Raw genomic sequence first — 56,306 nt, forward strand, 5'->3', positions numbered from 1 at the left:
AAGCCCAAGGATGACACGGTTCTCCGCCGTGCTCCCGCAGGTCCTCAAAAACCTCCGGCAGCGGAAACCATCATGCCGCAATCCGCACATACAAGGATGAGGGAAACGCTATCACCCCCTCATGCTGAGGTGCCCCCTGTCCTGAGGAGCCGCTGAAAGCGGCGTCTCGAAGGGCGGGGGCCTCGAAGCACGAGGGGTGTCACTCCCCGAACACACAGCCCGCATAGCCCTCGCGCCGCACCACGCCGGCGCGGGCTTCGAGCGTGCCGGCTCGGCCGGAGACGTAGGGGCCGGGCGGGTCGAGCAGCCAGTCATTCGGATTGGGCAGGACGGCGGCCAAGAGTGCCGCCTGACGGCCCGAAAGTTCGCTCGCATGCGTGTCGAAACGGATGCGAGCGGCGGCTTCAGCGCCGAAAATGCCGTCGCCCCATTCGGCGATGTTGAGATAGGCCTCGATGATCCGGCGTTTCGGCCAGGTCAGCTCGATCAGGAAGGTGAACCAGGCCTCCGCGCCCTTGCGCGCCCAGCCGCCGCCATTCCACAGGAAGACATTCTTCGCGGTCTGCTGGCTCAGCGTCGACGCGCCGCGGCGGCGGCCGCCTTCGGCATTGGTCTGAAGCGCCTGGCGGATCGCCTCGACATCGAAACCGTGATGCGAACAGAAGTTCGAATCCTCCGCGCCGATGACGGAATGGACGAGGGCCGGGTCGATCTCGCTGAGCGGCACCTGCACCCGGCGGACGTTCTCACCCTCGAGGCTGCGCTGGATCATCAGGATGGAGGGCGGCACGCCGACATAGCCCGCGACCAGAACGAGCAGGAGCGATCCGGCGAGGAAGGTGGCCCCGGCATAGAGACTGCCGCGAACAAGCCGCCACAGCGCGGTCAATGCGGCCTGTCCGGGCCAGCGGCGGGCAAAGCGCCAGCGCGCCTTCACTGCTTTCAGGATGCCGCCCATTCCGCCCGCACCTCGCCGTCCGTCTCGGCCGCTTCGCGGCGCGCCTTCAACGCTGCGAACCGGGCCGGATCAAGGCGCGACAACGCCCAGATGGCGGCACCGCGCACGACCGGCGCGTCATCGTCAAGACGCGCTTCGGCCTTTGAAACGAGCGAGGCATCGCCGGAGTTGCCGATCGCGATCAGGACATTGCGGACAAAGCGGTCGCGCTTGATCCGCTTGATCGGCGAACCGGAGAACAATTCCCGGAAGGCCGGATCATCGAGTTCGACGAGATCGCCGAGAGCGGGCGATTTCAGATCCTCGCGCGCCACGAGCTGCGCCTCGCTGGCGGTGGCGGCGAACTTGTTCCACGGGCAGACGGCAAGGCAGTCATCGCAGCCATAGATGCGGTTGCCCATGGCGGCGCGGAATTCGGTGGGGATCGGCCCGGCATGCTCGATCGTCAGATAAGAGATGCAGCGCCGCGCATCGAGCCGGTAGGGCGCGGGGAAGGCGTCGGTCGGGCAGATGTCGAGACAGGCGCGGCAGGAGCCGCAATGGTCGGTCTCCGGCGCGTCAGGCTGAAGCTCGGCATCGGTCAGCATGACGCCGAGGAAGAGCCAGCTGCCCCACTCCCGGCTGACGAGATTGGTGTGCTTGCCCTGCCAGCCGACGCCCGCCTTCGCCGCCAGCGGCTTTTCCATCAGCGGCGCGGTGTCGACGAAGACCTTCACCTGGTGGCCGGTTGTCTCCGCATAGGTTCGGGCGAGCGCCTTCAGGCGCTTCTTCATTACGTCGTGATAGTCGCGGTGGCGGGCATAGACGGAGATATTGGCGCAAGTCTTAGCCTTCAGGTCTTCGAGCGGATCGGTCTCCGGCCCGTAATTCATCGCCACGACGAGGGCGGACTTCGCCTCCGGCCACATCGCGGTCGGGGCCTTGCGGCGCTCCAGCGTCTCCTCGAACCAGGCCATCGTGCCGTGATGGCCGCTCGCGACGAATTCCTCCAGTCGCTCGCCCGCCGCCCAGGCCTCGTCGGCGCGGCAGACGCGCGCGACGTCGAAGCCGAGGTCGAGGGCGAGCTGGCGGGGGTCGGACATGTTGCCTTCAGGCTGCGTATCAGAAATCCAGGTCCGCATAGTGGCTTGCCGGGTCCAGTCCGGGCAAGCGGTCGGCGAGAATGGCGCGGAAGGCCGGGCGGCACTTGATGCGCGCATACCAGGTGCGGGCCGGTTCGAACTGGTCCCAGGGGACGTCGCCGAGATAGTCGGCGCAGGACAGGTGCGCGGCGGCGGAAATGTCGGCGAGGCAGTAGCGTGGCCCGGCGAGGCCGTCGCGGTTTTCAAGAAGCCCGGCGAGGTATTCGAGATGCCATTTCAGGTGATCGCGGCCCGCGCGCAGCGCCTTCGGGTCCGGGGCGCCCAGGCCCTGCGCGCCCTTTTCCAGCTTCTCGTGCAGGAGGTAGGCATTGACCTCGCCGTCATATTTGCGCGCGAACCAGTTCGCGATGCGGCGCGCCTCGGCGCGTTCGGCGGGGTTTTTCGGCAGCAGCGGCGTCGCCGGATAGGCCTCTTCGAGATATTCCGCGATCGGGCCGGCCTCGCACACGGTCAGGCGCACGCCCGCGCCGTCGTCGATCAGGACCGGCAAGGTCCCCGCCGGATTGAGGGCCAGGAGCGGTTCGGGGCGCGACCAGACCTTTTCGATCCGCGTCTCGAACTCCAGCGCCTTCTCGGCGAGGGCGAGGCGGATTTCGCGGGAAAAGGGGTCGAGCGGCCAGTGATGGAGGATGCGCATGAGCGCCATCCCTAGCGCGCTTTGTGGCGGGAATTAAGCGGAGTCTTCGGTTCGCGCTGCTTCGCTGCGGAAGAAGTCGGAGCCATGGGGCTCGGCCTTTCCCTTGGGATCGGCGTGAATCAGGATGTCGGCGGCGGGAAATTCCGCCAGCAGGCGGTTTTCCGCCTCGACGATGATTTCGTGCGCGGCGAGCAGGCTGAGCCCGGGGTCGAGATCGGCGTGAAACTGGATATGCACCAGCGGCCCGGCGGCGCGGGTGCGCAGGAGGTGGACGCCGAGAATGCGTTCATCGGCCTCGGCGATCGCCTTGATCCGCTGACGCACCGCGTCGGGCAATTCCTTGTCGAGCAAGTGATCGAGCGCATTCCGGGCGACACCCCAGGCCGACCAGAGCAGCCAGAGCGCGACGCCGATGGCGATGACCGGGTCGGCGCTTGTGATGCCGGCAAAGGCGGCCAGCGCGATACCGGCGATGACGGACACATTCGCCCCGAGATCGGCCATATAGTGGGCGCGGTCGCCCTCGACCGCCACCGACCCGGTGGCCTTGATCGCGCGCGACTGGAACCAGACGAGGACCAGGGTCAGCCCCACGGACAGGACCATGACCGCGATCGCCCAGCCGCCCTGCTGAACCGGCTGCGGATCGGCGAGACGGTGACCGGCCTCCCAGATCAGATAGCCGGCGGACAGGCCGACCAGCAGGGCCTGCAGGACGCTGGCGGCCGCCTCGGCCTTGCCGTGGCCGTAGCGATGCTCCTTGTCCGCCGGCGAGGCGGCATAGCGTACCGCGAAGAAGGTGGTCAGCGAGGCCGCGAGATCGAGGCCGGAATCGGCCAGCGAGGCGAGGAGCGCGATCGAACCGGAAAACCACCAGGCCACGAATTTGGCGCTGACAAGCACCAGCGCGACACCGACCGACAGGGTCGTCGCCTGTCCGGTCAGCCTGCGGGCTTCATGGGGCGGCAGGCGGCCGGGGCCGGTATGGGATGAGACGTCATGCGGCATGGCGGGAGTTATGGCGGGTTCCGGGAGCGGGTCAACGGACTTTGGTCCGGATTTGCCCCCTCACCCTCCCCAACCTTCGCCTGCGGCGCAGGTTGGGTCCCCTCCCTCTCCCTCGAGGGAGAGGGAAAGACGTGCGGACCGACAGGTCCGTGCGTCAGGGTGAGGGGGTGAACAGGCGTCTGGCGCCACCCGGCAAACCGCGCCAGTGTGCGGCGCGACGCGGAGGCCTTCATGCTCTTCACCCAGCTTGTCATCCTCGCCCTGGTGCAGGGGCTGACCGAATTCCTGCCGGTGTCCTCGTCGGCGCACCTCATCCTGGCGCCGATAGTGATGCGGCTGGAGGACCAGGGACCGCTGATCGACGTGATGGCGCATCTCGGCAGCCTGTTCGCCGTGCTGGTCTATTTCTGGCGCGACATCCGCGACATCGCGATCGGCAAGCTCAACTGGCTGGCGGGCCGGATGACGCCGGGCGGGCGGCTGGCGCTGCTGGTCGCGGCCGCGACGCCGCCGGTCATCCTCGGCGCGGCGGCGCTCTATTTTTCCGGCATGGCCGATGCGCTGCGCTCGCCTGCCGTGATCGCCGGAGCGACGCTGGCCTTCGCCCTGCCGCTGTGGCTGGCCGACAAGTACGGACCGCAGGTCAGGACGACCGAAACAATGGGCTTTCGCGAAGCGATCCTGATCGGCGTGGCGCAGCTTTTCGCGCTGATCCCCGGCGCAAGCCGGTCCGGCGTGACGATGACGGCGGGCCGAGCGCTCGGCCTGACGCGGCCGGAATCGGCCCGGTTTTCCATGTTGATGAGTATTCCGGTGATTGCTGCCTTCGGCCTCGTCGCCGGGATTGATCTGGCCCGCGGAGAAGGCGGAACGGCCGGGATCAGCGACGGGCTGATCGTGGCCGGACTGTCCTTCGTCTCGGCGCTGGCCTCGATCTGGGTGCTGATGCGGGTGGTGGAGCGGCTCGGCTTCCTGCCCTTCGTGATCTACCGGCTGGTGCTGGGCGCGGCGATCGTGGCGTTTCTGGTTTTCTAGAAAAACCGGGGTCCCCATGAAAATGGGGACCTGACGCTCGCACCCGGTTTCGGATTCCCGCTTCCGCGGGAACCCCAGGACATTTGCCTAGCCCGCCGCGCGCTGGTGGAACTGGCCCTTGTCGCGGAACGGCACGAGGTAGGCCGGCACGATGGCCTCGACCGTCTGCGGCGTGACGCCCAGATCCTCGATGCCCTTGGCGCGCGGCGCGACGACATTGTCGGACTTCAGCTGGGTCACCTGATCACGCGTCAGGAAGGGATCGACCAGCGGGATGATCGAGGACAGCTCGCCCATCAGGCCCAGCGCCGAGGCGATCGGGAAGGGCACGGGGATCAGGAAACGCTTGCGGTCGATCGTCGTCAGGATGAATTCCATCAATTCCTTGAAGGAGTAGACTTTCGGACCGCCGAGTTCATACGTCTTGCCCGCCGTGGCCGGCGTCTGGATGGCATTGGCAACCGCATCGGCGACATCGCCCGCCCAGACCGGCTGGAAACGGGTCTTGCCGCCACCGATCAGCGGCAGCGCCATCACGAAGGGCAGGCTGGCCATGCCGGCAAAGCGGTTGAAGAAGGCGTCCTCGGTCCCGAAAATGATGGAGGGGCGCAGAATCGTTGCGGTCTTGAAGGCGGCTTTCACCAGAGCTTCACCCTCGCCCTTGGTGGCGGCATAGCGGCTGTCGCTGTCCTGATCGGCACCAATGGCGGAGATCTGGATGAAGCGCTTCGCCCCGGCCTTTGCCGCGGCCCGGGCGACGGTTTCCGCGCCCATGGAATGCAGGCGGGAGAAGGTCTGGCGGCCGCCCTCGGCGAGCACGCCGACGAGGTTGACCACGGCGCTCGCGCCCTCGACGGCACGATCGACCGAAGCTTCCACCCGGAGATTGGCCTGGACCAGCTGGACCTGACCGACGACGCCCATCACCTTGAGCTCGTGCGCCAGGTGCGGGCGGCGCGTGGCGACGCGGATGCGGTAGCCGCGGCGCGCCAGTTCACGCACCACGTATTTGCCGACAAAGCCCGAACCGCCGAAAACGGTGACCAATTCGTCGCGCAGCATCTCATCTCTCCCAGGGTGAGGACGGAACGTCGTGACGGCATAGACCAAAATTCGCCGCCCCTGTCCATGCGGCGCTGCGCCCTGCCCTGCGGGGACAGGCGGCTCGCCGCAGACGCGAAGCGACTCCTCACCGCCGTCCGGGCTTGCTAATGGTTAACGGCAATCGGGGGGAAGACGTGTTCAAGAGTTGCGTTTCATGACGGCCGAAGTCGCTCTACTCAACAAGCAGGCGACCGCGCTGGCCGCCGATTCCAAGGCGATGTTCGGCTCCGGTCTGACGGTGAAGACCTATGACAGCGTCGACAAGCTGTTCGCCCTGTCGCGCGATCATCCCGTCGGGGTGATGATCTATGGCAATGCCGAATTCATGCGCGTGCCGTGGGAAGTCATCATCAAGGAATTCCGCGAAAGCCAGGGCGGGACGGCGCGCGCCGACGTGCATGCCTGGGCCCGCGACTTCTTCGCCTATGCGCGCAATTTCCAGGAGTTTTCGCGGCGCGATACCGAGCTGGCGGCGCTGACCAAGACCGCGCCCTTCCTGAAAGCCATCGAGGCGAGCGCGCTGGTCAACCGGTCGCTGGAACCGCTGATCCGCGATGTCGAGGCGCGCCGGGTCCACCCCGCGCTCGCCGACATCACCCAGGACGAGTTCGAGCGCGCCTATCCGGAGATGATCGCGCGCTTCGAGGCGATGCTGACCGACCAGATCGGCGAGAAGCTCGACAAGGCGATGCGCGCGCAGCTGAGGCGCCTCCTCCACCTCCTGATCCGCGCCGACATCGAGACCGTGGCGCGCTCCGGCGTGGTGATTTCCGGCTTCGGCACGCGCGACACCTTCCCCTCCCTCGTCAACATGGAAAGCGACGGCGTGATCGCCGGCCGGCTCGCCGCCTCGGTCCGCACCGAGAGCGAGATCACCACCGACCACCCGTCCGACGTGCTGCCCTTCGCGGTGCGCAATGTGATGATCTCCCTCGTGCACGGGGTGGATCCGCACTTCCTCGACTATGCGCTGACCGTGTTCCGCGACCTGATCCGCCTCAATGGCGAGCGGGTGATCCGCGATCTCGCGCCGAACGAGGACGTTGCCAACCGGCTGTCGACGGAGAATATCCAGGTCTCCGACGATCTGATCCGGCACTTCCTCGACTATCTGCGCGACTATATCCGCGACATGCATCTGGGGCCGTTCGCCGCGACGCTGCAGGGCATGCCGCCCGACGAGATGGCGTGGCTGGCGGAGTCGCTTGTGCATCTGACATCGGTCAAGATGCGGATGAGTCTGGGGCCGGAGGGCGTCGGCGGGCCGGTCGATGTCGCCGTCATTACCAAGCGCGAGGGCTTCAAATGGGTCAAGCGCAAGGCCACGGGCGACGGGTTGTCGGAACCGCCCTATGTCAAATCGCCGAACCCGCAGGGGAGGATCGAGGAATGAGACGCAAACGTTTCCGCCACGAGAGAGAAGAACCGGCCCTGCCGCAGCGCAGCCCGGTCGAGGACGCGGTCCCGGTGTTCCGCGATCCGCCGGCCAGACATCTGTTCCAGGACGACGCCGCCTCGCAGCGCCTGTTCAACCGGGCGGCGCTTGAAGCCATGGGCGATTATGGCGCGGTGATCCTCGCCTCGGATTCGCTCAGGCCCTCCTGGTCGGAGCCGGGCGATCTCGTCCATGTCCGCCGCGGCGCGGAAGACGCCCGCGCCATCGCGCGGAAACTGAAGGACAAAAGCGGGGACGGGGACGGGGAATAGGGCGGACAGGCCGGGGAAGCTGCCGATTGTGCCAGTCATGCTGATTGGTGCGTTGACAGCCCGCCCGCGGCCGGAGTATTCCGCCCGCTCTCCAACACCTGCCCAGGTGGCGGAACTGGTAGACGCGCCAGCTTCAGGTGCTGGTTTCCGAAAGGAAGTGGAGGTTCGAGTCCTCTCCTGGGCACCATTGCCTTATCCAAGGGCAACCGAGAAAATCCATAAATTGCTGAAAATTCCGCACTGACTGGGCATCCGGCGAGATCGGTTGTCCAACGATGTGCGGGTATATCCGTTGGCATGCGGGTATTCTGCGGGTAGATTTGCGGGTAGTTCCTGCCGATCGCATGAGATTGGCGATCGAGATACCCGCATTATGCCGCTCACCGATATTCAGGTTCGCCAGCTTGGCCCGCGCGAAACAGACTTCAAAAAAGCTGATGGCGGCGGGCTGTATATCTTCGTGCACCGGTCCGGTTCGAAGCTTTGGCGCATGCGCTACCGGTTCAACGGGAGGGAGAACGTGCTGTCGTTCGGTCCCTATCCAGCTGTGAGCCTCGCACGCGCACGCGAGATGCGCGCTGAGGCGAAGACGCTGCTGGCAGAGGGGATCGACCCCAGCGAGCACGGAAAGGCCATGAAGGCCAGCCAAGCAGCGCTCACCGAGCACACGTTCGACAAGATAGCCGCCGAACTCTCGGCCAAGCTCCGAAAAGAGGGGAAGGCGGAAGTTACCCTCCGGAAGAAGCAATGGCTGATCGATATGGCTAGCGCGGATTTCGGCGATCGTCCCATCACGTCAATCAGCGCATCCGACATTCTGACGACCTTGCGCAAAGTTGAAGCAAAGGGGAATTACGAGACCGCCAAGAGGCTGCGCTCTACAATCGGACAGGTATTTCGCTATGCCATTGCGACCGCCCGCGCGGAGAACGATCCGACTTATGGGCTTCGGGGGGCGCTCATCGCGCCGAAGGTTTCGCACATGGCCGCGCTCACCGATTGGAAGGGCTTCGGTGAATTGATCCGAGCGATCTGGTCCTATGAAGGTGGATCACCCTCGACACGGGCTGCGCTAAAGTTGATGGCGCTTCTTTATACCCGTCCCGGCGAGTTGAGGTTGGCGTTGTGGGAAGAGTTCGATCTGGAAAAGGCGATCTGGATCATCCCAGCCGCCCGCACGAAGATGCGCCGCGAACACGTCAAGCCGCTGCCCAAGCTGGCCGTAGAGATCCTGAAGACGCTTATATCGGAGACGGGAAGCAATTACCGAGCCTTCCCCTCGCTCGTCACACCCGGCAGGCCCATCAGTGAGAACACGCTGAACCAGGCATTGCGGCGGATGGGTTTCGACAAGGATGAGCACACGTCGCACGGCTTCCGAGCCAGCGCGTCAAGCCTGCTAAATGAGAGCGGACTCTGGAATTCTGATGCGATCGAAGCGGAACTTGGCCATGTTGGCGCGGACGAAGTGCGCCGCGCCTACCACCGAGCCCGTTATTGGGATGAGCGGGTTCGGATGACGGAATGGTGGGCGCGTGCGATTGAAAGCCGCCTCGATTGAACAGCAGACCTATAGCCCAATGACATTCGATAATTCGGAATACAAACTACCTGCCGAGTTGTGGAAGCTAGCCGCGACTGTTTCAGTGGTGGAGGCGGCGTTATTGTTGTTGGATATCGAGCCCCAAGGAATATCAGAATACATTGAGGGTTGGGCCGATGATCGAAAGCCCGAACGCTACCTAGCGGCTAGGAACGCGATAAAGTCGGCGATCCAAAAAGAGCAACTTGATGGGGCGATGATCCATCCGACTTACGAAAACGCCGTGGGCGGCGGCATAGAGATGGACTATGATCGTTTCGATTATCACCTCTCCCATGTCGATGTAGCTTCGTTGGCAAACTGGCTAGTTGAACGCGGCTATTCCTGCTCAACCTTCCCAGCGCAAAGCGAACATTCGATAGGATTTCGGAATCCGGATCACCCGAGATACTCCGCCAAGCTGGCTGCTGTCGTCGAAGCCTGGGAATCCTATGACGAGGAATCGACAGCGCCGGGCACGCCAAAACAACGCATGATAATCTGGCTAAGGTTAAACGCGGCACGCTTTGGCTTGACCGGCGAAGACGGAAAGCCGAGCGAAAGTGTCATCGAGGAAATCGCAAAAATTGCGAATTGGGCGACGACTGGCGGTGCACCTAGGTCAGCTTCAGAAGATGATCTACCATTTTAATTCCATTTTGTTTTCAATATATTAGGCTGCCCGCCCCACTAATTGACTCGAGAAGTGGGCCACATTCTGGGTCAAGATCTGCATCAACCTGATGTGATCTTCGACAAACCTGCCCGGCTATTTTTCTGCCGCACCTGACCGGACCTTGGCGTCACCGAAACAACGGAGACGCATCATGCTGCACCAAGCCGAACTTCCCGAGACGGGCTTTGTTCGTCTCAAGTCGATCCTCGCGCCGGAAGGCCCTATCCCTGTGAGCAAGTCCACCTGGTGGGCTGGCGTGAGGGATGGCCGCTTTCCGAAGCCCCAGAAGCTGGGCGCGCGCGTCACCGTGTGGCGCGTGGAAGATATCCGCGCCCTGATCGAAAATGGCGTGGCGTAATCGCGCTCCGGGGCCGGTCCAATGTCTCAAGCGACCTACCCCAGCAGCCGACACGATCGCCCACATGCGCGCATTTACGATCACTGGCTGAAGCACCCGGCATGGCTTGGACTGTCACCGCCCGCTTTCAAGATCATTTCGATCCTGTTGGCGTCCTACAGACCGGATCGCGCCAACATCTTTCCCGTAGGCGAGCGCCGAATGTCTGATATGTGCGGATGCGCCCCCGCAACGGCAAAGAAGTCAGTCGATGAACTCATCAATGGCGGCTTTCTTCGAGAGGAACGCAAGGGCAGAAGCCGGGGTAACGCAGCTAGCCGGGAGCGGATCGTGTCTCTGACCCGCTACGACACCGACACCATTGCAGGATGCCCGAACTTGCCGATCAAGATCTGGAGAGAAAGCGCAAAAGAGCGACGCCAAAAATCCAAGGCATCAACGCCTCATATTCGAGGCGTCAAAAGCAAGGCCCGCGAGCGTATCGCAGCGGAAAAGATGCAATGAAACCAGATCTATCCGATGAAAATCCCGGAAGCGCTCTTGGGGTCACACACCCGTATAGCATTAGGGCAAGCGCCCCGGACCAGAGCTCATCGCTGATGCATCTAGCAGACCGCTGGGATCACCGATCATTGAAACCTTTTCACTGACGATTTCGGAAAAACCACGGGAAGATTGGCACATCTGATATGGGCGGTTTTGGTTCAGGGCAGACAGGCTGGAAGGACAAGGTTGAGCAATGCCGATCGCTAGACGTGAACCGGCTTCACCGCTCAGGCTGTCTGTCGCCAGGATATTCGGGCGGTTGGGAATGGAAGCTGGATGGCCAGCGCGTTGCCAACATCTCGATCAGCTGTGATGGCGATATCCTGACCCTCGAATTCAAATTCAGACAGAATGGCGGTGACTGGCGCGATATCGCCCAGCGGGTGTTTCTGACCTCGACCGCATGCCAGTTCGGCGGATCCAGACCTTGGTTCGTCTGCCCTGGTATGGTCAGAGCACAGGCGTGCAATCGTCGCGTGGCGAAGCTCTATTCCGGCGGCCCTTACTTCCTGTGCCGGCACTGCTACCAGCTCGCCTATTCCAGCCAGTCCGAACAGGAATTCGACCGGCTGTTGCGCCGCGCCAACAAACTCCGCGCTTCGCTGGGCGGTGAGCCTGGCATGGGCGCAATGATCGCCGCAAAACCCAAGGGCATGCATCGAAAGACCTACGAAACCCGGTTCGAGGAGATCCTCCGCCTTGAGGAGGAAGCTTGTGAGCAGTTCGCATCCAAGTTCGCTCGTTTCTGAGAGCCTATGTGGCTACAAACACCCAAGTGATTGCTATGGCTAGCACCATCAGTCACAACTTGTTGGCGTTACGATCGGATCCATCACACGCGCCACCTACGGCTAGCGCTGGCGGGAGGTGATGATCGGCGAAGAGTCAGGACTGGCCGAGAAATTGGTAAGGCAGACACGAACATGACGACGAGCACACTTGAACGCGAACTCGAGCAGTCTCTCGTCACCAAACTAAGGGAACTGAAGTACGAATATCGTCCCGACATCCGGGACCGTGCTTCGCTGGAGCAGAATTTCCGGGAGAAGTTCGAGACACTGAATCGTGTCCGCCTTACGGACGCTGAGTTCGCAAGGCTTCTCGACGAGATCATCACGCCCGACGTATTCACCGCTGCCCAAACATTGCGCGAGCGCAACAGCTTCATCCGCGATGATGGCACGCCGCTGAATTACACGCTCGTGAACATCAGAGACTGGTGCAAGAACTCCTTCGAAGTGGTCAATCAGCTCCGTATCAATACGGACAACAGCCACCATCGCTATGACGTCATTCTGCTGATCAATGGGGTGCCGGTCGTTCAGATCGAGCTGAAGACCCTTGGCATTAGCCCGCGTCGCGCCATGGAGCAGATCGTCGAATACAAGAACGATCCGGGCAACGGCTACACCAAGACGCTGCTGTGCTTCCTTCAGTTGTTCATCGTCAGCAACCGTGATCGGACCTTCTACTTCGCGAACAACAATACGCGCCATTTCGCCTTCAATGCCGAGGAGCGCTTCCTGCCGGTCTATGAGTTCGCGGATGTCAACAACAAGAAGATCGTTCATCTCGACAGCTTCGCCGAGACATTCCTAGCCAAGTGCGCGCTTGGCCAGACGATCAGCCGCTACATGGTTCTGGTCGCAAGCGAGCAGAAGCTCCTGATGATGCGGCCCTATCAGGTCTACGCGGTGAAGGCGATCGTCGACTCGATCGCCCAGAACTGCGGCAATGGCTATGTCTGGCACACTACCGGCAGCGGCAAAACGCTGACCTCCTTCAAGGCGTCAACGCTGCTGAAGGATAATCCGGACATCGAGAAGTGCCTCTTCGTCGTGGACCGCAAAGACCTGGATCGGCAGACGCGCGAGGAGTTCAACAAGTTCCAGGAAGGCTGCGTTGAAGAGAACACCAACACCGCCTCCCTCGTTCGTCGTCTCGTCTCCGACGACTACGCCGACAAGGTCATCGTCTGCACGATCCAAAAGCTGGGGCTCGCGTTGGATGAAAACAGCAAGCGCAACAAGCAACAGCCGAAAGACGGCAAGAAGACCTTCAAGGAGCAGCTAGAGCCTCTGCGCGACAAGCGCATCGCCTTTATCTTCGACGAATGTCATCGGTCGCAGTTCGGAGAGAACCACAAGGCGATCAAGGAGTTCTTCCCGCGCGCCCAACTCTTCGGCTTTACCGGGACCCCGATCTTCGAACAGAACGCCGCCCAGCAGAAGATCGAAGACACCCAAGCCAGCATGAAGAGGACGGAAGACCTCTTCCCGCAGCGCCTTCACACCTACACGATCACCCATGCCATTGAAGACGGAAACGTCCTCCGGTTCCACGTCGACTACTTCAAGCCGGAGGGCAAGAGCGTTCCCAAGCCCGGCGAGCCACTGGCGAAACGCGCGGTGATCGAGGCGATCCTCGCCAAGCATGACCAGGCCACTGGTCAGCGCCGCTTCAACGCACTGCTCGCCACATCGTCGATCAATGACGCCATCGAGTATTTTGACCTGTTCAAGACCATGCAGGCCGAGAAGCTGGCCGCCGATCCCGGCTTCCGACCGCTAAACATCGCCTGCGTCTTCTCTCCGCCCGCTGAGGGCGATGCGGACGTCAATCAGATCCAGGAAGATCTTCCGCAGGAGAAGGAAGATAATGCGGTCGAGCCGGAGAAGAAGAAGGAGGCCCTGAAGGCCATCCTCGCGGACTACAACACCCGCTATGGCACCAACCACAAGATCGGCGAATTCGACCTGTATTATCAGGACGTGCAGAAGCGCATCAAAGACCAGCAATGGCCGGATGCCGATCTGAAGAAAGCCTACCCCAACCAGCCACACCACAAGATCGACATCACGATCGTGGTCGACATGCTTCTGACCGGCTTTGATTCTAAGTTCCTGAACACCCTCTACGTTGACAAGAAACTGAAGCATCACGGGCTGATCCAGGCCTTCTCGCGCACCAACCGCGTGCTCAACGCCACCAAGCCCTATGGAAACATCCTCGATTTCCGCCAGCAGCAGGACGCGGTCGATACCGCCATCGCGTTGTTCTCAGGCGAGGCAGCCGCTGAACGGGCCCGCGAAATCTGGCTGGTCGACAAGGCGCCCGTGGTCATCCAGAAACTGGAAACCGCAGTCCAGAAGCTAGACGCCTTCATGAAATCACAGGGCCTCGACTGCGCGCCCGATGCGGTGCCCAACCTCAAGGGTGACGCTGCCCGTGCGGCCTTCGTCGAACACTTCAAGGAGGTCCAGCGCCTCAAGACCCAGCTTGATCAGTACACCGATCTGACCGAAGAGAACCGCAATACCATCGAAGAGGTTCTGCCGCGCGACAGTCTTCTAGGCTTCCGGGGGGCCTATCTCGAAACAGCCCAGCGCCTTCGGGCCCAGCAGGGCAAGGGCGCGGACAAGCCCAGCCAGGACGCTGACCAACTGGACTTTGAGTTCGTCCTCTTCGCCTCGGCCGTCATCGACTATGACTACATCATGGGACTGATCGCTCGATATTCGGAAAGCGCGCCCGGCAAGCAGAAGATGAGCCGCGAGGAGTTGATCGGCCTGATCCAGTCCGATGCCAAGTTCATGGACGAGCGGGAGGATATCGCCGCCTATATCAACACCCTGAAGGCTGGCGAGGGCTTGAGCGAAAAGGCCATCCGCGAAGGCTACAGCCGCTTCAAGGCGGAGAAGAATGCGGCGGAGCTGGCGGGCATCGCTGGCAAGCACGGGCTGGCGTCCGAGGCGCTGCAAGGCTTTGTCGATGCCATCCTGCAACGCATGATCTTTGACGGCGAGGCGCTGACCGACCTGATGGAGCCCCTTGGCCTGAACTGGAAGACGCGGCGGGTGAAGGAATTGGACTTGATGACCGACCTGATGCCGCTGCTGCTGAAGCGGGCCGCTGGGCGCGAGATTTCGGGGCTGAGCGCTTATGAGCAGTAAGGGGAAATTATCTGCGGAGAAGGGCGGCAGGTCGGCATTGGTGCCCAAGCTGCGGTTTCCTGAGTTTCAGGGTGCTGCGGCGTGGGAACCAGTAAGCCTGCGGAAAGCATCGGTTCCAGTTGATGAACGTGTCGGCGATAGGAAGCTTACCCCGGTCAGCATTTCGGCCGGTATTGGATTTGTGCCCCAGGCTGAGAAGTTCGGGCGCGACATCTCGGGCAACCAGTATCAGCTTTATACGCTTGTTCGGGATGGCGACTTTGTCTTCAACAAGGGTAACTCGCTGAAATTCCCCCAAGGGTGCATCTACCTTTTGCAAGGCTGGGGTCAGGTGGCAGCGCCCAACGTGTTCATCGCCTTCCGTCTCAAAGACGGCTACTCGAACGGCTTCTTTCAGAATTGTTTTGAGCAGAACCAACACGGCAAGCAGCTCAAGAAGCACATCACCAGCGGTGCGCGTAGCAATGGCTTGTTGAATATCAGCAAAGAGACATTCTTCAACGTCGAAATTCCGACTCCGCGCTTCTCGGAACAAAAAAAGATCGCCGATTGTTTGAATTCGGCGGACGCGTTGATTGCCGCGCAGGGGCGGAAGGTGGAGGCGCTGAGGGTCCACAAGAAGGGCCTGATGCAGCAGCTTTTCCCCCAAGAAGGCGAAACCCAACCCCGCCTCCGGTTCCCGGAGTTTGAGCGCGCGGGTGATTGGGAAGTCAGAGCCGTCGGCGATGTCTTCAGAGTGACACGGGGCGAAGTTCTATCGATGACCTTGGTCAGCGATACGCCCACCAAAGAAGCACGCTATCCGGTTTATTCCTCGCAAACAAAGAATGTCGGTCTAGCCGGATATTATTCGCGCTTCCTATATCAAGACGCGATCACTTGGACGACCGACGGTGCAAACGCTGGAGACGTTAATTTTCGCCGTGGCAAGTTCTTCTGTACAAATGTCTGCGGTGTCCTGATTAGCAAGGATGGACATGCCAATGCATGCGTCGCGGCTCTTCTGAACAGCGTCACGCGCAGCCATGTGTCATACGTGGGCAACCCAAAGCTGATGAACGGTGTGATGGCAGGTATCGAGATTCCGTTCCCTTCGGTCCCAGAGCAACAACGCATCGCCGACTGTCTCACTTCCTTCGATGACCTCATCGCCGCCGAGACCCGAAAGCTCGACACGCTCAAGACCCACAAGAAGGGGCTGATGCAGCAGCTTTTCCCCCAAGTCGGGGAGGGTGACGCATGAGCACCTACAAGAACCTGAAGACTCTCGTGGCACGGCTTCGCGACGATCTGAACAACCCGACGAAGCCGCTCTCGCTGGTCCTGATCTATGCTTACAACCGCACTGGCAAGACCCGCCTGTCCATGGAGTTCAAGGATGCAGGGAAGCGCAAAAACAAGAAGAACCCGACCGGGACGCCCGACACGCTCTATTTCAACGCTTTCACCGAGGATCTGTTCGTATGGGAGAACGACCTTGAAGGCGACAGCGTGCGCCGCCTGCAACTGAACGAAAAGTCGTCCTTTTTCAACGCGATGACGGAACTCGCGCTTGACGAGACCATCGCCCACTACCTTTCCCGTTACGCCGACTTCGAGTTCGACTTCACCTACAAGGACCTTCAGCAGGGCAAGGATACCATTTCCAAGCCGGATTTCGTCAGCTTCCGCAAGGGTGACGAGGCCAACATCAAGGTGTCGCGGGGCGAACAGAACATCTTCATCTGGTGCATCTTCATGGCCATCTGCGAACGGATGCTGGATGGGCATGAATCCTATCAGGGGAAGAAGTACCTCTATATCGACGACCCGATCTCGTCGCTGGACGACAACAACGCGATTTCCATCGCCTGCGACCTGGCCAAGCTCCTCCGCCGGGCGGCCACACGGAAAGACGCCGCGGGCAAGCCTGCCCCGATCAAGGTGATCTTCTCTTCGCACCATGCGCTGTTCTTCAACGTCATGTGCAACGAAGTCGGTCGGAAGATCGATGACGCGCCCTCGGTCGACCATCGGCGCTACTTCCTGCACCGGCCAAGAGGCGACGGTACCTATACGCTGCAACCAACGGAAGACACGCCCTTCTTTCACCACGTCGCCACCTTGGCTGAATTGCTGCGCGCCGCCGATCCCGCCAAGGGAAAACTCTACACCTTCCATTTCAACGCCCTGCGCAGTGTCATGGAGAAAACGGCATCTTTCTTCGGGCATCCGAGCATTGCTTTCTGCCTGAAGAAGCTCAGCGAGGATGACTTGGCGCTATTCAACCGCGCCCTGAACCTGCTCAGCCACGGCGCTTATGCGATCCACGAACCCACTGAAATGGGCGAGGACAACAAGGAACTTTTCCGCCGCATCCTGCGCGAATTCATCGCGCGGTTTGAGTTCGCCTTGCCAGGCGTTGTCGCCGCCCAAACCGCAATCCCGGCGCCCGCGCCCGCCGCAGAGGAAGCACCCGCACAATGAACGACCACAACCAAAAACAGCTGGGCAAAACGCTCTGGAACATCGCGGATACGCTCCGCGGCGCGATGAACGCTGACGATTTCCGCGACTATATGCTGTCCTTCCTGTTTCTCCGCTATTTGTCGGATAACTACGAAGCTGCGGCGAAGAAGGAGTTGGGGCGCGACTATCCTGATCCCAAAGCGATTGGCAATGGCGGGCGATCGCCCCTCTCTGTTTGGTACGCGCAGAACCCAGACGATGTTGCAGCTTTTGAAAAGCAGATGCGTCTCAAGGCGCACTACGTCATCAAGCCGGAACACCTCTGGACCAGCATCGCCCATATGGCGCGCACTCAGAACGACGATCTGCTGAACACTTTGCAGGCGGGCTTCAAATACATCGAGAATGAGTCGTTCCAGAGCACGTTCGGCGGCCTGTTCTCGGAGATCAATCTGGGCTCCGATAAACTCGGCCGGACCTATACTGATCGCAATGCCAAACTCTGTGCCATCATCACCGAGATCGCCAACGGGCTGGCCGACTTCTCGGCTGACGTGGACGCGCTAGGCGATGCCTACGAATATCTAATCGGGCAATTCGCCGCCGGTTCGGGCAAGAAAGCCGGTGAGTTCTATACCCCGCAGCAGGTGTCGGACATTCTTTCCGCGATCGTAACGCTCGATAGCCAGGAGCCCGCAACCGGGAAGAAAGAACGGCTCGCTAGCGTGCTCGATTTCGCGTGCGGCTCAGGTTCACTGCTGCTGAATGTGCGAAAGCGCATGGGTCCGCACGGCATCGGCAAGATCTACGGGCAGGAAAAGAACATCACCACCTACAACCTCGCCCGCATGAACATGCTGTTGCACGGCGTGAAAGACACCGAGTTCGAAATCTATCACGGCGACACGCTGACCAATGACTGGGACATGCTGCGCGAGTTGAACCCCGCTAGGAAACCGTCCTTTGATGCCGTTGTGGCGAACCCGCCCTTCAGCCTCCGCTGGGATCCGACAGAGGCAATGGGCGACGATGTACGGTTCAAGAATTATGGGCTGGCGCCCAAGTCAGCCGCCGACTTTGCCTTCCTTCTCCACGGGTTTCACTACCTCAAGGATGAAGGCGTAATGGCCATCATCCTGCCCCATGGCGTGCTGTTCAGGGGTGGGGCGGAAGAGCGCATTCGCACAAAGCTTCTGAAGGACGGTCACATCGACACCGTCATTGGCCTTCCCGCGAACCTGTTTTATTCGACCGGCATTCCGGTCTGCATCCTCGTGCTGAAGAAATGCAAGAAACCCGATGACGTGCTTTTCATCAACGCGGCCGAGCACTTTGCGAAGGGCAAACGGCAGAACCAGCTCACCGATGATCACATCGCGAAGATCATCGACACCTACAGCAAACGCCCCGAGTCGATTGAACGCTATGCCCGACGCGTCGGAATAGACGAAATCGAGGCCAACCATTTCAATCTGAACATCTCACGCTATGTCAGCACGGCGGAGGAAGAAGCCGAGATCGATATGACGGCCACCCACGAGGCCCTCGTCGATATCGAGAAACAAATCCGAACGGCGACGGGAAAGCACAACGAGTTTCTCGAACAACTCGGATTACCACCGTTGCCTTCGCACAAGTAGATCGGTCAGAGGAGGGGGAGGGCAAATCTCTGGGTCCCAAAAAGTCACACCCCGGCGACCCCACACATCGTTCATAAACGGCCTTAAAAAAACGATTCAGGCGGGAAGGTCAGGTCCGCAATCGTGGTCGACCGCATCAAGCCCAGCGAAATGCGGGTAGATTTGCGGGTGTTTCATTCTGTCAGTAAATTTTTCCTGATTTAATTCAGATCTTTATCACGGGAATTAGATGCCTCTCCTGGGCACCACGATTTCGGGCTAAGGCGCTGAAATCCCTTTCATTACCTTGAGTTAGCTCCACGGTTTGGTACATGGCTTGGTACATGGAGCAAGCCGTGAGGATAGCTGTGACTGGACTGAAGCGCGAAGGCGATTGGTATCATTTTCGACGGACCGTGCCCCCTGATCTTAGAGAGATCGTCGGGAAGCGCGAATGGAAGCGCTCGCTCGGTCTGAAGGTCGGAGACGAACTCAGAGCGGCCGCACGAGCCAGAGCGCTTTGGAAGGAAACCGAAGCGCAGATCGCCGAACTTCGCGAAAAGATCGCTCACCGCGATGATCCCGCTCGCCTCGCCAAGGAGGCGGGAGAATGGGCGGCTGAGTTCGAGCTCCTGGAGGGACAACGGGGCTCTGTTCGAGAAACGGTACTCCACGAACGCGGAATGGAAGCGTTGGACAGTCAGCGCGATCTCGCGATCGATCACATCATCGAAGCTGCGGGAAAGAAGTTCGGGTGGGATGAAGAAGGCCGCCCTCGGGCATTCACCCCAGAACAAGAAGCCAAGCTCGCGGTTCTGGAAGCAGGCAAGCCGGTCTCGCCGCCGCTAACAATCGCCCGCGCTCGCGATCTCTACATTCAGGACCGTTACGCGGGAAAGCGGAACAAGGCCGTCATCCAGGGGGTCGGCCAATTTATCGACTTAGCGGGCGATCTAGTCCTGCACGACATAACGCGCCCAATCGTCATCAAATGGCTGAACGACCTAGCCATCAAGAATGACCAATCAAAGGGAACGATCAAACGCCGGCTCGGCACGCTGAGAGCGATATTCAACCATGCACGCGATAACTATGGCCTAGCAGGGGACAATCCGTTCGCCAGACAGAAAGTTCCGGATGTCGCACGACGTGGAAACCCAAGAGTTCCGTTTCACAAAGTGCATTATTCTCTGCTCGACAGACATCTCCAGACCGGGAAGGTCGCGGATGAGCAGCGCCTAATCCTAACGCTTCTACGATATACAGGATGCCGACCATCGGAGATTGGCGGCCTCAGCAGGAGCGAGGTTTATCTTGATACGGACGTTCCAGTAATTCGCGTTAGGTGGACAGAAGACCGTCGTGTGAAAACTGGGTCTTCCGAACGTATCGTCCCACTCGTCGGGCCAGCGCTTGATGCCTGTAAGGAAGCGGTAGAACGCTCGCGCAGCGAGGCACTGTTCAGTGAAAGATATCAGAATACGGATCGTCTATCGCAAGCGCTGATGAGGGTTATCCATCGCGCTGGCATTCCCAAGACAAATAGAAGATTGGTGATCTATTCCTTCAGGCATTCAATCAAAGAGGCGCTTCGGTTAGCAGGCGTCGCGGACGAATTACAGGACGCACTGATGGGTCATACCAGCAACCATGTGGGTAGGGGATACGGCGCCCAGCGTCGCCCTGCTTCCGTGCTTTCGGAGGCGATGGCAAAAGCCCACCCGCTCCTCGGCGAGGTGGACGAGACAGAGTACCTGCCTGGCGAACTCCCCGACCCGGAATTTTTGGCGAAAATTTCCAAGGGGGCATCTAACGGTACCGCTGAGTGATTTCCCCCCATACCCCCTGCCGGCTGACCAGCGGGGGGTATTAACCCGCACCCTTGCCCCACTCTGGGGACGCGCCCGGTAGGGAGCGCCAGACACATAAGCGCCCGCTGTCCATCGACGGCGGGCGTTTTCCATTCGAGGAGACCCCATGGACACCCAGCCCAGCATTCACGACCCGACACCAGCCGCCGCAGCTGCGCCCCGCGATGCCTCCCCAGCGGCCACCGAGGGCGTGACCGAAGAGAACGCTTTCGACTGGCACCGCACCGCCTTGGGCGCCCCAGCGCGGCACCTGGTCGATGAAGCGATGGGCGCCGCCGACGCGATCCGAACCGCTGCTGAAGGCGCCAGATCGCGCCAGGAGCGGCATCTCCAACCCGCCTGCGCCTCAGTCGAGGCGATCGTGATGAACCTCTCTGTGAGCGCCCTGAGCGGCTCTGAGGGCGGTCTTCACGTCACCCGCTCAAAGCAGCAACTGGAACGCCGCTGGCCGGGCAAGCCTGCGGGGATGAATGCGGGCTTCGTGCGGCGCCTGGACGAGCTTCAAGCGGCGGGATGGCTGCGCCAGAGCCAGGGCGGCCGACCGAGCGGCGGACGTGCCCGGCAGACCGTGATCTATCCAGGACCGGCACTATTGGCCGCCATCGATCGCCTTGGGGTGACTTTCGCGGACATCGGGCAAGAGCGCCCCTCTGACACCGTTACCCTTCGCAGCGAAGTGGCTCCTGGTCATCGCCGGGGGAAGCCGATCCCGCTACCCGGCACCGACGAAGTGCGGGGGATCAAGGACGAGGTTGATGCGCTGAACGCCTATCTCGACGGCCTCGACATCTCCGCTGCTGGACCTCACGCCCCAATGATCGACCTCAACCGGCGCAGTCTTCGCAGAGCGTTCCTCGACGGAAGGCTCGACCGGGGCGGGCGCTACTTCGGTGGCTTCTGGCAGACACTGAAGAAGGATGTGCGAAGGTCGGCCCTGCATCTCAACGGGGAGCCGGTCGTCGAGCTCGACTACGTCAGCGCCTTCCCCAGGATCGCCTATGGCATGGCCGGAGCGGAGCTTCCCGAGGGCGATCCCTACGACATTCCGGGGATTGGCCGGGAGCACCGGGCTGGAGCAAAGAAGGCGCTCAACGCCCTCCTGTGGCGTGAGAGTGCGATGAAGCAGGTCCCGGACGGAACGCGCCACCTCTTTCCAGCCCACCTCAAGGGACGGGACGTGGAGCGGCTGATCCGCGAACACCACGCCCCCATCGCTCACCTCTTCGGGACCCGCGCTGGGGCGAACATCATGTTCCTCGAAAGCGAAGTCCTGAGGGTGGTCATGGGGGAGCTTATGGAGCTGGGTATCCCCTTCCTTCCCATCCATGACGCGGTTCTGGTTCCGCTCTCCTCTCGTGAGGTGGCACAGAAAGTGATGCTGAAGGCGTTCCGAGAGATCGTGGGGATCGAGGGACAGGTGAAGGCAATCCATCCCCTATCGCTCCACTAACACCACACCTCAGCCATCACCTCCCCCCAAGAGCCCCTATAGATGAAGGGGTGGGGTAGGGTGGGGTGGGGAATACCTCTTTAGTACCCCTTCCCTCTCTCCCTTAGAGGGGGTGTTAAGCCCCCCTCTCCCTTAGAGGGGGTGTTAAGCGGCAGCCTTGCTCGACGCGCTCCGCTTGATCCGCTGGACGCTGGAGCGGCTGATGCCCAGAAGCTCGGCCGCTTCCACCTCCGTCCGTCCCTCGGCCAGAAGCTGCAACACCTCGTCGGCCTTTCGGCGGGCCGTCGGGGTGCGCCCCTTGTACTTCCCGGCGGCCCTCGCCTTGGCGATGCCTTCGCGCTGGCGCTCCAGCATGATCTCGCGTTCGAACTCGGCCACGGAACCGAGGATGCCGAGCATCAGCTTCCCAGTGGCGGTGGACGTATCGAGGTCCATCGCCAGGATGCGCAAGGCCGCCCCCTTGGCCCGGATCGTCTCGACGATCTCCATGAGGTCGCGGATTGAACGGGCCAGGCGGTCGAGCTTCGTGACCAGCAGCACGTCCCCGTCTCGGAGGTAATCCAGAGCGTCGCTCAGAGCCTCTCTGGTGGCCACTGAGGAGACTTTCTCGGAGAAGAGCCTCTCAGCCCCAGCGGCGCGGAGATCGCGCTCCTGGGCTTCTAGGCCGGCTTCCTGGTCCGCTGTTGAGGTGCGGGCATATCCAATGAGCATCGCTGCGCTCCCTGCTTCACTAACATCATTGACGTTGTGACGCCGAACGCTTCAAAAATCAAGGGCGACTTATGTGACGCTCATTTCCGAGGGCAGCCGACGGCGTCACTAGGGCAAGGCTCAATGAATCTACATGGCCGCTCTTGGGCGAACTGGTTCTTATTGCTTAGAAGGAAAGTAACGGAAAAATTCTAGCGTCCGCCGCCAGACGGGCGTGATCATAATTTCGCGGTGTGCTCGAGGACGCCAGCTTGACCGATCTAATTGTCGATGCCGTTTATAAAGGCGGGCGCCAAGGCAACGCCTCGGACGATCCGCTGCCTTCACTCTTGAGTGTTAGCAATCAGGGTGGTTTCAGGTACCGCGGAAAACTCACAGGTAAAATGGCGTTACTCTGTCTCGTAACCAGCACTCAGGACGCTGATTGGCCGGACGCGCTCGACGAAGAGACAGGCGTGTTTACATACTTTGGTGATAACAAAAAGCCCGGGTCATCGCTTACAGGAACACAACGGTTCGGTAATAAGATATTGGAATTGTTGTTCGAAAACGCGGATGCCGAGTCATCACGAAGCCTCGTTCCGCCGACATTTATTTTTGAACGTACTGGCAACTGGAGAGATGTCAGATTTGTAGGCTTGGCGGTGCCTGGTTCAGCCGAACATTCCCAGGGCGAGGACTTGGTTGCGGTGTGGCGATCCCGCAATGGCCGGCGATTCCAGAATTACCGTGCGAAATTTACGGTTCTTGATGCCGCTGAAGTCTCTCGACGTTGGATTAACGTCCTAATTGATGGTGGTACAGACGCGACCTTCGCCCCCGTTGCTTGGCGAAAATGGCTGGAACTCGGCATTCGAACCCCGCTAAGAGCCCCGCGAGTCGTTGAGTTTCGAACGCCTGACGAACAAATGCCTTCCTCATCCGGAGACCGAGCGCTCCTTGCGGCGCTGGTTCAGCGTTTCCGCGAGGACCCTTATGCATTCGAGAAATGTGCTTGTGAACTTGTCCGCCTACATCTCCCTCGTATCGCAAGTCTCGCGCTCACGCGGTCGCATCAAGATGGAGGGCGGGATGGAATTGGCACCTACAGTATCGGCGAAGGCCCTAGTTCCATCACGGTAGATTTCGCTCTCGAGGCAAAGTGCTACACTCCACCGAATAGCGTGGGAACGAGAGATGTTTCACGCCTTATCTCTCGGCTCCGACACCGCCAATTTGGGGTGCTCGTAACAACGACTTGGGTCGCACGGCAAGCCTACCAAGAGCTAAAGGAGGACCGTCACCCAATCGTAGTAGTTGCTGGCGGCGATATCGTGAGGATTCTACGGCGGGCAGGCATCTCAACAGTAAGTACGTTGAACAGGTGGTTGGATTCCCACTCTAGAACACTACAAGGAAAGATTTAGAGAAAATGCCTGACTCGCATCTTACAACGGAATTTCGGCCGAGAGCTCGACTCCTTCAGCTACTGGGAGATCAGCTTATCGCAAACCCCCGACTTGCCGTTTTCGAGTTAGTAAAAAACGCTTATGACGCCGACGCCACACACGTATCCATTGTTTTTGAAAAAATAAACACCCGAGACGCCAGAATTGTCATCGAGGACAACGGCACTGGCATGTCTGAGACAACCATAAAAAATATTTGGCTCGTACCCGGCCACGATCACCGAGAACAACAACGCCTTCAAAACAAGCGCACGGAGAAAGGCCGTTTGCCACTTGGTGAGAAGGGGGTGGGTCGGTTCGCAGTCCACAAGCTCGGTGATAAGATCAAACTTATCACTCGAGAAGAGGGACACGATGAGTGTACCGTCGAGATAGACTGGGCGAAATTGACGAACGTCCCAATGCTGCACGACGCCAAAGTCGAAATTTTCACTCACGCCACCCCCAACATATTCAAAAATTCGAGCGGCACCAGGATCGAGCTTTCGAAACTTCGTGAATCGCGATGGGGACGCCGCGAAATCCGCAATCTGTATCGTCAAATTGTTTCCATATCTTCGCCCTTCGGGAAAGATCGCGATGATTTTATTGTAGAATTTTCGGTTCCGGATCAGCCGTCGTGGATAGTTGACCTTCCCGATGTTGAGCACATCCTATCTCAGGCCCCCTGGCGATATTCCTTTGCATTGGAGAACGGTACTTTCTCTTTCGAATATTCCTTTCGGGGCGTTCCCGGCGTTAGAGTCGAACCTAGGACGCTAACCGGGACTGGCGAGCGTTTGAAACTGCCATTGCGTTCCGACTGGGATGCCAATCTCGATTCGACAAGCACTCAGTCCAAAGTCGTAGCAGATCAAAAAACCACCGCCGGCATCGGTACCGTGAAGGGTCACTTTTACGCGTTCGATCGAGATCGAAGTGTAATGTCGCAGTTCGCCAACGCCAGCGGCATCAAGATGCTTCTCGATGAAGGAGGGGGCGTCCGCGTCTACCGAGATGGGATTCGCGTATATAACTATGGCGAAAGCGAGGACGACTGGTTGGGTCTTGACCTGCGACGGGTTCAGAATCCGACGATGAAACTCAGTCGAAATATCATGTTCGGTGCGATCGAACTTGAACTCGCTGATAGCGCGGGGCTGCGGGAAAAAACCAATCGCGAGGGATTCGTCGAAAATCAAGCCTACGCACGTCTTCGCGCCATCGTATTAGGCGCACTTGCTGACTTTGAGACCCATCGGTTCCGGGACAAAGAGGCGATCCGAAAGTCGACCTTATCGTTGACGGAACGCCGAGCTGAACGCCTGACACAGCCGCTCGAGAATCTAAGGTCAGCTCTCGCCAATAAAGGACTAGAGCGGGAATTCGCTCCCATTTTGGCTCGCATACAAGCTGACTATCAAGAACTGCAGGAAAGCAGTTTACGCGTCGGAGTATCGGGCCTCGGGCTAGCGGTCGTATTCCACGAAGTCGAACATGGCGTTCGGACACTTTACGGCGCTCTCGAGGCCGGCGCGTCGCCGGATTCCGTCCTATTGCAAGCAAAGGAACTCATGAGAGTACTTGATGGATTTTCCGAGTTGCTCAGAAAAGGTGAACGAAAAAGAAATAGCCTAAAAAAGCTTATTCAGCGCTCGAGGGAGGTCAGTTCAGTTCGATTTAGAAATCACGACGTTAAACTGGTCTGCCCAATCTTAGAAGATGAGAATGATGGGCCATTCGGCGTGTTTGCATTTGGGCTTGTGCTTGGCGCTATAACGAACCTATTAGATAATGCGTTTTATTGGCTGCGGGTCCGATGGGTAACGCCCCTTGTGGAGGGCGAGAAGGTCCGAAAAATTTACATCGGAGTTGATGAAGATGAATCTGGAAATCCGCAGATCATCGTAGCTGACAACGGCCCCGGCCTCGACGCTGATCCTGAAGAACTCACTCGTGCTTTTGTCAGTACCCGGCCCGAAGGAATGGGGCTGGGACTCTATTATGCGAATATGGTCATGGAGCTGAACGAAGGGACATTATCATTCCCCGACCCACTGGACCTTGACCTCCCTCCCGAGTTTGATGGCGCCGTTATCGCGATGACGTTCAAGCGAGGTTAGTAGCTAAATGATTGTTCCGGGTCGCTTCATCGTAATCGACAACACAAAGGCACATCTTGACGCCTTAAGTGATGTATTCGTTTCGTTACGTAGCCCATGTCGACCAATTTTATTCGACCCAAGCGAAGATATTGAAGTCGGTTGTTTTGAAGGTGCACGGGCAATTTTTTGCGACGTTCATTTACTGGCGGGAATTGCCGGTACTACAGATGAGATGTTGTTTGCGAATATTATCGCAGTGCTGGCGCGAGGGGTTCCGCGGGCGGGGATGCCGTATGTACTCTGCCTATGGACGCGGCACGAGGATAAGCGAGACGCGTTCGTAGCTTATCTTGAGAGATCGATCTCTGAGGAGAACAGACACGCTATCCCCCTCATGGTCATCGCCCTCCCAAAGACCGACTTCATGCGAGATTTAAGAACCGGTGAGGTTCGTGACCCCTCAGCGCTAAAAGAGGCGGTGAAGGAGAAACTTACAGAGAGTCCGCAACTTACAGCAATTCTGGAGTGGGAGTCTTCCGTTCATCTTGCACTTAATGCAATGTTGAATACCTTAACAAACACAGCTCGCACACTTGAGCCGGGCAAGTCCCTTCCAGAAGCTTTAGATGTGCTACTTAGTCACCTAGCGGTAGGGGCGGCAGGTCGGCCACGTGCTCTTGAAAACCCGCAGTCGGCGATATCAGCCGCTTTGGCTCCGATACTCGCTGACCGTATCAGTCACGCTCAGCGAGCTGCGAGCCCGGTTTGGCGGTCGGCAATAACAAAAATTCCCGCTATTCAAAACCTTCAGCCTCTGCACGCGGCCACCATTCTAACAATGGTGCACGTCGCTATCGAGCCGGGCCCGTCACCGCTGGAATGGGGGGGCGTTCATCTACCGCCTGAGAAGTACATAGCCACAAGCTTCAGACGCAATCATGGCTGCGCCTATGGGGACTTCATCAAGAGCCTGACTTTCACAGACGGTACAGCGCCAGATGGATCGTCGCTGCGACTTATACGAGTTGGCGCTGCTTGCGATTATGCACAGAAAAATCAAGGGCCGGTTCCGATGGCCTTAGCTTTGGAAATACCAATTGAAAATCTAACGAAAAATAAGAAAAAAGATATTAAAAGCCGGGGTTACTTGTGGATTTCTCCTCCGTTCAAGAATCACAGCGGCACAGGCGTGTTCTTAGTATCTAATTTACGCTATCTGCACTATTTCTCGACAACCGTTGCCAGAAAATACAAGGCGCTATACCGCCTACGCGAACCTCTTCTCATGGAGCTCATCAGTCGCATTTCGACTTACATCTCGCGACCCGGCATCTTGAATATTGAGACTAAATAATTTTCGGTCGCGCGAAGTTTTTTCTTTTTTCATTATCTCTGTCACGATGCTCTGCATCACAGGAGGGCAAACAGCATTGCCAAGCAATCTAATTTTGTCTCTCCTAGTTCCATGGTCGAGCTTAAATTCGTCAGGAAAGCCCATAGCGCGGCGCAACTCCGGTACTTGAAGCATTCTAATTACTTTTCCATCAATGCTCGGTGAGACCAGCGCAAACCGGTCCACCGTAGTTATCGTTCTAAGCGGGCGATCAAGAGTTTGCCAGCCCCCACATCCGTCAGTTCCATAATAAACGATCAAATACTCTCTGTTGGGGCCAATAGACTTCTCGGCACGTCCCGCCCGATCGAGCGTAGCTCTCGCTCTCGTCGGTGAATGCAACAAATTCGTTGGCCATTTTCCTTTAGGGTCCAAGACGGCGGCAATCGTAGGCTTGCGGCCTGGACGCTTTCTTAAACTTAATTGTGGCTGTTGGCCCTTCCGACAAACAAGGAAAAGGCGCTTTCGTTTTTGAGGGACGCCAAAATCGGAGGCCTCAAGAACTAACTCTTGATGGCTATATCCAAGCTCAAGAAATTCGTTCTTTAGTTCGCCATAACGCGACCAGGGCCGCATATGAATTACGTTCTCTAGGACCACCCATTCGGGCGAAAACTCCCGAGCATAAGTTACAGCCATCATCGCAGTGGCGCGGCTATCCTCAGAGCGGGGAGCGCTACCTTTCGCACAGGTATGGTTGGTGCATTCAGGTGAAGCGAGGAGAAGATCAACTTTACCGACCTGCCTCCTCAATGCGCGGCGATCAATCTGCTCAAGGCGTCCCTGAACTGCTACTGCATCAGGGAAGTTATTGGCGAAGGTTTTAATCGCCACTTCGTCGAGATCAACGCCCCCGACGACTATCGCTCCTGCGGCCGCGGCACCTGCACTACTCCCGCCGGCTCCGCAAAAAATATCAAGCGCTCTCATGTAGTGCCCCCCGCTCCCTCGCTAAGGTATCAGGGTGACCGAGCTGCGCCAGGCTCGAATCGCAGCGATTTGCAACACCCGAGGTTGGCGCCGCATTCGGAACTTGTATCGACTGACAATTTCGAATCTCGATATGTTCCTATCTGTTTTCTTCAAGGCATTCGATGCTACGCAATTACCCTTCTAACCCAACCAAAAACTCGTCGATGCACTGCCGCAGTTTCGCTTGCTGTGACTTTGACAGCGCCAGCAATTGCTCCCGCAATGCTCGCCTGTGTATCCGCATCTCCACCCAGCGAGACGGCCAGCCGGACGGAGTGCTCCAGACTTTCACCCTCCAGGCCACAGATGATGGCCTCAGGGACCGACCGAGCGGCCGCCACCTCGAACCCATAGTCGGTACGAATGTCGTCCGCTGAGCGGCTCATGTCATAGCCAAAGCGATCCTCGATCTCCTGCCGGATCGTTTCGCGCGTTTCTCCCTGGCGCATCCACCAGACGGCCAATGCCACGGCTTCAGCCCCCGCGAGCCCTTCAGGATGATCGTGCGTCACCTCTGCGGTGGCTCTCGCGAGGCGGAGCAACTCGGCTTCGTCTCGGGCCACATAGGCCACGGGAGAGACGCGCATGGCCGCGCCATTTCCCCAGCTGCCGTAGGGGCCGGCTGAGGGGTCGTGCGCCCAGCGCTCGAACATGCCCCCATAGCCGCGTTTGGGGTAGCGGCACACGAACCGCCTCAAGGCGCCCGCGAAGTCGCCGTCTGTGGCGAGGGCTTCAGCGATCGCAGCGGTGCAGACCGTGTCGTCTGTGAAGCGGGAGCGGGGCGTGAACAGCTCGAAGTCGGTCGTCTTGATCCGGCTGTGCTCATAGGTCGAGCCGACGATGTCCCCGAAGACCGCCCCGATCATGCTGAAGCAGGCCGAGGCGGGGCAGCAGTCAGCAACGGATGCCTCATCACCATCGCTTCTAGCGCGTGCTTCCGTTCGGCGAGTTCGGCATCGACGATCTCTCGCCAGACCGTGAGGCGCTTCGCGAGCTGAGCGTGTTCCTTCAGCAATGCCATCCGAACTTCTCCGCCGCTGGATCGCATTCTGTGCCGCAGCGAGGACAGTCGATCTTCGATGCTTCGATCTTCGGGCGACACATCTGGTTGAAACAGGCCGAGGCCGACGAAGCCTGCCCCATAGGCGTCGATCGCGGCGAAGTCTCTCGCCCCCCGGATCGCCTCTCGGAGCAGCCTGTCGAGCTTTGGCTTGGGGGCCGGCAATTCCGATGTGCTGCGGACAGCGTCTTCCTCGTCCGTGGCAAGGATGTCTGCATACTTCTCGATCAGGTGCCGATCGCCCTCGCTAACTGACACTTTCGACGGACTGACCGGACTTGAGAGAGCCAACGCACCCCCAAGAACCGCCCCAGCGGTAGCCCACCAGAACCCAGACACTGCGAAGCCCAACACTTCGATGACTGGGTTGGATGTGTGTGTGATGGCAAGCCCGACTGCGTAGATGAAAGCGCAAAGGACCAGCGTGCTGAGCCTCGACTTCGCATCGGGATGTCTGGCGCCTTGTGTGCCGATCCCAGCAGCGAGACAGACAAGGCTACCAATCAGCCAAGCTACGCCATGCCAGACACTGTGCGTTCCTACGAGAAACGCAATGACGGCACTCGATAAAACAAAGATCAGCATCAGGGCGGTGAAAGCCAGCTGCATATTCTGACGACGGCCTGGCACGGCGTCCCCTCTGTTCGAAATCATGGAGGGGTAAGTTACTGATACGGCAGACCACTTCTCAACCCGCCCCTCGACGATTTGGTACATGGGTCCCTTGTGAAAGCCGGTTGATCTGGCGGTCTGGTTGACTTCTGAGCGTCGCCACGATTTGGTACATGGGTGGCAATAACTCGCCATGTACCGACGCTGAGGCGGCTTCATAAGGTATTGAAATTGTTGCTATTTTAGAACTGCCTAATTTATCGGGCAATCCTCTCCTGGGCACCATTCCAAACCGGTTTGTTTCACAAAATTTTCGACCCGGTGGGTCGAAAATAGGTTTGGAATGCCCCGGCAGGGGCCCTGAGCGCGCTGCGCGAGCTTCGGCTCGGCGAGCCACACCCTTGAATTCGAGCGATGGATGTCGCGCCGAAGCTTCAGCGAAGGCGGACCGGACGTGCTTTGCCGGCTTTCACCCAAAATCGAAATGGCACCACTTCCACACCCCTGTACCGGAGCCCAGCCCATGACCGCCCTTCCACCCTGTCCGAAATGTGCCTGTGAATGGAGTTACGAAGACGGGGCGCTGCTGGTCTGTCCCGAATGCGCGCATGAGTGGGCGCCGGGTGAAGCGGCGAGCGGCGATGCTGAGGCGCGGGTCTGGCGCGACGCCAATGGCACCGCGCTGGCCGATGGCGATACGGTGACCGTGATCAAGGATCTGAAGATCAAGGGCACGAGCCAGGTGGTGAAAGTCGGCACCAAGGTGAGGAATATCCGCCTGACCGACGGCGATCACGACATTGACTGCCGCATTGACGGGATCGGGTCGATGGGCCTGAAATCCGAATTCGTGCGCAAGGTTCAGAGCGACTGACGAAACGCCCTGCCCCACCTTACATCCCCGTCACGTGACATTATCACATAGGCGCCCCATATTAGGGACGTCTGAAACCGTTTGGCGGGTGTCATGAACGCCAGAAGCACGACAATCCGGCCCGTTCCGGCCGCCGCATGGATGCGGCTGGCCCTGGGCCTCGTCGTGGCGGCGTTCATGGCGTTTCAGGGCGGTGTGGCGCGCGGGCATAGTCATGACCCGGCGCTGATCGCCAGCGCCCCGGCGCATGCCGTCTATATCGCGGCCGATGACGGCCAGCCGGCCGTGCCGCTGCCGGCCGGCCACGACACGCAATGCCCGCTTTGCCATGCGCCCTTCCACCATGGCGGCATACTGGCTCCGGCCGATGCCGCTCTGGTGCGCATCGCGCTGGCCGATGCCCCGATGCGGCCCGGCGCGGAACTGGGCCCCATTACCGCGCGCGGCCCGCCGAGCCCGCCCGCCCGCGGACCCCCATCCCTGATCTGACCTGACGGACCGGCTCTGACCGAAACGAGCCGGACCCGGATCACGCCCGCAGTCCGTCTGGAGAGACCAGCGGCCCCCTTGTGATCCCGTCCGCGATCCGGTGATCCGATCCGTCATTTGACCCCGTTCCGGCTGCGCCCGTTCAAGGCGCGCCGGCCGTCTACCCGTCAGATCCGGATACACACGTCATGAAGCGTTCCTCTTCCCGTTTTGCCTCCCCCCGCCGCGTCCTGCTCGCCGGCGCGAGCCTGTCCCTTCTCATCCCCGCCGCCGCGCTCGCCCAGAGCGAGACGGGCGAGGCCGAGCGCCCCGAAGACCGCGACGTCATCATCGTCACGTCGAGCGTGCTGCGGACCACGACCGACGAGGTGACCGGCGCGGTCGAGGTCGTCGACCAGCGCCATATCGAGGACAATCTCGCCGGTTCGCTCGCCGACACGATCGCGCACGAACCGGGCGTGTCGACGACCTATTTCGGCCCCGCCGCCAGCCGCCCCGTGATCCGGGGCCTCGGCGCGGACCGGGTCATGGTGCTGGTCAACGGCACCGGCCTGATCGACGCCTCCACCGCCAGCCCGGACCATGCGGTCCAGTCCGAGGCGCTCGAGGCCGAGCAGATCGAGATCCTGCGCGGACCGGCCGCCATCGCCTATGGCGGCGGCGCGATCGGCGGCGTGGTCAATGTGATCGACGGCCGCATTCCGCACGCGCCGGTCGATGGTCTCGTGGATGGCCGTATCTATCTCGGTGCGACCAGCGTCGACGAAGGCCGCACCGCGGCGGCGCGCGCGCGGATCGGCGCGGGGCCCTTCGTCTTCACCGCCGAGGTGATGAACCGCACCGCCGAGGATTACGACATCCCCGGCTATGCCGAATCCGAGCTCTACCGCCTGCTCGAGGAGGAGGAGCATCATGACGACTCCCGTCCCGCCGTGGCCCTCGAAGAAGACGATCACGAGGACGAGGCGATCGGCACGGCGGAGAACACCTGGCTCGACACGCAGAGCGCCTCGGTGGGTGTCTCGCTCGTGCAGGACTGGGGGTTTGTCGGCATCGCCTACCGGTCTTCGGAGTCGGAATACGGCGTTCCCGGCCATGCCCACCATGACGAGGAAGATCACCATGATGACCTTTTGCCCTCCTTCGCAGCCGCCGAGGCCGAGGAGGAAACCGTCTACATCGACATGGTCCAGAACCGCTGGGACGTCCGAGGCGAGGTGGACCTGCCCGGCGGCGTGCCGCTCGACAGCGTCCGCTTCTCGCTCGGCATGGCCGACTACAAGCACACCGAAATCGAGGGCGGGGCGGTCGGAACGCTGTTCACCAATGAGGGCTGGGAAGGCCGCGTCGAAGGCCGGTTCGAGCCGGTCACGCTCGGGGCCGGCACCTGGGAAGGCGCGGTCGGCGTCCAGGCCTTCCGGCGCGACTTCGCCGCGCTGGGCGACGAAGCCTTCGTGCCGGCCTCGGTGACCGAGGACCAGGGCATTTTCACCGTACAGCGCTGGGATGCCGGCGACTGGGGGCTGGAAGGCGGGCTGCGTCTTGAGCAACGCGACCTGTCCTCTGTGGCGGGCGACCGCGATTTCTCGACGGTCAGCGCGTCGGGTTCGGTCTTCTTCCGGCCGGTCAGGGACCAGTTCTTCGCCGTGACGCTGTCACGCAGCGAACGCGCCCCGACCGATGTCGAGCTGTTTGCCGACGGTCCGCACCCCGCGACCAGTTCCTACGAGGTCGGTGACGCATCGCTTGATGTCGAGACGGCCCTCTCGCTTGAGTTCACGGCCCGCACGCCGGTGTTCGGCGGCGATCTCGAAGCCGCGGTCTTCCGCGCCGAGTTTGACGGCTTCATCGGCCTGTTCCCGACCGGCGCCGAGATCGATGAATTGCCGGTGTTCGAATTCCGCGCCGTCGATGCGACCTTCACCGGTTTCGAGGCCCGCTTCGAACGCGAACTCGGGCAGCTGCACGGCTGGGATCTGTCGGGCGAGCTGATGGCGGAATATGTCCGCGGCGAAATCGATGGCGGGGGGAATCTGCCGCTGATCCCGCCGCTGTCGATCTCCGGCGGGCTGACCGCCTCGACCGACCGGCACGAACTGCACGCCTCGCTCGAATGGGCGGATGTTCAGAACGAAACGGCCGCCTTCGAACTGAAGACGCAAAGCCATGTCCTCGCCAATGCGCGCTGGACCTGGCAGCCCTTCACCGAGCGCGATGTGCGCTTCATCCTGGAAGGCCGGAACCTGACCGACGAGGAGATCCGGGTACACACCTCGGTGCTGAAGGACCGCCTGCCCTTGCCGGGCCGGAACTTCCGGGCGGCGATCGTCTACAGCTTCTGACCGGCGGGAACGGCGCTGTCATTACTGCGCCGTTCCCATTCTTTTACGGGGAGTGCTGATCCCAACCCTGTTAAGGTCGGGATCATCATTCATACGCTCACCGCAAGGAAGCCGACTTGAAACCCACGGAATGCGCGGCCTGCAAGGCCCCCTCCGAGCAATTGTCCGCCTTCGATCCGGGATTGGATACTCACGGCATATCGATTTTCGGATGCCGGTCTTGCGGCAGCTTCACGATGTGGCCGCAGCCGGACAAGGACTACTCGGCTCACACGACGGAAACGAGCGCGTGGCGCGACTATGTCGAGATGAATTGCTCGATACACGACATCGTCAGCTCGGTGATGCCCGCCGTCTATGCCGGTACGGCGCAGCGTTATCTCGACGTCGGATGCGGTTTCGGTTTCTCGCTCGACATCGTGCGCCGGCTGACGCGGAGCGAAGTCCTTGGCGTCGAACCGGCCCATTACGGACAGCTGGGACGCGAGCTTCTCGGCATTCCGGTGCTGTCGGTCACACTGGCAGGCGGGCCGGAGACGCGCCGCGAGCCGGAATTGCGCGATCCGTTCGACGTGATCTTTTCATCCGAAGTGGTTGAGCATGTCACCGATCCGGACGGTTTCCTCGGCACGCTGAAAGCCTATCTCAGACCTGACGGCATTCTCGCGATCACCACGCCGCGCGCGGAGGCATTGAACGAGCCGCGCCGGAACAACGAGAAACTCGCAGTCATCTCCCCGGGAGCGCATGTCTTTCTCTATTCGCGAGCGGCCCTGCTCGACGCGCTGCGCCGTGCCGGTTTCGACCACATCGTAGTCAGGGAGGCCAACGTTACCCGGATCGTCTATGCCTCGACCCGGCCCCTCGCCATCCCGGAAATGGATGCCGGCGTGGCGACGATGCAGTATTTGCGTCTCGCCCTGGGAGAAGGTGATCCGCGCGACACGGTGAAAACCGGATTGCAGTACCGGCTTTACCGCAATCTCGTCGAACGCGCCGACTGGGCCGGCGCTTCGGAGCTTGATGAAGAAATCGAATTCGTTCAGGCCCCGGAGAGTCTTCGCTACGACCGGTATTCCGACTTTCTGCAGGACTATCGCGCCTGCGATCCAACGCTCTGTTACCTGCGCGGCATGCTCTACCTGAATTACAGGGGTGCGTACGAAGACTCGCGCGACTGGTTCCTGTCCGCATTCCGCTTCTGCGTCGAGAAGCTGAGGATCGCACCCGGCGAAGCGATCGTGGAATCCGATCTGGTCTGGCGGGCGTTGTTCCACGCCGCGCTCGCGGCCCGGCATGCAGGCTTGCCGGATCAGGTCCGGTCAATCTGGGTAAAGTCGGAGATGGCGAGGTCGGTGGGTTTCCTGCCGCCGATTCCGGAGGACATCATTTCGCGCCTGGAAGACGATCTCCACCTTCACTCCATCACGTGATGGCGGGCGCCGCGGCCTGAATGCCGAGTCAGGCCGTACGAACGGCCTGACGCTGTCCGGCCTGCCACCAGACGACGGCAGCCACCAGCGCGGACTGCGCGAGAACGCCGAGGAAGGTGAACAAGAACACCAGGAAGGCGAGCTGCGAGGTGCGGCTGTGCGCCAGCCAGTCCGGCTGTACGGACACGAAATACCAGCCGGGCGTGTCGATCCGGGCAAAGCCGACAATCCGCCCGTCGGACGTGCGGAAGGCGCCGTTCTGACGGCCGTCATTGCGGATGCGCTGCGCGAACTCGCCCGACCGGGCCGAGGCTTCGGCTGCGGCGACGGCTTCAGGCGTCAGCGGGTCGATGCCGACCAGGTCGCGATGCGCGATGAGATCACCCGCACGCGTCAGGATCATGTTCTCGGTATGGGGAACCGTGTCCAGAACGGACGTGGCCAGGTAATCGCCCATCGCGATGGTGATTCCGAAGGCACCGATATGCCGGCCGCCGACCCGGACGGGCGTGTGACAACCCGTGGTCAGGGCCGAACCGTCGGTGACATAGATCAGCCGCCGCAGGGCGGTGCAGGCGGTCGCGCCCAGCGGATTGGATTGCGGGGCGACCACGCGGGCGAGGCTCTCGTCCTGGAAGTCGAAATCGGCCGGCGCTTCGCGGCGGTAGAATTCCAGCCGGTCGGCCCGCTCCGGTCCGAAGATGATCAGATCATTGTGCGGCGTGAAGAAATAGAGATTGTCGAAACGCGTGTGCAGGGCCTCGCCGTGCTGACGGACGGTCTGAAAGGCGGCCAGGATCATGCGCTGGCGATCATTGGTCATTTCCGCAGCCGCGGGAATGAAGGCACCCATGCCGCGGACATCGTCCCCGAATGCGAATGCGCCGCCTTCGAACAGGTCGTCGCGGCTGCGGTGCGTGCCATCCGGCTGAAGCGGAAAGAGCCGGTTGAAGTCTGCCGAGACGTCCTGGCCCTGCAGCGCGCCATAGCGCCGCAGGAAGGTCCGCTGCGCAGCGATATGTGCGCGGCTGGCGTCCTCGAAAAGGGCACGCTGGCGATTGGCGCGCTCGGAAATGTCCCGGGTCATCTCCTCGACGACGAGGCGTTCCTGGCGCTCGGCGGTCACCGAGTAGGCAACCATGGCCGCCGCCGACGAGGCGACGATCGCAAACACCAGAACCATCCAGACATTACCGGCTGCGCGCATCCGCCCCCTCCCCATCAGTTGAGAGTCGGCTTAAGCGGCGAGCGTAAACAATCCCCTATCCGAAACCCGGGGCGGCAGGGCGATTCGCATCGGGGGCATCGATGGCCGAAGATCCGGTTTTCGATCCGGCTCAACAACGCGTTGCTGCAGGCCCATGCCGGACGGGTGCGGCCGGGCTAGCGCGCTGAAACGCTGATCGTGTAGGCGGAATGCTTCGATGCAAGCCGCGGCTCGGCGGTCGCCACCCGGACGAGGCCGGGGCCTCCCAGATCAACGCTGACCTCGGAGCCGGTGAAACGCGGCCGGTCGATCCTGCGCCCGGTGTCCGGGTCAACGATTTCGACCGTAAAGCGCATGTCGGCGTTTTCCAGGGTAACGGTGACGCTGAGCGGGCCGTCGGCATGAATCGCCCAGAGGTCCGACAGATCATCATGGCCGACATGGCCCCGGGCCGACGCATTGCTGCCGAGACTTGAATAGTTTCCAGCGACTTCGGCGTCATTATCGCCGCCTTCACCGTCATCACCATCCTCGATCGCGACTTCGAACAGGGATTCCGGTGTCACGGTTTCATAATTGTCGCCGATAGCGAAGACAAAGCCACGCCCGTCGGTGTCGGCGTAATATCCCGCCGTCGCTTCGCCCGGCAGGTTGCGTATACGCGGGAAGCCGGATCCAGCGCGCTCACCTTCGGGGTTCAGCATGCGGATGGTCATCGCGCCCAGGGCCGCGGGTGACTCTGACAGATTATCCGCCTCGCCGACATAGGCGTAGCTTTGCAGCAGGCCGCGCACCACGCCGAGATCGCCCTCGTCGGTGGCGACCCGGAAATAGCGATACTCGCCTCGGGGCAGGAGTTCGCCGACGGTGTAGATGCCGGGTTCGATCAGGACCGCGTCTTCAGGGGTCAGCCCGCCTTCGATCGGGTTGGAGCAACGCTCTAGCCGCCTTTCGGATCGGCGCACTGTCATCCCGACAGCTTCGCGCATCGCGTTGGCGAGTGCATCGCCGTCCGGTGCGTCGAGATAGCGACCTCCGCCGGCCTGCGCGATCGCGCGCATCTGCGCGGCCTGCGCGGCGTCGAGATCGAAACCGACCACATAGGTCGACAGGTTCACGCCGAGCCCGGCCAGTTCACCGGCAACCGCGACCGGGTCGCCGTTGCAGGTTTCCTCGCCGTCAGAGATCAACACGATCAGTCGTTCGCGCGCCTCGACCTCGATCAGATCATCAGCCGCAGCCCGAAGGCTGGCCGCGATCGGCGTATAGCCATAGGGCGTCAGGCCGCGCGCGGCGGTGCCCAGCGCGGCGATTTCATCGCCGGTGCGAAATCCGGTCAGCAGTTCGCTGTTGGGGCAGGAGGCCTCGGCCGTGTGGGCGAGCGAGCTATCGAACCCGTAAGCCCGAAGGCCGGCGAGCACATTGGCACCCTGCAATTCGGAGAGCGCGGCCTCGAAGGCGTCGAGCGCGATCTGCATCTTCTCGCGACCAGCCGCCTGGGCGCCCATCGAGCCGCTGGCATCGAGAATGAATTCCACGGCGATCGGGCCTTCGCCCTCAGGCGCGACCGTTTCGGATCCGGCAGCGAGCGTGCCACGCGTCACTTCCAGAATTCGGGCCTGGATGACGTCAAAGGCGGGACAGGCGTCCACGCCATGGTCGACCGCCACGATCTCGGTTTGGGCAAATGACGCCGACGCCAGAAGCCCCGCCGTCACCCCTGCAAGCCATACAATCCGCATCGCTAGCCTCCCCCCGAAACTCGGGAGGAGGCTAGCACGCGAATTCGACGATTGTGCAATGATCGCTATTGGGCCGGGCGAGCGGCCTTGTTGCGGCGGCGGCGGGGACGCTGACGCTTCGGTGCGCTGTCGGCCTCGGCCAGGAGGCGCTTCAGGCCGGCTTCGTCGGCCTTCCGGTCGCGGCGCGGTCCGCGAACGGTTCCGCCCGGACGCGGCTTGCGGTTCTGGTTGCGCGCTTGCGGGCGCGGTTGCTCGACGCGCTCTTCGCGTTCGGCCTCCGCGAGCGCGGCCGGCGTCGGCATGTCGTCGGGACGCACTTCGCGCTGGCGCACCGGCACCGAAGCGCCGATCAGCTTCTCGATGTCCTTCAGGAACGGGCGCTCGGATCCGTCGCAGAGCGACACAGCGACGCCCGCCCGGCCGGCGCGCGCGGTGCGGCCGATACGGTGGACATAGGATTCCGGCACGTTCGGCAGTTCGAAATTGATGACGTGGGAGACGTCGTCGATGTCGATCCCGCGCGCGGCGATGTCGGTCGCGACCAGCGCCCGCACCTGACCCGCGCGGAAGGCTTTGAGCGTGCGCTCGCGCTGGTTCTGACTCTTGTTGCCATGGATGGCCGAAGCGTCGATCCCGGCGGTCTGAAGCGTCCGGCAGACCTTGTCGGCACCGCGCTTCGTGCGGGTGAAGATGATCGCCCGCTCGACATCGGCACCGCGCATCAGCGCGACGAGCTGACCGGTCTTTCCACCCCGGTCGATGTGGATCACCGACTGGTCGATCCGCTCGATCGGACGCGCAACAGGTGCCACGGCGATCGAATCCGGATTGCGCAGGAAATCATTCGCCAGGGCGCGGATCTGCTTCGGCATGGTGGCCGAGAGCAGCACGGTCTGACGATCCTTCGGCATCGCGGCGAGGATGCGGCGGATCGCCGGCATGAAGCCGAGATCGAGCATCTGGTCGGCCTCGTCGAGCACGACGGCCGACGTTGCGCCGATGCGGATCGCGCCCGAGCCCATGAGGTCGAGCAGGCGGCCCGGCGTGGCGACGAGGATGTCAACGCCCTTGGCCATGGCGCGGACCTGTTGTCCGGCCCGGGCGCCGCCGATGACAATGGCCACGGACGGGCGGGTGTAACGGCCATAGGTGCGCACGGAATCGGCGATCTGGTTCGCCAGTTCGCGGGTCGGCGCCAGGATCAGCGCCGAACAGCCCTTCGGCTCGGGGCGCAATGCGTCGGCATGAATGCGATGCAGCAGCGGCAGTACGAAGGCGGCGGTCTTCCCGGTGCCGGTCTGGGCGGTGCCGAGAATGTCGCGGCCGGCCATCATGGCAGGCACGACCTTGGACTGGATCGGGGTGGCTTCGACATAATTCTCGTCCGACAGGGCGCGGAGGAGAGGCTGGGACAGGCCCAGCGTGTTGAATTCGGTCAATTCGAAATTCCATATACAAGCCCGCCGCGCGGACGCTCGGCCCGGCGCGGCTGGCAATTTCAATTTAGGAAGCTTGCGTAGACCAGCTGCCTGACGGCGCGCCTCGCCGGATATCCGTACCGGACGACCGGGGCGCAACTCATACGGCAACGATCACTGTGACAATTGCGCGGTCAACGCGCGCCGCAAACGGTCAATGCCGTCCTCTACGCGCGGCGCGGAACGCCTGCTCTCTCGCACGTGCAGCATCCAATGGCAATCGAATTCTTCCGACAGCAACTGCGACAATCAAATTCTGTTCTCGCAGTCGGCTTTCCCGCTACAGCTGGAACCTGACCGGTCACGGAAAGTTATCGCTACACAGAAGGAAATCGCTCCGATTTCCTTGAAACCGGCATTTCACCCTTATATTAACCTGTATCCATCCGCGCCGGTCAATTCCGGTTGAAATACAGACAAATGACTACAAGACGCGAGGTAAATACTCTATGTGCGGCATTGCCGGTGACTTGTCCTTTAATGGAAACAGGGTCGATCCCGAAGTCCTGTCCCGGATGGCGCAGCGTCTGGCTCCGCGCGGACCTGACGGAGACGGGCTGATCATTACCGGCCGGCACGGCCTCGCGCACAGGCGGCTGAAGATCATCGACCTCAGCGAAGCGGGCCGGCAGCCCATGGTCGACAGCGAGCTGGGCCTGACCCTGGTCTTCAACGGCTGCATCTACAATCACCGCGAATTGCGCAAGGCGCTCGAGGGCAAGGGCTACCGCTTCTTTTCCGACAGCGACAGCGAAGTGATCCTGAAAGGCTTTCACGCCTGGGGGCGCGACCTGCCCAGGCGCATGAACGGAATGTTCGCTGCCGTCATCACCGAGCGCGACAGCGGCCGGGTGACGATGATGCGCGACCGTCTGGGTATCAAGCCGCTCTACCTGGCGGAACGTCCCGGCGGGCTGCGCTTTGCCTCGACCCTGCCGGCGCTTCTGGCGGCTGGGGATATCGACCGCTCGATCGATCCCGTGGCGCTAAACCACTATTTCTCCTTCCACGCAGTCGTGCCGCCGCCGCGCACCCTGTTCAGCGGAATCCGGAAACTGCCGCCGGCGACGATCCTCGAGATCGAACCGGACGGGCGCCAGAAGCAGCACCGTTTCTGGACCCCGGACTACACCACCGCCGAGGACGAACGCGGGCTGGGATTCGAGGACTGGAAGGCGCGCATCGCCGAGGCGTTGCGCCTGTCGGTGAAGCGGCGTCTCGTCGCCGATGTCCCGGTGGGCGTGCTGCTGTCGGGCGGGCTGGATTCCTCGATGATCGTCGCGCTGCTGGCGGAAGCCGGCGCACGGGATCTGAAGACCTTCTCCATCGGCTTCGAGACCGTGGGTACGGAGAAGGGCGACGAATTCGAATATTCCGACATCGTCGCGAAACGGTTCGCGACCGATCACCGCAAGCTGGAAGTGGCCACGGAGCGCGCCCTGCCCGCCTTGCCGCGCGTGATCGACGCGATGGCCGAACCGATGACCAGTCATGACTGCGTCGGCTTCTATCTGCTGTCCGAGGAAGTCTCGAAGCATGTGAAAGTCGTGCAGTCCGGCCAGGGCGCGGACGAGGCCTTTGCCGGTTATCACTGGTATCCGCCGATGGATGCGGCGAACGATCCGTATGCGACCTATCGTGAGAACTTCTTCGACCGTGATCATGAGGAAATGGCCGACGTCCTGGCGCCGCAATGGATGGGCGGGGACCATGCCGGCGATTATGTGCGCGAACATTTCCTGCAGGCCGGGGCGGACCGGCCGCTGTCGAAAGCGCTGAGAATCGACACCAATGTCATGCTGGTGGACGATCCCGTGAAGCGGGTCGACAACATGACGATGGCGTGGGGTCTGGAAGCGCGTGTCCCCTTCCTCGATCACGAGGTGATCGAACTCGCCGCGCGCTGCCCGCCGGAGCACCATCTGCGCGAGAACGGCAAGGGAATCCTGAAATCCATCGCGCGGGACATCCTGCCCCATGAAGTGATCGACCGGCCGAAGGGCTATTTCCCCGTGCCGGCGCTGAAATATCTGCGCGGCCCCTATCTCGACATGGTGCGCGACGCGGTCACGTCCGAAGCCTTCCGGCAGCGTGAACTGGTTCAACCCGCCTATGTCGACACCCTGCTGGCCGATCCGGAAGGCCAGATCACGCCGCTGCGCGGTTCGAAGCTGTGGCAGGTCGGTGTGCTGGCGCTCTGGCTCGACGCCCACGACGCGGTAGCGGCATGACCGCCGGAACGCGCAGCCGGGCCGCCCGGGCCGTCCAGCACCGGCTCAAGCGGAAGCGCGAAAAGGCCCTGCAGACACCTGACCGGGTCGTTCGCGCCGAACAGGGCGAACTGCCCGAAGCGCAATCCGACGCCTGGATCGATTGCGGCTGGGGTCGATTGATCTTTGCACAGACATTCCCGGATCCAACCGATCTTGTCGCGCTCCTCAAGCGCGAGGAGCCGGACCGGCGCGATATCTGCTTCTATGTCCGAGACCCGCACGTCCTCCTCGGCCTGGCGCCGCTCGACCTGTTTCTCGACCCCTCGCACACCTATCAGCTGGATCTCTCGGCGGCTCGGCTGAGCGCCGACCCACCGCGCGGCTTCGTGATCCGCAAGCTCGGGTCGCGCAAGGATGCGGAAGCGGTCAACCGGATCTATGCCTCCTGCGGCATGGTCGGGGTCGACCCGGACTTCTTCTGGAAGAACCGGGACAACCGGGCGATGACCTACCTCGTCGCGGAGGACAGCAAGACCGGCGAGATCATCGGGTCGGTAACCGGCGTCGATCACGTCCGTGCCATCGGCGACCCCGAACACCGATCCTCGCTCTGGTGCCTGGCTGTCGATCACCGCGCCAGCCATGCCCGGATCGGCGAGGCGCTGACCCGCCATCTCGCGGCGCATTTCGCCGCGCGCGGGCGGCGCTACATGGATCTGTCCGTGATCCACGACAACGAATCCGCAATCCGGCTTTACGAACGGATGGGGTTCGAGCGCGCGCCGACCTTCACCGTGAAGCGAAAGAATCCGATCAACGAGAAACTCTTTACCGGCGAACCGCTGGAGACCGGGCTCAACCCCTATGCCCGCATCATTGTGGATGAAGCCCGGCGCCGCGGCATCGCGGTCGATGTGCTCGATAGCGAGGGCGGCTTCTTCCGGCTCTCGCATGGCGGACGCGCCATCGTGTGCCGGGAGTCGCTCAGTGAACTGACAAGCGCCATCGCGATGAGCCGCTGCGACGACAAGGCGGTGACGCGGCGGTTGATGACCGAGATCGGACTGGCGGTCGCGGAAGCGGTGGACGGGAATGACCGGGATGCGGCTCTGACCCTGATGCAGCGGGCGGGATCAGTGGTGGTCAAGCCGACGCGGGGCGAACAGGGACGCGGCGTCACCGTCGACATCCAGACCGGGGACGAGCTCGACCAGGCGATCGACACGGCGCGGACCTATTGTCCGGACGTCATCGTCGAAACCTTCGCCCCCGGTGACGACCTTCGCGTCATCGTGATCGGCGGCGAAGTCGTTGCCGCGGCGCTGCGAAAACGCCCTGCCATTCATGGTGACGGAAACAAGACCGTCCGGGAACTCATCGAGGGGCTCAGCCGGCGGCGCGCAGCCTCGACCGACGGGGAATCCACCATTCCACTGGATACCGAGACGCAACGGTGCGTCGCGGCCGGCGGGTTCGACCTTGACGATGTTCTGCCCCAGGGGACACGCTTGGAGGTCAGGCGGACCGCGAACCTGCATACCGGCGGGACGCTGCACGACGTCACCGACATCCTGCACCCGGCGATCGCCAAGGCCGCACGTGCCGCGGCCGAGGCGATCGACATTCCGGTGGCCGGTCTCGACTTCATCGTGGAAGCGCCGGATGCGCCGGGCTTCATCTTCATCGAGGCCAATGAACGCCCCGGCCTCGCCAATCACGAACCGCAGCCGACGGCGGAACGCTTCGTCGACCTGCTCTTTCCCCAGACAATCCGGCCCGAACGCAGCGGAGACCGCCCATGACCCAATGCGAAATCGACTCCGGCTATCTCCGCGACACGCTCGCGGCCCTGCTCTCGATACCCAGCCCGTCGGGCTATACCGACCGGATCGCGCGCTGGTGCGGCGAGGAGCTGGGGCGGCTGGGCGTCGAATACGAGCTGACCCGGCGGGGCGCGATCCGCGCCCGGCTGAAGGGCCGGAAGGCGCAACCGGCCCGGGCAATCATTTCGCATATCGACACGCTGGGCGCCCAGGTCGCCCGGCTGCAGGAGAATGGCCGTGTTTCCGTGGTTCCGATCGGTCACTGGTCGTCGCGCTTTGCCGAAGGTGCCCGCTGCACGCTGTTCACGCGCCAGGGCAGCTATCGCGGAACGATCCTGCCACTGAAAGCGTCCGGCCATGTCTATGGCGACGAGATCGACACGCAGGCAACCAGCTGGGAGCATGTCGAGCTGCGGCTCGACATCGCCGTTCATGACGCGGCCGGGCTGCACGATCACGGAATCGCGACGGGTGATTTCATCGCCATCGACCCGCAGCCGGAATTCATCGAGAGCGGCTTCATCGTGTCGCGCCATCTCGATGACAAGGCCGGTGTCGCCGCGGTGCTGACGGCGCTGAAGGCGCTGATCGAGGCCGATGTCACGCCGACGGTCGACACGCTCTTCCTGTTCTCGATTTCCGAGGAGATCGGCGTCGGGGCGTCCTCGATCCTCACGCACGACGTCGCCTCGATGATCGCGGTCGACAACGGGGCGTGCGCGCCGGGACAGAATTCCCGGGAGACCGGCGTCACCCTGGGCATGGCCGACATGACCGGCCCGTTCGACTATCACCTGACCAACAAGCTGGTGGATCTGTGCGAAGCGCAGGGCATCCCCTTCCAGCGCGACGTCTTCCGGCATTACCGGTCGGACAATGCCTCGGCGGTTGAGGGCGGCGCCGACGTGCGCACCGCGCTCGTCACCTTCGGGATCGATGCCTCGCACGGCTATGAGCGCGTTCACATGAATGCGCTGCAGAGCGTGGCGCGCCTGCTGATCGCCTATGCGACAAGCGAGGTGCAGATCGGGCGCGATGCCGAACCATCGGGCGGTCTGGAGGGTTTCACCGATCAGCCGGTCGAACCCGCTGAATCGGAGGATTCCGACGAAGGAGCGGAAAGACTGTTCGGCGACATGCCGGTCAGCTAGACCGGTCAGGCAATGCGGGAGTGTTTCATGAGTACGGTGAGAACCATCATCGCGGTGATCACGGTCGTCCTGATCGTGATCTTCGCGATCCAGAATTTCGAACTTGTCGAAATCGACTTCCTGATGTGGTCCTTCACGACCAATCAGGCCTTCATGCTGATCGGGGCCTTCCTGCTTGGAACGCTGTTCGGCCGGGCGCTGATCCGGGTGGTGCGCCGGCGCTAGTTCGCGTCGCTGGCCGGCCCGATCAGCACGAAAACCTCCCTGCCTGCGGTAGACCGCGCTGCGATCCGCTTCATATTGTCGTTCGACACATTGCGGGAGAGCGTCATGGGCGAACGGGTTCTGGTCACGGGTGCGACGGGTTTTCTGGGTCAGCATTGCATCCTTCAGCTGCTCGCGGCCGGCTACGAGGTGCGCGGCACGGTGCGATCCCTGAAACGCGAAGCAGAGGTTCGCGAGGCGCTTCAGCGCGGCGGCGCGGATGGGGCAAGGCTGACGCTGGTCGAGGCCGATCTGACCGCCGATGCCGGCTGGGCCGAGGCGGTGACGGGCTGCACCCATGTGCTGCACGTCGCCTCACCTTTCCCGCTGGTGCAGCCCGAGAACGAGGACGATCTGATCCGTCCGGCCCGCGAAGGCGCGCTGCGGGTTCTGAAAGCCGCAGCGAATGCCGGCGTGAAGCGCACCGTGCTGACGTCTTCTGTGGCGGCTGTATCGGCCGGGCACGACAAGTCCGGCGGCCGGGTGTTCGACGAGAGCGACTGGTCGGATCTCGAAAAGCCGAACGTGTCGGCCTACGAAAAGTCGAAGACGCTGGCCGAGCGCGCGGCGTGGGACTTCATCGCCACGCCGGAAGCCAAGGGAATGGAGCTTGCCGTCATCAATCCCGGCGCGATCCTCGGTCCGGTGCTTTCGGCTGACACGTCGTCTTCGCTTGAAATCGTCCGTCAGCTGATGAGCCGGGCGCTTCCGGCCTGCCCGCGCATCGGCTTCCCGATCGTCGATGTTCGCGATGTCGCCTCGGCGCATCTCGCGGCGATGACGCGGCCGGACGCAGCCGGCAAGCGGTTCATCTGTACCGAGAAGCATGCCTGGTTCCGCGATGTCGCCGGCGTGCTCGACACGCGCTTCGGCCCGGAAGGCTGGAAAATCCCCACCGGAGAACTGCCCGACTGGTTTGTTCGCCTCGTCGCGCTGTTCAATCCGACGATCCGGTCGATCACGCCGCTCCTGGGGGTCGAGCGCCGCTTCGATACCCGGCGGATCTGGAAGGAGCTCGACTGGAAGCCCTGCGGCATGGCGGCGATGGTGATCGCGTCGGGCGAGAGCCTCGCCGAGCTGGGAGTGGTGCAGAAGAAGTAGACCGCACAGCTGCGCGGGCCGGCCATTCAGCCGTGGCCGTTTTCACCCGTCTGCAACTCGCCTAGACAAGGGCCCGGTATCTCTGGAGGCAAAGCGATGGCGGCGATCTGGCACGGCGGGACGTTTCCGATCGAGGCGTTCAACGAATTCGCAAAGGGCTGTCTCAACGGCCATCTCGGCATGGAAATCCTCGAGGCGGGCGATGACTGGATCCGGGCCCGGATGCCGGTCGACGAGCGCACGAAGCAGCCCTTCGGCCTGCTTCATGGCGGGGCCTCGGTCGCCCTGGCCGAAACGCTGGCGAGCCAGGGGGCGTTCGCAACCCTCGATCCGCACAAGAAGGCCGCCGTCGGAATGGAGATCAACGCCAACCATCTGCGCCCCGTGACGGGTGGATGGGTCTATGGCGAGGCGCGGCCAGAGGCGATGGGCCGGACGACCCAGGTCTGGACGATCCGGATCACCAACGAACAGGGAAAGCTGGTCTGCCTGTCGCGCTGCACAATGGCGATTGTCGATCAGAAGCGGGAATAGTCGGGGCGTCGTACTTCCCCCTCTCCCCTCGGGGGAGAGGGCCGGGGTGAGGGGTGACTTCAAGAAAACCCCTCATCCGCCCTTGCCCCGCTTCCGCGGGGCCATGCGGGCACCTTCTCCCCCGAGGGGAGAAGGAATTGGCTTCTGCGAGAACTCAAACTTCGGGTTCCCGTTTTCACCGGGCCCCCATGACTCTCTAGTCCAGATCGATCTCCAGCACGACGAGCGGAGCCACCGCGCCGGCCGGGCCGGTGCCATCGTCCGGATACTGACTCCAGGGCGAATTGGCCACCAGCCAGACGCGGCCATCCTCGACGTCCAGAAGCGTCGGTTCGCCGAAATCGGCGTGACCGCGGAGCAGGATTTCCGTGCCCGACACGATGCGGCCGCGCGGCGCGAAGTCGATCGCGAAGACCTGGTGCGGGTTCATCCCGTTGCGCACCGCGATCAGGCGTTCGCCGTCGCGCGTCGCGCCGAGCCCGTCAATGCCGATCAGGCTTTCCGACCCGGAACGGACGAGGGTCGCCGCCCCGTCATCGAGATCGACGCGCCACAGCCCCAGCGCATAGTCCGCGACGTAAAGCCCGCCCTGCGCCAGGGCGAGGCCCTGAAGCGAGGCAAAGCGTGGATCGTCCGACAGGAGTTCGAGATCGCTGTTCAGGGTCTGAAGCCGGTAGACCCGGTTGGCGCCGCTGTCGGTGACGTAGACGATGCCGTCACGCACGGCGATATCGGCCATCCGGTCCGCGCCGTCGATCGTGTAGCGGCGGTAGACATCGCCGGTGATCAGGTCGAGCGCGACCAAGGCTGTCTCGCCGGTCTCGCCCTCGGGTAGGCCGGTCTGGGGCAGCACGCCGGTGGTCACCCAGAGCACGCGGTTGCGGCTGTCGACCGCCATTCCGAACACGGAATAAAGTCCGTCCTCGGCGTCGGCGAAAACGGTGTAGGTCTCGCGGTCGAAGGGCTCGATCAGCAGGACTTCACGGCCCGACACGCTCGACAGGAAGAGCCGGTCGGTCTCGATGTCCATGGCGAGGCCCTCGATCAGCCCGTCATAGGCAATCCTGGCCTCACGCTCCGCCTCGCCTTCAGGCGAAGTCAGTCGCGCCATGGCGGCGTCGAGCGCGGCATAGCGGTCCGGCTGCATGACGCGCAGGGATTCGTCCGCATCACCCAGATTGGACAGGGTCACGGCAATGCCCGCGTCGGCCATGCGTTCGAGTGCATCAAATATCAGGTCGGCATCACCGGTGTTCAGCCCGATACGGACGAGGCCTGACAGATAGGCCGGGTGCTGCGGCTTCAGTCCGAGCGCGGCTTCGAGCGCCCGGCGCGCCGCCTCCCAGTCGCCGGCCTCGGCCGCGCGGCCTGCCTCGGCGGCCAGCATCGTCGCCGTGCCTTGCAAGGAGAAGGCGTCATCCTCCTGCGCGAGCAGCGGTGCGGATGTCAGGCAACAGGCGGCGAGCGCCGGAAGGGCGAAACGAAACATGCGGAACCTCCCCCGAGGGCTTTTGAAATTCAATTCGGGGGCAGACTAGCTGCCCGGCCCGAACACGCCACCTGACAATGCCGTGAGAAATCGAAGGGCCGTTTTCGGCTAGTCGTTTTCCCCGAGCCGCTGACGGCGGGCGGCCAGCAGGCGCAGACGCAGCCCGTTGAGGCGGATGAAGCCCTCGGCGTCCTTCTGGTCGTAGACGTCATCCTCCTCGAAGGTGACGTGTTCGAGCGAGTAGAGGGAATGCGGCGAGGTGCGGCCGACGACATTGACCGAGCCCTTGTAGAGTTTCAGCCGGACGTCGCCGGAGACGTGGCGCTGCGACAGGTCGATCGCGGCCTGCAGCATTTCGCGCTCGGGCGAGAACCAGAAACCCTCATAGATCAGCTTGGCATAGCGCGGCATCAGCTCGTCCTTGAGGTGCATCGCGCCGCGGTCGAGCGTGATCTGCTCGATGCCCCGGTGCGCGGCCATCAGGATGGTGCCGCCCGGCGTCTCGTAGATGCCGCGCGACTTCATGCCGACGAAGCGGTTCTCCACGAGGTCGAGGCGGCCGATGCCGTGGGTGCGGCCCAGCTCGTTGAGCTTCGTCAGCAGCTTGGCCGGCGAACAAGCGACACCGTCAATGGCGGCGGCGTCGCCGCGCTCAAAGCTGATCGTGACATATTGCGGGGTGTCCGGCGCGTTCTCGGGATCCTCGGTGCGCTGGTAGACGATGTCGCTGGCTTCCTGCGACGGGTCTTCGAGGATCTTTCCTTCCGACGAGGTGTGCCAGAGATTGGCGTCGACGCTGAACGGCGCCTCGCCGCGCTTGTCGCGCGGAATGTCGAGACCGTGCTCTTCGGCATAGGCGATCAGCTTCTCGCGGCTGGTCAGCGTCCATTCGCGCCACGGCGCGATGACTTTCAGCGACGGGTCGAGCGCGGCGAAGCCCAGTTCGAAACGCACCTGGTCATTGCCCTTGCCGGTGGCGCCGTGGGCGACGGCATCGGCGCCGGTCTTGTGCGCGATCTCGACCTGGCGCTTGGCGATCAGCGGGCGGGCGATCGAGGTGCCGAGCAGGTAGAGGCCTTCATAGAGCGCGTTGGCGCGCACCATCGGGTAGACGTATTCGGCGACGAAATCCTCGCGCACATCCTCGATGAAGATGTTCTCCGGCTTCACGCCGGCGGCGAGCGCCTTCTTGCGCGCGGGTTCGAGTTCCTCGCCCTGGCCGAGGTCGGCCGTGAAGGTGACGACTTCGGCGCCGTACTCGTCCTGCAGCCATTTCAGGATGACCGAGGTGTCCAGTCCGCCGGAATAGGCCAGCACGACCTTCTTCACATCACGCGCCTTCGCCATCACTGATCCTTTCCTTCGCAAGTGCGGCACAAGCGACTACGCGCTTGCCGCCTTTCGCGCAAGGCGATCACGCGTCATCGGGCGACAGCGTCTCGCGCTCCGGGTCGTTCTTCCACACCCACCAGGAATAGGCGGCGAGACCCAGCGAACCGGCCAGCATGGCGGCGATCAGGCCGATCGTGACCGTGGCCGGGGGCAGGAGGAAGAAGGCCACCAGCCCGAGCACGCCGATCGCCAGGAAGACGCGGCTCGCCCAGCGGTGGGTCTTGTCCCAGGAAAGGTCGGACGACAGCGTCCAGGGCGTGCGGACACCGACGAAGAAGTTCGGCCGGGCGCGGGCGATCACAAGCCCGATGACAATCGACGTCGCAACAATGAAGAGGACGACGCCGCGCGCCATGACGCCCGGCGCAATCTCGCCCCCGAGTGCGAGGAAGACGGTCACCGCCTGCGCACCCAGAAGGGTGACCGCACCGATGATCCAGACCGTGACGAGAACGCCCCGCGAGCGCCGCAGATTGTCGCCGCGCGGATCGATCTTCGGGACAAGCGCCATCAGGAAGGTCAGCCCCGCGAGAAAAGCCGGCATCCAGAGAAAGGCTTCCGCCTTGCCGCCAAAGCGGTCGACCTCGCCCGACGGGCCGAAATGGACCGGGATCTGCGCGCCCTCCGGCGTCGCCATCCAGCCCCAGGCGGCGAGCGCGCCGGACGCGACCAGGCAGGCCAGGGAGATCAGGAAACCGATGCGCATCATGCCGTGTCCTCTTCACCTTTCGAACCGACCAGCCCCATGAGCAGGGCCAGCGCCTCTTCCGCGGCGCCGGCATTGAGGCGGTAGCGGATCGTCGTGCCGTGGCGTTCCGCGCGGATCAGCCCGGCATCCTTCAGCGTGTTGAAGTGCACGCTCATCGTCGGTTTCGAGACCGGAAAGCGGTCGGCCAGATCGCCGGCCGTCATCGGTCCCTCGCGCAGCACTTTCAGAACCTCGCGCCGGACCGGGTGGGCCAGCGCCTTGAAGACATCCGCCATGACGACTGATTGCCACGCGATATAATTAGTGTAAAGTCTAATTATACAGTTTGCTAAGCAGGAGCCGTCCCATGCGCCTTCTCGCCCTGATCCTCGCCCTGATCGTCTCCGCGCCCGCCTGGGCGCAATCGCCCTTTGAAGGGGTGTGGCACGGCACGCTGCAGGCGGGTCCGGCCCAGCTCCGCATGGAACTGGAGGTGATGGCGGCCGAAGGCGGGCTGCAGTCCGCGCTGACCAGTCTCGACCAGAGCGCGACGCCGATCCCGGCGAGTTCCACCACGGTCTACGAGAACACGCTGACGGTGGAATTCGCCAATCTCGGCGCGCGGATCACGCTGACGCCGGAGGGCGAGGACCGGCTGACCGGCAGCTTCTTCCAGGGCGCCAGCTTCCCCTTCGAGATGGAGCGCGGGCCGTTCGAGGATGGCTATACGCCGCCGGAGATGATCGGCACGGACGGCGACATCACGGTGATCGCCGGCGGTGTGGTGCTGGCCGGGTCGCTGCGCCTTCCCGAGGGCGACGGGCCCTTCCCCGGTGTCGTTCTTCTGAACGGGTCGGGCTCGCAGGACCGCGATGCGACGATCGCCGGGCGGGCCGTGTTCGGGGCGTTGGCCAGTGCGCTGGCCGAGCGGGGGATCGCCTCGCTGCGGCTCGACGACCGCGGCGTCGGCGGGTCCGACCTCGTCATTCCGGACTCGCCCCATGACCTCGCCAGTGATGCCGCTGCGGCGCTCGAAGCGCTGAGCGTACGCAGCGAGATTGCCGCCTGCACCGGCTTTCTGGGGCATTCGGAAGGCGGGATGATCGCCTTTCTCGCCGCGGACGCGGCCGATCCGGACTTCATCCTGCCGCTGGCCGGCATGGCCGGGACGATGCGCGAGACACTCTACGAGCAGTCCGAGGCGATCTTCCTCGCCTCCGGCGCGGGTCAGGCGGCCGCCGACCAGAACCGGGCGCTGCAGGACGCGATGTTCGCGGTGATGAGCGACCCGGACGTCGAGGACTATCCCGCCGCGATCACGGCGGCGCTGGTCGCGCGCGGCTTTCCCGAGGCACAGGCCGGGCAACAGGGCGCGATCTGGGGTCAGGACTATTCCATCGCCTCGCTCGACCTCGACCCGGCGGCGGCCATGGCGGATTATGACGGGCCGGTCCATGCGATTTTCGGCGAACGCGATCTGCAAGTTCTCGCCGGACCGAATGCGGCCCGTGTGCGCGCTGCCCGCGAAGGTCTGCGGACGGACGTCACCGTCATTCCCGGCGTGAACCATCTGTTTCAGTCCACCCGGACCGGCCTGATCACCGAGTACGCGACCGCGCCGCATGCCATGGCGCCGGACGCGCTCGACGCCATCGCCGATGCGATGGAAGGGCTGATCGCGGCGGGGTGTGAGTAAGAGTCTCCGACTGCTTGGCTTCATCCATGGGGTCCCCATGAAAATGGGGACCCGAAGCTTCCAGCCAACTTCGGATTCCCGCTTTCGCGGGAACCCCAGTTGGCGAAATCAGACCCGCCGTCCCGGCCGCCCGGCGAAATACCAGTAGGCGATGCCGCCTGCCGCGCCGGCGACGGCGAGCATGATGTCGGCGAGCTTGAAACTCTCCGGTGAAAAATCGAACCCGCCGAGGATGGCGTGCGACAGGATCGGCCCCATCAGCGCGCCGGCGAGCGCATCACTCCAGCCGCGCGGCGCATGGGTCAGGCGCAGCGTCCAGACGGCGAGCGTTGCCGGGATGGCGCTGAGCACGGCCGTGTAGACCAGCACTGCGAAGAAGAAGCCAGCGATGGCGCCGGGCGAGTCCGGCATGATCCCGGCGAGCGAAAAGAGGCCGATGAGGAGGACGAGCGTCGCCACGGCAACCGCCATGGCCCAGGCGGCCATGCCGTCCATGCTCATCCGGACGAATCGCGCCCAGGGGGTCATCGTGCGGCCCGATAGGGCGGGCGCGGCCGGGCATTGGCGAGCCAGTAGACGAGGCCAGCGATGGCGCCTGCGATACCGGAAATTAGACCCAGCAGGTGGTATTGATCGAGATTGAGCCCCTGAAGGAAGATAAGGCTGGCGACCAACCCGATCAGTCCGCCAGCCAAGGCATCGCACCAGCCCCGCGGCCATCGCGCAGATCTCACAATGAAGACCGCGGCTATCGCCGGGATTGCCGAAACTACTGCGATGAAAGCCGTCGTGAGGGCAAGCAGGTACGCGACGAACAAGAGCTGCTCGTGCGTCATTGGAAGGACAATTCCTGGGGGCGAGATTGTGGAAACCGCCAGGAAGGTAAGGCTCGCCGCGGCCAGGCAAGCCAGGAGATAGCTTGCGAATGATCGAAGCGCGCGGAGCCAGAAGGCAGGCTTGGTGATGAGTGCGGCGGTTTTCACGCTCTGATTGAAGCTGGATTCCTTCCATCGCGCCACGATTTCCCGTCGCAGAGCGCTCTGGACACGCCCCACGCCGCACCCCACTTTCCCCGCCAGCTTCAAGGGAGTGATCCATGGCCCGCCGTCTCGTCGTTATCACCGGTGCCTCGTCCGGCATCGGCGCCGCCTTTGCCCGCGTCTTTGCCCAGAAAGGCTGGGATCTCGCGCTGGTGGCGCGGCGGGAAGACCGGCTGACGGATCTCGCCGAGGAGATGAAGGCGCAATTCGGGGTCAACAGCCTCGTTATCGCGGCCGATCTCTCGAAGGCGACCGCCCCGCAAGAGATCGTGAAAGCCGTCACCGACGCCGGGCGTCAGATCGACGGTCTCGTCAACAATGCCGGAGCGGGCCAGCCGGGCGAGTTCGCCGAGACGAAATGGACCGACCAGAAGCGCTTCCTGCAGTTGATGCTCAATTCCTATCTGGAACTGATCCATCTCGTCCTGCCGGGGATGCGCGAGCGCGGCTTCGGGCGGATCGTCAATGTGTCCTCGGTCTCGGCGCTGCTGCCGCCCTCGCCCGGCCATACGAAGTATTCCGGAACGATCTATCCCGGCATCAAGAGTGCGCTGATCAAGGTGTCTGAAGCGCTGCGGATCGAGGGGCAGGACCGCAATGTCAACGTCTCCGCCGTCGTGCCGGGCTATACGATGAGCGAGTTTCACGATGTGAACGGCGCCCGCGCGACAGTGTCGAAGCTGCCGTCCTACTGGTTCTCCACCGCCGAGGAGGTCGCGACCGCGGGCTATGACGCGGTCGAGCGCAATGTCCCGGTGCGGGTGGTCGGCGCCTGGTACAAATTCATGTCGGGCCTCGCCCGGGTCCTGCCCGATCCGGCGATGCGCTGGCTGATCGCCTCGCAGACGCGGCGGCTGGCTAAATCCGCCGGGAACTGATCACCCGTCCACAACACCCAGCGTGTCGCCCGGCTTCATTGCCTTCAGGAGCGTGAGCAGGTCGGGCTTGGCCAGCGCGACACAGCCCAGGGTCGGGCCGTAGTCCGGCCGCGCGCAGTGCAGGAAGATGGCCGACCCGGCGCCGGGGTGCGGCGGGTCGTCATTATGCCCGAGGATCACGATCACGTCGTAAAGCCCGTCCTCGCGGATCAGCGCCTCGGCCGACGCCGGATAGGGCAGGCGGACCGGGCGGTTATAGGCGGGATCCTCCGGTGCATCGCACCAGCCGTCATCGTCGCGGATCGCGCGGACAGGCAGGGCCGTCTCCGGCGCCGCGCCCCGGTCGGCGCGATAGAGCACGCGGCGCACCGGCCAGCGGCCGAGCGGGGTGGCCTTGTCGCCTTCGCACTTGTCGGCTTCGGGGCGCACGCCGGCCTTGCCCAGCGCGGCGCGCAGGACCTGTCCATTGAAGTCGAATTGCCCGGAGGCGGAGACAGTCCAGTCGGTCATGACGGGGACACAAGCACGATCACGGACGATCACAAAGCGGTTGGCGCGGGACGCGAGCGACCGGGTGTGGCGGCCAACCGCGTCCCGGGCGCCTCCCCCACCACGGAACGGACGCGTTGCCCTGTCTGGACACGCGATCGGCATTAACCCTGCAATATTCCTGCCGAAATCCGGGGGCGGCTTTTCAGGGTTTTGAGACCGCGAATCCGGTGATCCCGGCAATTTCTGCCGGGCAGTCCTGACCGCCCGGTAACAATTGCCTCCCGCGAAAAAACCGGCATATGCTCGCCGCCATGAACGTCCAGAAGACCATTCTCCTTGTCGATGACGATGACGATCTGCGCGAGACGCTGATCGAGCAATTTGCGCTGCACGAGGAATTCAGGACCGTCGGAGCGGCGACCGCCGGCGACGGGATGAAGCAGGCCAAGGCCGACCGCGTCGATCTCGTCCTTCTGGACGTCGACCTGCCCGACATGGATGGGCGGGAAACCTGCCGGCTGATGCGCAAGAATGGCGTGTCGGCGCCGATCGTGATGCTGACCGGACAGAACACCGATGCCGACCAGATCCTCGGGCTTGAATCGGGCGCGAACGACTATGTCACCAAGCCGTTCAAATTCTCGGTCCTGCTGGCGCGGGTGCGGGCGCATCTGCGCAGCCATGAATTGTCCGAGGACGCGATCTTCCAGATCGGGCCGTACGAGTTCCGTCCGTCGATGAAGCTGCTTCTGCTCGGTGATGGCCGCAAGGTGCGGCTGACCGAGAAGGAAACCAATATCCTGAAATATCTCTACCGCTCCGGCGGCAAACCGGTCGGGCGCGACGAGCTGCTGCACGAGGTGTGGGGCTACAATCCGGCGGTCACGACGCACACGCTGGAAACCCATGTCTACCGGCTGCGGCAGAAGATCGAGCCCGATCCGGGCCAGGCGCGCCTCTTGATCACCGAGTCGGGCGGATACCGGCTGCAGGTCTAGAGGCTGAGCGTCAGCGTCACCGGCACGTGGTCGGACGGCTTGTCGCGGCCGCGCTCGTCTTCCCAGATGGTGAACGCGTCCCGGCCCTTCGACAGGGCGGCGTCCTTCAGCGCGGGCGACACCCAGATATGGTCGAGGCGGCGGCCGCGATTGGATTCGCGGTAGTCGCGCGAGCGATAGCTCCACCACGTGTAGAGCTTCTCGTCCTCGGGGACGAGTTCGCGCGCAACGTCGAGGAAATTGCCCACTTCGCGCATGGCGATCAGGCCCTCGGTCTCGACCGGGGTGTGCGAAACCACTTTCAGAAGCTGCTTGTGCGACCAGACATCATGCTCGTGCGGCGCGATGTTGAAGTCGCCGACTATAACCATCGGCGCGTCTTCCTTCGCCCGGTTCTCGAAATAGCGCGTCATGCGCTCGAGGAAGTCGAGCTTGTGGGCGAAGCGCGGATTAATCTCCGGGTCGGGCTCGTCGCCGCCGGCAGGGACGTAGAAATTGTGCAGTTCGACGCCCTTGACCCGGACGCGCTGGTGGCGCGCCTCGCCGGAGCGGCAGAAATCCTCGTCGGACAGGTCTTCGAGCGGGTGACGCGAGGCGATCGCGACACC

General features: G+C 62.3%; 50 protein-coding genes and 1 tRNA gene (1 of these 51 running past the window's edge). 31 read left to right on the top strand and 20 right to left on the bottom strand.

The window, feature by feature from the left end; all coding sequences use genetic code 11:
- Positions 1-199: 199 nt before the first annotated feature.
- Genes mtgA through ACFOOR_RS06485 form a run of 4 tightly spaced genes read right to left on the bottom strand, consistent with a single transcriptional unit; the run spans position 200 to position 3,745 of the window.
- On the bottom strand, positions 200-958 hold the full coding sequence (gene mtgA, locus ACFOOR_RS06470) for a monofunctional biosynthetic peptidoglycan transglycosylase (protein ID WP_343165509.1): 759 nt from the start codon (positions 956-958) through the stop codon (positions 200-202).
- Entirely contained in the window at positions 943-2,040 is a 1,098-nt protein-coding gene (gene queG, locus ACFOOR_RS06475) for a tRNA epoxyqueuosine(34) reductase QueG (RefSeq protein WP_343165508.1), read from the bottom strand. Before queG ends, mtgA begins: the two co-directional genes overlap by 16 nt.
- Before the next feature lie 19 nt (positions 2,041-2,059).
- The gene (gene fzlA / locus ACFOOR_RS06480) at positions 2,060-2,746 is read right to left on the bottom strand and encodes an FtsZ-binding protein FzlA (RefSeq protein ID WP_343165507.1); all 687 of its coding nucleotides are present in this window, start codon (positions 2,744-2,746) and stop codon (positions 2,060-2,062) included.
- 24 nt (positions 2,747-2,770) lie between these two features.
- Complete coding sequence (locus ACFOOR_RS06485) at positions 2,771-3,745, bottom strand: cation diffusion facilitator family transporter (protein WP_343165506.1); 975 nt, start codon at positions 3,743-3,745, stop codon at positions 2,771-2,773.
- Positions 3,746-3,976: 231 nt separating this feature from the next.
- On the opposite strand from ACFOOR_RS06485, the gene ACFOOR_RS06490 reads away from it, so the two are divergent.
- Positions 3,977-4,780, top strand: coding sequence for an undecaprenyl-diphosphate phosphatase (locus tag ACFOOR_RS06490; RefSeq protein WP_343165505.1), 804 nt, complete (start codon positions 3,977-3,979; stop codon positions 4,778-4,780).
- 87 nt (positions 4,781-4,867) lie between these two features.
- On the opposite strand, the gene ACFOOR_RS06495 is transcribed toward ACFOOR_RS06490, so the two are convergent.
- Positions 4,868-5,842 carry a complex I NDUFA9 subunit family protein gene (locus tag ACFOOR_RS06495; RefSeq protein WP_343165504.1) on the bottom strand — a complete coding sequence of 325 codons (975 nt, stop codon included), beginning with the start codon at positions 5,840-5,842 and terminating at the stop codon, positions 4,868-4,870.
- A gap of 196 nt (positions 5,843-6,038) precedes the next feature.
- On the opposite strand from ACFOOR_RS06495, the gene ACFOOR_RS06500 reads away from it, so the two are divergent.
- The 14 genes from ACFOOR_RS06500 (at position 6,039) to ACFOOR_RS06565 (ending at position 22,094) form a co-directional block, all read left to right on the top strand.
- The gene (locus ACFOOR_RS06500; RefSeq protein WP_343165503.1) at positions 6,039-7,277 is read left to right on the top strand and encodes a hypothetical protein; all 1,239 of its coding nucleotides are present in this window, start codon (positions 6,039-6,041) and stop codon (positions 7,275-7,277) included.
- Positions 7,274-7,591: a hypothetical protein gene (locus tag ACFOOR_RS06505; protein ID WP_343165502.1), complete on the top strand. Its 318-nt coding sequence runs from the start codon at positions 7,274-7,276 to the stop codon at positions 7,589-7,591. Before ACFOOR_RS06500 ends, ACFOOR_RS06505 begins: the two co-directional genes overlap by 4 nt.
- A 100-nt stretch (positions 7,592-7,691) precedes the next feature.
- Positions 7,692-7,778: transfer RNA gene (locus ACFOOR_RS06510), tRNA-Leu, on the top strand.
- Between the two features lie 186 nt (positions 7,779-7,964).
- Entirely contained in the window at positions 7,965-9,152 is a 1,188-nt protein-coding gene (locus tag ACFOOR_RS06515; protein WP_343165501.1) for a tyrosine-type recombinase/integrase, read from the top strand.
- A complete protein-coding gene (locus tag ACFOOR_RS06520; protein ID WP_343165500.1) occupies positions 9,127-9,825 on the top strand; it encodes a hypothetical protein in 699 nt (232 codons plus the stop codon). The genes ACFOOR_RS06515 and ACFOOR_RS06520 overlap by 26 nt, the downstream gene beginning before the upstream one ends.
- Before the next feature lie 175 nt (positions 9,826-10,000).
- Entirely contained in the window at positions 10,001-10,207 is a 207-nt protein-coding gene (locus ACFOOR_RS06525) for a helix-turn-helix transcriptional regulator (protein ID WP_343165499.1), read from the top strand.
- A gap of 21 nt (positions 10,208-10,228) precedes the next feature.
- On the top strand, positions 10,229-10,711 hold the full coding sequence (locus tag ACFOOR_RS06530; RefSeq protein WP_343165498.1) for a hypothetical protein: 483 nt from the start codon (positions 10,229-10,231) through the stop codon (positions 10,709-10,711).
- A gap of 185 nt (positions 10,712-10,896) precedes the next feature.
- A complete protein-coding gene (locus ACFOOR_RS06535) occupies positions 10,897-11,502 on the top strand; it encodes a hypothetical protein (RefSeq protein WP_343165497.1) in 606 nt (201 codons plus the stop codon).
- A gap of 174 nt (positions 11,503-11,676) precedes the next feature.
- On the top strand, positions 11,677-14,706 hold the full coding sequence (locus ACFOOR_RS06540; protein ID WP_343165496.1) for a type I restriction endonuclease subunit R: 3,030 nt from the start codon (positions 11,677-11,679) through the stop codon (positions 14,704-14,706).
- On the top strand, positions 14,696-15,949 hold the full coding sequence (locus ACFOOR_RS06545) for a restriction endonuclease subunit S (protein WP_343165495.1): 1,254 nt from the start codon (positions 14,696-14,698) through the stop codon (positions 15,947-15,949). The genes ACFOOR_RS06540 and ACFOOR_RS06545 overlap by 11 nt, the downstream gene beginning before the upstream one ends.
- Positions 15,946-17,172 (top strand): anticodon nuclease, encoded by a 1,227-nt coding sequence (locus ACFOOR_RS06550; RefSeq protein WP_343165494.1) that lies wholly within the window; start codon positions 15,946-15,948, stop codon positions 17,170-17,172. The genes ACFOOR_RS06545 and ACFOOR_RS06550 overlap by 4 nt, the downstream gene beginning before the upstream one ends.
- Positions 17,169-18,794 (top strand): type I restriction-modification system subunit M, encoded by a 1,626-nt coding sequence (locus tag ACFOOR_RS06555; protein ID WP_343165493.1) that lies wholly within the window; start codon positions 17,169-17,171, stop codon positions 18,792-18,794. Before ACFOOR_RS06550 ends, ACFOOR_RS06555 begins: the two co-directional genes overlap by 4 nt.
- A gap of 347 nt (positions 18,795-19,141) precedes the next feature.
- A complete protein-coding gene (locus tag ACFOOR_RS06560; protein WP_380214091.1) occupies positions 19,142-20,602 on the top strand; it encodes a DUF6538 domain-containing protein in 1,461 nt (486 codons plus the stop codon).
- 148 nt (positions 20,603-20,750) lie between these two features.
- Positions 20,751-22,094, top strand: coding sequence for a hypothetical protein (locus ACFOOR_RS06565; RefSeq protein ID WP_343165491.1), 1,344 nt, complete (start codon positions 20,751-20,753; stop codon positions 22,092-22,094).
- A gap of 144 nt (positions 22,095-22,238) precedes the next feature.
- Here the strand turns inward: ACFOOR_RS06565 and ACFOOR_RS06570 are convergent, their stop codons facing one another.
- Positions 22,239-22,805: a recombinase family protein gene (locus ACFOOR_RS06570; protein WP_343165490.1), complete on the bottom strand. Its 567-nt coding sequence runs from the start codon at positions 22,803-22,805 to the stop codon at positions 22,239-22,241.
- A 233-nt stretch (positions 22,806-23,038) separates the two neighbouring features.
- On the opposite strand from ACFOOR_RS06570, the gene ACFOOR_RS06575 reads away from it, so the two are divergent.
- From ACFOOR_RS06575 to ACFOOR_RS06585, 3 genes are read left to right on the top strand one after another with little or no spacing between them, the layout of a single operon-like run.
- The gene (locus ACFOOR_RS06575; protein WP_343165489.1) at positions 23,039-24,211 is read left to right on the top strand and encodes a restriction endonuclease; all 1,173 of its coding nucleotides are present in this window, start codon (positions 23,039-23,041) and stop codon (positions 24,209-24,211) included.
- 5 nt (positions 24,212-24,216) lie between these two features.
- Complete coding sequence (locus ACFOOR_RS06580; protein WP_343165488.1) at positions 24,217-26,355, top strand: ATP-binding protein; 2,139 nt, start codon at positions 24,217-24,219, stop codon at positions 26,353-26,355.
- A 7-nt stretch (positions 26,356-26,362) separates the two neighbouring features.
- The gene (locus tag ACFOOR_RS06585; protein ID WP_343165487.1) at positions 26,363-27,691 is read left to right on the top strand and encodes a hypothetical protein; all 1,329 of its coding nucleotides are present in this window, start codon (positions 26,363-26,365) and stop codon (positions 27,689-27,691) included.
- On the opposite strand, the gene ACFOOR_RS06590 is transcribed toward ACFOOR_RS06585, so the two are convergent.
- The 3 genes from ACFOOR_RS06590 to ACFOOR_RS06600 all read right to left on the bottom strand — a co-directional run bounded on the left by ACFOOR_RS06590 (position 27,605) and on the right by ACFOOR_RS06600 (position 30,479).
- On the bottom strand, positions 27,605-28,660 hold the full coding sequence (locus tag ACFOOR_RS06590; protein WP_343165486.1) for a DNA cytosine methyltransferase: 1,056 nt from the start codon (positions 28,658-28,660) through the stop codon (positions 27,605-27,607). The genes ACFOOR_RS06585 and ACFOOR_RS06590 overlap by 87 nt on opposite strands.
- 167 nt (positions 28,661-28,827) lie before the next feature.
- Positions 28,828-29,568 carry an ADP-ribosylglycohydrolase family protein gene (locus ACFOOR_RS06595; RefSeq protein WP_343165485.1) on the bottom strand — a complete coding sequence of 247 codons (741 nt, stop codon included), beginning with the start codon at positions 29,566-29,568 and terminating at the stop codon, positions 28,828-28,830.
- The gene (locus ACFOOR_RS06600; protein WP_343165484.1) at positions 29,565-30,479 is read right to left on the bottom strand and encodes a hypothetical protein; all 915 of its coding nucleotides are present in this window, start codon (positions 30,477-30,479) and stop codon (positions 29,565-29,567) included. The genes ACFOOR_RS06595 and ACFOOR_RS06600 overlap by 4 nt, the downstream gene beginning before the upstream one ends.
- Positions 30,480-30,897: 418 nt before the next feature.
- Here ACFOOR_RS06600 and ACFOOR_RS06605 point away from each other — a divergent pair, with 418 nt between their 5' ends.
- The 4 genes from ACFOOR_RS06605 (at position 30,898) to ACFOOR_RS06620 (ending at position 35,512) form a co-directional block, all read left to right on the top strand.
- Complete coding sequence (locus tag ACFOOR_RS06605; RefSeq protein ID WP_343165483.1) at positions 30,898-31,248, top strand: zinc ribbon domain-containing protein YjdM; 351 nt, start codon at positions 30,898-30,900, stop codon at positions 31,246-31,248.
- Between the two features lie 93 nt (positions 31,249-31,341).
- On the top strand, positions 31,342-31,737 hold the full coding sequence (locus tag ACFOOR_RS06610) for a hypothetical protein (RefSeq protein WP_343165482.1): 396 nt from the start codon (positions 31,342-31,344) through the stop codon (positions 31,735-31,737).
- A gap of 188 nt (positions 31,738-31,925) precedes the next feature.
- Positions 31,926-34,079: a TonB-dependent receptor domain-containing protein gene (locus ACFOOR_RS06615; RefSeq protein WP_343165481.1), complete on the top strand. Its 2,154-nt coding sequence runs from the start codon at positions 31,926-31,928 to the stop codon at positions 34,077-34,079.
- Between the two features lie 116 nt (positions 34,080-34,195).
- Positions 34,196-35,512 carry a class I SAM-dependent methyltransferase gene (locus ACFOOR_RS06620; RefSeq protein ID WP_343165480.1) on the top strand — a complete coding sequence of 439 codons (1,317 nt, stop codon included), beginning with the start codon at positions 34,196-34,198 and terminating at the stop codon, positions 35,510-35,512.
- A 28-nt stretch (positions 35,513-35,540) separates the two neighbouring features.
- Here the strand turns inward: ACFOOR_RS06620 and ACFOOR_RS06625 are convergent, their stop codons facing one another.
- From ACFOOR_RS06625 to ACFOOR_RS06635, 3 genes are all read right to left on the bottom strand, one after another.
- Positions 35,541-36,719 (bottom strand): hypothetical protein, encoded by a 1,179-nt coding sequence (locus ACFOOR_RS06625; protein WP_343165479.1) that lies wholly within the window; start codon positions 36,717-36,719, stop codon positions 35,541-35,543.
- A 176-nt stretch (positions 36,720-36,895) separates the two neighbouring features.
- Positions 36,896-38,461 carry a vWA domain-containing protein gene (locus ACFOOR_RS06630; protein WP_343165478.1) on the bottom strand — a complete coding sequence of 522 codons (1,566 nt, stop codon included), beginning with the start codon at positions 38,459-38,461 and terminating at the stop codon, positions 36,896-36,898.
- A gap of 65 nt (positions 38,462-38,526) precedes the next feature.
- Positions 38,527-39,900: a DEAD/DEAH box helicase gene (locus tag ACFOOR_RS06635; RefSeq protein WP_343165477.1), complete on the bottom strand. Its 1,374-nt coding sequence runs from the start codon at positions 39,898-39,900 to the stop codon at positions 38,527-38,529.
- Positions 39,901-40,388: 488 nt separating this feature from the next.
- On the opposite strand from ACFOOR_RS06635, the gene ACFOOR_RS06640 reads away from it, so the two are divergent.
- The 6 genes from ACFOOR_RS06640 to ACFOOR_RS06665 all read left to right on the top strand — a co-directional run bounded on the left by ACFOOR_RS06640 (position 40,389) and on the right by ACFOOR_RS06665 (position 47,025).
- The gene (locus tag ACFOOR_RS06640) at positions 40,389-42,170 is read left to right on the top strand and encodes an N-acetylglutaminylglutamine amidotransferase (RefSeq protein WP_343165476.1); all 1,782 of its coding nucleotides are present in this window, start codon (positions 40,389-40,391) and stop codon (positions 42,168-42,170) included.
- Positions 42,167-43,954 carry an N-acetylglutaminylglutamine synthetase gene (ngg, locus tag ACFOOR_RS06645; protein WP_343165475.1) on the top strand — a complete coding sequence of 596 codons (1,788 nt, stop codon included), beginning with the start codon at positions 42,167-42,169 and terminating at the stop codon, positions 43,952-43,954. Before ACFOOR_RS06640 ends, ngg begins: the two co-directional genes overlap by 4 nt.
- Positions 43,951-45,126 (top strand): osmoprotectant NAGGN system M42 family peptidase, encoded by a 1,176-nt coding sequence (locus ACFOOR_RS06650; RefSeq protein WP_343165474.1) that lies wholly within the window; start codon positions 43,951-43,953, stop codon positions 45,124-45,126. Before ngg ends, ACFOOR_RS06650 begins: the two co-directional genes overlap by 4 nt.
- A 27-nt stretch (positions 45,127-45,153) precedes the next feature.
- A complete protein-coding gene (locus tag ACFOOR_RS06655; RefSeq protein WP_343165473.1) occupies positions 45,154-45,351 on the top strand; it encodes a DUF1049 domain-containing protein in 198 nt (65 codons plus the stop codon).
- Between the two features lie 105 nt (positions 45,352-45,456).
- Positions 45,457-46,491, top strand: coding sequence for an SDR family oxidoreductase (locus ACFOOR_RS06660; protein WP_343165472.1), 1,035 nt, complete (start codon positions 45,457-45,459; stop codon positions 46,489-46,491).
- A gap of 96 nt (positions 46,492-46,587) precedes the next feature.
- Positions 46,588-47,025: a hotdog fold thioesterase gene (locus ACFOOR_RS06665; protein WP_343165471.1), complete on the top strand. Its 438-nt coding sequence runs from the start codon at positions 46,588-46,590 to the stop codon at positions 47,023-47,025.
- Positions 47,026-47,221: 196 nt separating this feature from the next.
- On the opposite strand, the gene ACFOOR_RS06670 is transcribed toward ACFOOR_RS06665, so the two are convergent.
- From ACFOOR_RS06670 to ACFOOR_RS06685, 4 genes are all read right to left on the bottom strand, one after another.
- Positions 47,222-48,514, bottom strand: a complete 1,293-nt coding sequence (locus ACFOOR_RS06670) for a hypothetical protein (RefSeq protein ID WP_343165470.1) — start codon at positions 48,512-48,514, stop codon at positions 47,222-47,224.
- Positions 48,515-48,622: 108 nt separating this feature from the next.
- Complete coding sequence (locus ACFOOR_RS06675; RefSeq protein WP_343165469.1) at positions 48,623-49,861, bottom strand: argininosuccinate synthase; 1,239 nt, start codon at positions 49,859-49,861, stop codon at positions 48,623-48,625.
- A gap of 67 nt (positions 49,862-49,928) precedes the next feature.
- The gene (locus ACFOOR_RS06680; RefSeq protein ID WP_343165468.1) at positions 49,929-50,615 is read right to left on the bottom strand and encodes an SdpI family protein; all 687 of its coding nucleotides are present in this window, start codon (positions 50,613-50,615) and stop codon (positions 49,929-49,931) included.
- Positions 50,612-50,890 carry a metalloregulator ArsR/SmtB family transcription factor gene (locus ACFOOR_RS06685; protein ID WP_039712510.1) on the bottom strand — a complete coding sequence of 93 codons (279 nt, stop codon included), beginning with the start codon at positions 50,888-50,890 and terminating at the stop codon, positions 50,612-50,614. The genes ACFOOR_RS06680 and ACFOOR_RS06685 overlap by 4 nt, the downstream gene beginning before the upstream one ends.
- Positions 50,891-50,961: 71 nt before the next feature.
- Here ACFOOR_RS06685 and ACFOOR_RS06690 point away from each other — a divergent pair, with 71 nt between their 5' ends.
- Complete coding sequence (locus ACFOOR_RS06690; RefSeq protein WP_343165467.1) at positions 50,962-52,290, top strand: alpha/beta hydrolase; 1,329 nt, start codon at positions 50,962-50,964, stop codon at positions 52,288-52,290.
- Positions 52,291-52,398: 108 nt separating this feature from the next.
- Here ACFOOR_RS06690 and ACFOOR_RS06695 read toward each other — a convergent pair whose 3' ends face one another.
- Positions 52,399-52,818, bottom strand: coding sequence for a hypothetical protein (locus ACFOOR_RS06695; RefSeq protein ID WP_343165466.1), 420 nt, complete (start codon positions 52,816-52,818; stop codon positions 52,399-52,401).
- Positions 52,815-53,309, bottom strand: a complete 495-nt coding sequence (locus ACFOOR_RS06700; protein ID WP_343165465.1) for a hypothetical protein — start codon at positions 53,307-53,309, stop codon at positions 52,815-52,817. Before ACFOOR_RS06700 ends, ACFOOR_RS06695 begins: the two co-directional genes overlap by 4 nt.
- 77 nt (positions 53,310-53,386) lie before the next feature.
- On the opposite strand from ACFOOR_RS06700, the gene ACFOOR_RS06705 reads away from it, so the two are divergent.
- Entirely contained in the window at positions 53,387-54,208 is an 822-nt protein-coding gene (locus ACFOOR_RS06705) for an SDR family NAD(P)-dependent oxidoreductase (RefSeq protein WP_343165464.1), read from the top strand.
- On the opposite strand, the gene ACFOOR_RS06710 is transcribed toward ACFOOR_RS06705, so the two are convergent.
- The gene (locus tag ACFOOR_RS06710) at positions 54,209-54,718 is read right to left on the bottom strand and encodes a L,D-transpeptidase family protein (RefSeq protein WP_343165463.1); all 510 of its coding nucleotides are present in this window, start codon (positions 54,716-54,718) and stop codon (positions 54,209-54,211) included. It lies immediately after the preceding gene.
- Positions 54,719-55,011: 293 nt separating this feature from the next.
- Here ACFOOR_RS06710 and ACFOOR_RS06715 point away from each other — a divergent pair, with 293 nt between their 5' ends.
- Positions 55,012-55,698: a response regulator transcription factor gene (locus tag ACFOOR_RS06715; protein WP_343165510.1), complete on the top strand. Its 687-nt coding sequence runs from the start codon at positions 55,012-55,014 to the stop codon at positions 55,696-55,698.
- On the opposite strand, the gene xth is transcribed toward ACFOOR_RS06715, so the two are convergent.
- On the bottom strand, positions 55,695-56,306 hold the 3' portion of the coding sequence (gene xth / locus ACFOOR_RS06720) for an exodeoxyribonuclease III (RefSeq protein WP_343165462.1). 204 nt of this gene lie beyond the right edge of the window; 612 of the gene's 816 nt are visible here — the last part of the coding sequence; the start codon falls outside the window, past its right edge; the stop codon is at positions 55,695-55,697. The two genes, ACFOOR_RS06715 and xth, sit on opposite strands and share 4 nt — an antisense overlap.

Origin of the sequence: Hyphobacterium vulgare, from assembly GCF_042643335.1 — a bacterium.
GTDB lineage: Bacteria > Pseudomonadota > Alphaproteobacteria > Caulobacterales > Maricaulaceae > Hyphobacterium > Hyphobacterium vulgare.

What these genes read in the sequence shown, in the direction of transcription:
- mtgA (WP_343165509.1), bottom strand. Translation starts at nt 958, where the DNA reads ATGGGCGGCATCCTGAAAGCAGTGAAGGCGCGCTGGCGCTTTGCCCGC.
- queG (WP_343165508.1), bottom strand. Translation starts at nt 2,040, where the DNA reads ATGTCCGACCCCCGCCAGCTCGCCCTCGACCTCGGCTTCGACGTCGCG.
- fzlA (WP_343165507.1), bottom strand. Translation starts at nt 2,746, where the DNA reads ATGGCGCTCATGCGCATCCTCCATCACTGGCCGCTCGACCCCTTTTCC.
- ACFOOR_RS06485 (WP_343165506.1), bottom strand. Translation starts at nt 3,745, where the DNA reads ATGCCGCATGACGTCTCATCCCATACCGGCCCCGGCCGCCTGCCGCCC.
- ACFOOR_RS06490 (WP_343165505.1), top strand. Translation starts at nt 3,977, where the DNA reads ATGCTCTTCACCCAGCTTGTCATCCTCGCCCTGGTGCAGGGGCTGACC.
- ACFOOR_RS06495 (WP_343165504.1), bottom strand. Translation starts at nt 5,842, where the DNA reads ATGCTGCGCGACGAATTGGTCACCGTTTTCGGCGGTTCGGGCTTTGTC.
- ACFOOR_RS06500 (WP_343165503.1), top strand. Translation starts at nt 6,039, where the DNA reads ATGACGGCCGAAGTCGCTCTACTCAACAAGCAGGCGACCGCGCTGGCC.
- ACFOOR_RS06505 (WP_343165502.1), top strand. Translation starts at nt 7,274, where the DNA reads ATGAGACGCAAACGTTTCCGCCACGAGAGAGAAGAACCGGCCCTGCCG.
- ACFOOR_RS06515 (WP_343165501.1), top strand. Translation starts at nt 7,965, where the DNA reads ATGCCGCTCACCGATATTCAGGTTCGCCAGCTTGGCCCGCGCGAAACA.
- ACFOOR_RS06525 (WP_343165499.1), top strand. Translation starts at nt 10,001, where the DNA reads ATGCTGCACCAAGCCGAACTTCCCGAGACGGGCTTTGTTCGTCTCAAG.
- ACFOOR_RS06530 (WP_343165498.1), top strand. Translation starts at nt 10,229, where the DNA reads ATGTCTCAAGCGACCTACCCCAGCAGCCGACACGATCGCCCACATGCG.
- ACFOOR_RS06535 (WP_343165497.1), top strand. Translation starts at nt 10,897, where the DNA reads ATGGGCGGTTTTGGTTCAGGGCAGACAGGCTGGAAGGACAAGGTTGAG.
- ACFOOR_RS06540 (WP_343165496.1), top strand. Translation starts at nt 11,677, where the DNA reads ATGACGACGAGCACACTTGAACGCGAACTCGAGCAGTCTCTCGTCACC.
- ACFOOR_RS06545 (WP_343165495.1), top strand. Translation starts at nt 14,696, where the DNA reads ATGAGCAGTAAGGGGAAATTATCTGCGGAGAAGGGCGGCAGGTCGGCA.
- ACFOOR_RS06550 (WP_343165494.1), top strand. Translation starts at nt 15,946, where the DNA reads ATGAGCACCTACAAGAACCTGAAGACTCTCGTGGCACGGCTTCGCGAC.
- ACFOOR_RS06555 (WP_343165493.1), top strand. Translation starts at nt 17,169, where the DNA reads ATGAACGACCACAACCAAAAACAGCTGGGCAAAACGCTCTGGAACATC.
- ACFOOR_RS06565 (WP_343165491.1), top strand. Translation starts at nt 20,751, where the DNA reads ATGGACACCCAGCCCAGCATTCACGACCCGACACCAGCCGCCGCAGCT.
- ACFOOR_RS06570 (WP_343165490.1), bottom strand. Translation starts at nt 22,805, where the DNA reads ATGCTCATTGGATATGCCCGCACCTCAACAGCGGACCAGGAAGCCGGC.
- ACFOOR_RS06580 (WP_343165488.1), top strand. Translation starts at nt 24,217, where the DNA reads ATGCCTGACTCGCATCTTACAACGGAATTTCGGCCGAGAGCTCGACTC.
- ACFOOR_RS06585 (WP_343165487.1), top strand. Translation starts at nt 26,363, where the DNA reads ATGATTGTTCCGGGTCGCTTCATCGTAATCGACAACACAAAGGCACAT.
- ACFOOR_RS06590 (WP_343165486.1), bottom strand. Translation starts at nt 28,660, where the DNA reads ATGAGAGCGCTTGATATTTTTTGCGGAGCCGGCGGGAGTAGTGCAGGT.
- ACFOOR_RS06595 (WP_343165485.1), bottom strand. Translation starts at nt 29,568, where the DNA reads ATGATCGGGGCGGTCTTCGGGGACATCGTCGGCTCGACCTATGAGCAC.
- ACFOOR_RS06600 (WP_343165484.1), bottom strand. Translation starts at nt 30,479, where the DNA reads ATGTACCAAATCGTCGAGGGGCGGGTTGAGAAGTGGTCTGCCGTATCA.
- ACFOOR_RS06605 (WP_343165483.1), top strand. Translation starts at nt 30,898, where the DNA reads ATGACCGCCCTTCCACCCTGTCCGAAATGTGCCTGTGAATGGAGTTAC.
- ACFOOR_RS06610 (WP_343165482.1), top strand. Translation starts at nt 31,342, where the DNA reads ATGAACGCCAGAAGCACGACAATCCGGCCCGTTCCGGCCGCCGCATGG.
- ACFOOR_RS06615 (WP_343165481.1), top strand. Translation starts at nt 31,926, where the DNA reads ATGAAGCGTTCCTCTTCCCGTTTTGCCTCCCCCCGCCGCGTCCTGCTC.
- ACFOOR_RS06625 (WP_343165479.1), bottom strand. Translation starts at nt 36,719, where the DNA reads ATGCGCGCAGCCGGTAATGTCTGGATGGTTCTGGTGTTTGCGATCGTC.
- ACFOOR_RS06630 (WP_343165478.1), bottom strand. Translation starts at nt 38,461, where the DNA reads ATGCGGATTGTATGGCTTGCAGGGGTGACGGCGGGGCTTCTGGCGTCG.
- ACFOOR_RS06640 (WP_343165476.1), top strand. Translation starts at nt 40,389, where the DNA reads ATGTGCGGCATTGCCGGTGACTTGTCCTTTAATGGAAACAGGGTCGAT.
- ngg (WP_343165475.1), top strand. Translation starts at nt 42,167, where the DNA reads ATGACCGCCGGAACGCGCAGCCGGGCCGCCCGGGCCGTCCAGCACCGG.
- ACFOOR_RS06650 (WP_343165474.1), top strand. Translation starts at nt 43,951, where the DNA reads ATGACCCAATGCGAAATCGACTCCGGCTATCTCCGCGACACGCTCGCG.
- ACFOOR_RS06655 (WP_343165473.1), top strand. Translation starts at nt 45,154, where the DNA reads ATGAGTACGGTGAGAACCATCATCGCGGTGATCACGGTCGTCCTGATC.
- ACFOOR_RS06660 (WP_343165472.1), top strand. Translation starts at nt 45,457, where the DNA reads ATGGGCGAACGGGTTCTGGTCACGGGTGCGACGGGTTTTCTGGGTCAG.
- ACFOOR_RS06665 (WP_343165471.1), top strand. Translation starts at nt 46,588, where the DNA reads ATGGCGGCGATCTGGCACGGCGGGACGTTTCCGATCGAGGCGTTCAAC.
- ACFOOR_RS06670 (WP_343165470.1), bottom strand. Translation starts at nt 48,514, where the DNA reads ATGTTTCGTTTCGCCCTTCCGGCGCTCGCCGCCTGTTGCCTGACATCC.
- ACFOOR_RS06675 (WP_343165469.1), bottom strand. Translation starts at nt 49,861, where the DNA reads ATGGCGAAGGCGCGTGATGTGAAGAAGGTCGTGCTGGCCTATTCCGGC.
- ACFOOR_RS06680 (WP_343165468.1), bottom strand. Translation starts at nt 50,615, where the DNA reads ATGATGCGCATCGGTTTCCTGATCTCCCTGGCCTGCCTGGTCGCGTCC.
- ACFOOR_RS06685 (WP_039712510.1), bottom strand. Translation starts at nt 50,890, where the DNA reads ATGGCGGATGTCTTCAAGGCGCTGGCCCACCCGGTCCGGCGCGAGGTT.
- ACFOOR_RS06690 (WP_343165467.1), top strand. Translation starts at nt 50,962, where the DNA reads ATGCGCCTTCTCGCCCTGATCCTCGCCCTGATCGTCTCCGCGCCCGCC.
- ACFOOR_RS06695 (WP_343165466.1), bottom strand. Translation starts at nt 52,818, where the DNA reads ATGACCCCCTGGGCGCGATTCGTCCGGATGAGCATGGACGGCATGGCC.
- ACFOOR_RS06705 (WP_343165464.1), top strand. Translation starts at nt 53,387, where the DNA reads ATGGCCCGCCGTCTCGTCGTTATCACCGGTGCCTCGTCCGGCATCGGC.
- ACFOOR_RS06710 (WP_343165463.1), bottom strand. Translation starts at nt 54,718, where the DNA reads ATGACCGACTGGACTGTCTCCGCCTCCGGGCAATTCGACTTCAATGGA.
- ACFOOR_RS06715 (WP_343165510.1), top strand. Translation starts at nt 55,012, where the DNA reads ATGAACGTCCAGAAGACCATTCTCCTTGTCGATGACGATGACGATCTG.